This window comes from Pedobacter immunditicola (assembly GCF_037482985.1).
Lineage (GTDB): Bacteria > Bacteroidota > Bacteroidia > Sphingobacteriales > Sphingobacteriaceae > Pedobacter > Pedobacter immunditicola.
Genome location: NZ_JBBHKC010000008.1, coordinates 115344 through 173014 on the forward strand (window position 1 = coordinate 115344; position 57671 = coordinate 173014).

47 protein-coding genes and 1 tRNA gene (2 of these 48 cut by a window edge) are annotated in these 57671 nt (G+C 41.1%); 37 read left to right on the forward strand and 11 right to left on the reverse strand.

Features of this window, described 5'->3' with window-relative positions:
* From WG905_RS15105 to WG905_RS15210, 22 genes are all read left to right on the forward strand, one after another.
* Window positions 1-877, forward strand: partial view of an MFS transporter gene (locus WG905_RS15105; RefSeq protein ID WP_339592574.1) — the 3' portion only. 326 nt of this gene lie to the left of the window's left edge; 877 of the gene's 1203 nt are visible here — the last part of the coding sequence; its start codon lies beyond the left edge, outside the window; the stop codon is at window positions 875-877.
* 72 nt (window positions 878-949) lie between these two features.
* Window positions 950-2308, forward strand: a complete 1359-nt coding sequence (locus WG905_RS15110; protein WP_339592575.1) for an MBL fold metallo-hydrolase — start codon at window positions 950-952, stop codon at window positions 2306-2308.
* A gap of 77 nt (window positions 2309-2385) precedes the next feature.
* Entirely contained in the window at window positions 2386-2844 is a 459-nt protein-coding gene (locus WG905_RS15115) for a DsrE family protein (RefSeq protein ID WP_339592576.1), read from the forward strand.
* Window positions 2845-2901: 57 nt separating this feature from the next.
* Window positions 2902-3345 carry a hypothetical protein gene (locus WG905_RS15120; RefSeq protein WP_339592577.1) on the forward strand — a complete coding sequence of 148 codons (444 nt, stop codon included), beginning with the start codon at window positions 2902-2904 and terminating at the stop codon, window positions 3343-3345.
* Window positions 3346-3437: 92 nt separating this feature from the next.
* Window positions 3438-4814 carry a TolC family protein gene (locus tag WG905_RS15125; protein WP_339592578.1) on the forward strand — a complete coding sequence of 459 codons (1377 nt, stop codon included), beginning with the start codon at window positions 3438-3440 and terminating at the stop codon, window positions 4812-4814.
* A 4-nt stretch (window positions 4815-4818) separates the two neighbouring features.
* A complete protein-coding gene (locus WG905_RS15130) occupies window positions 4819-8016 on the forward strand; it encodes an efflux RND transporter permease subunit (RefSeq protein ID WP_339592579.1) in 3198 nt (1065 codons plus the stop codon).
* 10 nt (window positions 8017-8026) lie between these two features.
* The gene (locus WG905_RS15135; RefSeq protein WP_339592580.1) at window positions 8027-9133 is read left to right on the forward strand and encodes an efflux RND transporter periplasmic adaptor subunit; all 1107 of its coding nucleotides are present in this window, start codon (window positions 8027-8029) and stop codon (window positions 9131-9133) included.
* Window position 9134: 1 nt separating this feature from the next.
* A complete protein-coding gene (locus WG905_RS15140; protein WP_339592581.1) occupies window positions 9135-9773 on the forward strand; it encodes a TlpA family protein disulfide reductase in 639 nt (212 codons plus the stop codon).
* A gap of 330 nt (window positions 9774-10103) precedes the next feature.
* The gene (locus tag WG905_RS15145; RefSeq protein ID WP_339592582.1) at window positions 10104-10643 is read left to right on the forward strand and encodes an RNA polymerase sigma-70 factor; all 540 of its coding nucleotides are present in this window, start codon (window positions 10104-10106) and stop codon (window positions 10641-10643) included.
* Window positions 10644-10724: 81 nt separating this feature from the next.
* Complete coding sequence (locus WG905_RS15150; RefSeq protein ID WP_339592583.1) at window positions 10725-11915, forward strand: FecR family protein; 1191 nt, start codon at window positions 10725-10727, stop codon at window positions 11913-11915.
* A 34-nt stretch (window positions 11916-11949) separates the two neighbouring features.
* Window positions 11950-15354: a TonB-dependent receptor gene (locus WG905_RS15155; protein ID WP_339592584.1), complete on the forward strand. Its 3405-nt coding sequence runs from the start codon at window positions 11950-11952 to the stop codon at window positions 15352-15354.
* A 43-nt stretch (window positions 15355-15397) separates the two neighbouring features.
* Window positions 15398-17065, forward strand: coding sequence for a RagB/SusD family nutrient uptake outer membrane protein (locus WG905_RS15160; protein WP_339592585.1), 1668 nt, complete (start codon window positions 15398-15400; stop codon window positions 17063-17065).
* Between the two features lie 7 nt (window positions 17066-17072).
* Window positions 17073-18092: a Gfo/Idh/MocA family protein gene (locus WG905_RS15165; RefSeq protein WP_339592586.1), complete on the forward strand. Its 1020-nt coding sequence runs from the start codon at window positions 17073-17075 to the stop codon at window positions 18090-18092.
* A gap of 31 nt (window positions 18093-18123) precedes the next feature.
* A complete protein-coding gene (locus WG905_RS15170) occupies window positions 18124-21204 on the forward strand; it encodes a PQQ-dependent sugar dehydrogenase (protein ID WP_339592587.1) in 3081 nt (1026 codons plus the stop codon).
* 76 nt (window positions 21205-21280) lie between these two features.
* Complete coding sequence (locus WG905_RS15175; RefSeq protein ID WP_339592588.1) at window positions 21281-22486, forward strand: nucleoside permease; 1206 nt, start codon at window positions 21281-21283, stop codon at window positions 22484-22486.
* Between the two features lie 133 nt (window positions 22487-22619).
* The gene (locus WG905_RS15180) at window positions 22620-22991 is read left to right on the forward strand and encodes a transmembrane 220 family protein (protein WP_339592589.1); all 372 of its coding nucleotides are present in this window, start codon (window positions 22620-22622) and stop codon (window positions 22989-22991) included.
* A 4-nt stretch (window positions 22992-22995) separates the two neighbouring features.
* On the forward strand, window positions 22996-23688 hold the full coding sequence (locus tag WG905_RS15185) for an EboA domain-containing protein (RefSeq protein WP_339592590.1): 693 nt from the start codon (window positions 22996-22998) through the stop codon (window positions 23686-23688).
* 37 nt (window positions 23689-23725) lie between these two features.
* Window positions 23726-24712: a TatD family hydrolase gene (locus WG905_RS15190; protein WP_339592591.1), complete on the forward strand. Its 987-nt coding sequence runs from the start codon at window positions 23726-23728 to the stop codon at window positions 24710-24712.
* 8 nt (window positions 24713-24720) lie between these two features.
* Complete coding sequence (eboC, locus tag WG905_RS15195) at window positions 24721-25620, forward strand: UbiA-like protein EboC (protein ID WP_339592592.1); 900 nt, start codon at window positions 24721-24723, stop codon at window positions 25618-25620.
* A 15-nt stretch (window positions 25621-25635) separates the two neighbouring features.
* On the forward strand, window positions 25636-26811 hold the full coding sequence (locus WG905_RS15200; protein ID WP_339592593.1) for a 3-dehydroquinate synthase: 1176 nt from the start codon (window positions 25636-25638) through the stop codon (window positions 26809-26811).
* Window positions 26811-28043, forward strand: coding sequence for a metabolite traffic protein EboE (gene eboE, locus WG905_RS15205; RefSeq protein WP_339592594.1), 1233 nt, complete (start codon window positions 26811-26813; stop codon window positions 28041-28043). Before WG905_RS15200 ends, eboE begins: the two co-directional genes overlap by 1 nt.
* A complete protein-coding gene (locus WG905_RS15210; RefSeq protein WP_339592595.1) occupies window positions 28040-29395 on the forward strand; it encodes an alkaline phosphatase family protein in 1356 nt (451 codons plus the stop codon). Before eboE ends, WG905_RS15210 begins: the two co-directional genes overlap by 4 nt.
* Here the strand turns inward: WG905_RS15210 and WG905_RS15215 are convergent.
* Entirely contained in the window at window positions 29392-29889 is a 498-nt protein-coding gene (locus tag WG905_RS15215; RefSeq protein ID WP_339592596.1) for a hypothetical protein, read from the reverse strand. The two genes, WG905_RS15210 and WG905_RS15215, sit on opposite strands and share 4 nt — an antisense overlap.
* Window position 29890: 1 nt before the next feature.
* A complete protein-coding gene (locus tag WG905_RS15220) occupies window positions 29891-30049 on the reverse strand; it encodes a hypothetical protein (protein ID WP_339592597.1) in 159 nt (52 codons plus the stop codon).
* 285 nt (window positions 30050-30334) lie between these two features.
* Between WG905_RS15220 and WG905_RS15225 the strand changes: the two genes are divergently transcribed.
* Complete coding sequence (locus tag WG905_RS15225) at window positions 30335-31795, forward strand: carbon starvation CstA family protein (protein WP_339592598.1); 1461 nt, start codon at window positions 30335-30337, stop codon at window positions 31793-31795.
* Between the two features lie 109 nt (window positions 31796-31904).
* On the opposite strand, the gene WG905_RS15230 is transcribed toward WG905_RS15225, so the two are convergent.
* Window positions 31905-31976: transfer RNA gene (locus WG905_RS15230), tRNA-Arg, on the reverse strand.
* A 247-nt stretch (window positions 31977-32223) separates the two neighbouring features.
* On the opposite strand from WG905_RS15230, the gene WG905_RS15235 reads away from it, so the two are divergent.
* Window positions 32224-33636, forward strand: coding sequence for an arylsulfatase (locus WG905_RS15235; RefSeq protein WP_339592599.1), 1413 nt, complete (start codon window positions 32224-32226; stop codon window positions 33634-33636).
* 213 nt (window positions 33637-33849) lie between these two features.
* Window positions 33850-35223, forward strand: coding sequence for a magnesium transporter (gene mgtE, locus WG905_RS15240; RefSeq protein WP_339592600.1), 1374 nt, complete (start codon window positions 33850-33852; stop codon window positions 35221-35223).
* 22 nt (window positions 35224-35245) lie between these two features.
* On the opposite strand, the gene WG905_RS15245 is transcribed toward mgtE, so the two are convergent.
* Complete coding sequence (locus WG905_RS15245; protein ID WP_339592601.1) at window positions 35246-37396, reverse strand: outer membrane protein assembly factor BamB family protein; 2151 nt, start codon at window positions 37394-37396, stop codon at window positions 35246-35248.
* A gap of 684 nt (window positions 37397-38080) precedes the next feature.
* On the opposite strand from WG905_RS15245, the gene WG905_RS15250 reads away from it, so the two are divergent.
* Window positions 38081-38524, forward strand: a complete 444-nt coding sequence (locus WG905_RS15250; RefSeq protein ID WP_339592602.1) for a PepSY-like domain-containing protein — start codon at window positions 38081-38083, stop codon at window positions 38522-38524.
* Window positions 38525-38682: 158 nt separating this feature from the next.
* Here the strand turns inward: WG905_RS15250 and ychF are convergent, their stop codons facing one another.
* Window positions 38683-39777: a redox-regulated ATPase YchF gene (gene ychF, locus WG905_RS15255; protein ID WP_339592603.1), complete on the reverse strand. Its 1095-nt coding sequence runs from the start codon at window positions 39775-39777 to the stop codon at window positions 38683-38685.
* A gap of 119 nt (window positions 39778-39896) precedes the next feature.
* Between ychF and WG905_RS15260 the strand changes: the two genes are divergently transcribed.
* Window positions 39897-40403 carry a DUF5362 family protein gene (locus WG905_RS15260; protein ID WP_339592604.1) on the forward strand — a complete coding sequence of 169 codons (507 nt, stop codon included), beginning with the start codon at window positions 39897-39899 and terminating at the stop codon, window positions 40401-40403.
* 4 nt (window positions 40404-40407) lie between these two features.
* On the opposite strand, the gene WG905_RS15265 is transcribed toward WG905_RS15260, so the two are convergent.
* Window positions 40408-41106, reverse strand: coding sequence for an SRPBCC family protein (locus WG905_RS15265; RefSeq protein ID WP_339592605.1), 699 nt, complete (start codon window positions 41104-41106; stop codon window positions 40408-40410).
* A 3-nt stretch (window positions 41107-41109) separates the two neighbouring features.
* The gene (locus tag WG905_RS15270; protein WP_339592606.1) at window positions 41110-41355 is read right to left on the reverse strand and encodes a hypothetical protein; all 246 of its coding nucleotides are present in this window, start codon (window positions 41353-41355) and stop codon (window positions 41110-41112) included.
* Window positions 41356-41672: 317 nt separating this feature from the next.
* Between WG905_RS15270 and WG905_RS15275 the strand changes: the two genes are divergently transcribed.
* Complete coding sequence (locus tag WG905_RS15275; protein ID WP_339592607.1) at window positions 41673-42119, forward strand: KTSC domain-containing protein; 447 nt, start codon at window positions 41673-41675, stop codon at window positions 42117-42119.
* Here the strand turns inward: WG905_RS15275 and WG905_RS15280 are convergent.
* Window positions 42073-42813 (reverse strand): LytR/AlgR family response regulator transcription factor, encoded by a 741-nt coding sequence (locus WG905_RS15280; protein ID WP_339592608.1) that lies wholly within the window; start codon window positions 42811-42813, stop codon window positions 42073-42075. The two genes, WG905_RS15275 and WG905_RS15280, sit on opposite strands and share 47 nt — an antisense overlap.
* Window positions 42814-42839: 26 nt before the next feature.
* A complete protein-coding gene (locus tag WG905_RS15285) occupies window positions 42840-43910 on the reverse strand; it encodes a sensor histidine kinase (RefSeq protein ID WP_339592609.1) in 1071 nt (356 codons plus the stop codon).
* Between the two features lie 175 nt (window positions 43911-44085).
* Here WG905_RS15285 and dinB point away from each other — a divergent pair, with 175 nt between their 5' ends.
* Together dinB and WG905_RS15295 are read left to right on the forward strand one after the other, a co-directional pair.
* The gene (dinB, locus tag WG905_RS15290) at window positions 44086-45240 is read left to right on the forward strand and encodes a DNA polymerase IV (RefSeq protein WP_339592610.1); all 1155 of its coding nucleotides are present in this window, start codon (window positions 44086-44088) and stop codon (window positions 45238-45240) included.
* Window positions 45241-45244: 4 nt separating this feature from the next.
* Entirely contained in the window at window positions 45245-48184 is a 2940-nt protein-coding gene (locus WG905_RS15295) for a DNA polymerase III subunit alpha (protein WP_339592611.1), read from the forward strand.
* A 21-nt stretch (window positions 48185-48205) separates the two neighbouring features.
* Here WG905_RS15295 and WG905_RS15300 read toward each other — a convergent pair whose 3' ends face one another.
* Window positions 48206-49159, reverse strand: coding sequence for a YihY/virulence factor BrkB family protein (locus tag WG905_RS15300; protein WP_339592612.1), 954 nt, complete (start codon window positions 49157-49159; stop codon window positions 48206-48208).
* A 188-nt stretch (window positions 49160-49347) separates the two neighbouring features.
* On the opposite strand from WG905_RS15300, the gene WG905_RS15305 reads away from it, so the two are divergent.
* The 7 genes from WG905_RS15305 to WG905_RS15335 all read left to right on the forward strand — a co-directional run bounded on the left by WG905_RS15305 (window position 49348) and on the right by WG905_RS15335 (window position 56062).
* A complete protein-coding gene (locus WG905_RS15305) occupies window positions 49348-49782 on the forward strand; it encodes a DoxX family protein (RefSeq protein WP_339592613.1) in 435 nt (144 codons plus the stop codon).
* 54 nt (window positions 49783-49836) lie between these two features.
* Complete coding sequence (locus WG905_RS15310) at window positions 49837-50436, forward strand: hypothetical protein (protein ID WP_339592614.1); 600 nt, start codon at window positions 49837-49839, stop codon at window positions 50434-50436.
* Between the two features lie 71 nt (window positions 50437-50507).
* Window positions 50508-52949: a PIG-L family deacetylase gene (locus tag WG905_RS15315; RefSeq protein WP_339592615.1), complete on the forward strand. Its 2442-nt coding sequence runs from the start codon at window positions 50508-50510 to the stop codon at window positions 52947-52949.
* A gap of 60 nt (window positions 52950-53009) precedes the next feature.
* Window positions 53010-53144, forward strand: coding sequence for a hypothetical protein (locus WG905_RS15320; RefSeq protein ID WP_339592616.1), 135 nt, complete (start codon window positions 53010-53012; stop codon window positions 53142-53144).
* Window positions 53141-54838: a sodium:solute symporter family transporter gene (locus WG905_RS15325; protein ID WP_339592617.1), complete on the forward strand. Its 1698-nt coding sequence runs from the start codon at window positions 53141-53143 to the stop codon at window positions 54836-54838. Before WG905_RS15320 ends, WG905_RS15325 begins: the two co-directional genes overlap by 4 nt.
* A 109-nt stretch (window positions 54839-54947) precedes the next feature.
* Window positions 54948-55241 carry a DUF4142 domain-containing protein gene (locus tag WG905_RS15330; RefSeq protein ID WP_339592618.1) on the forward strand — a complete coding sequence of 98 codons (294 nt, stop codon included), beginning with the start codon at window positions 54948-54950 and terminating at the stop codon, window positions 55239-55241.
* 23 nt (window positions 55242-55264) lie between these two features.
* Window positions 55265-56062: a TerC family protein gene (locus WG905_RS15335; RefSeq protein WP_339592619.1), complete on the forward strand. Its 798-nt coding sequence runs from the start codon at window positions 55265-55267 to the stop codon at window positions 56060-56062.
* Here the strand turns inward: WG905_RS15335 and WG905_RS15340 are convergent, their stop codons facing one another.
* Window positions 56063-57671 carry the 3' portion of a PAS domain S-box protein gene (locus tag WG905_RS15340; RefSeq protein ID WP_339592620.1) on the reverse strand. Its footprint extends 1058 nt past the window's final position, so only the last 1609 of its 2667 coding nucleotides appear in the window; its start codon lies beyond the right edge, outside the window — the gene reads right to left on this strand; its stop codon occupies window positions 56063-56065.

Here is a 57671-nt window from a genome sequence, read left to right on the forward strand (position 1 = left end):
CGTTCTTTTAGGTATAAATCAAGGTTTAGCCTGGTCATCAACAGTCGTTATGAAGATCGACTTAGTAGGTGAAAAGAATCGTGGTCTTGCAATGGGCATAAATGAATTTGCAGGATATCTAGCTGTTGCTGTGGTTGCGATGCTGAGTGGGTACCTAGCAAACGCATATGGAATTAGACCATACCCATTTATAGTTGGAATAATTTTATCAGTGTTAGGATTATTGGCAAGCATATTCCTAGTTAAGGATACGAGCCATTTTGTTGAACATGAACAAGCTATATCGGGAAACAAATCATTAAAATCTATATTTTTGGACACGTCCTTTCGCCAACCTAACCTCTCATCAGTTACACAAGCAGGCCTGGTTAATAATCTAAACGACGGTATGGTATGGGGCCTGTTTCCAGTGCTGTTATCGGCTAAAGGTTATAATCTTAAGCAAATCGGTATCATGGTCGCTATATATCCTGCTGTTTGGGGGCTTGGACAATTATTTACTGGAAAGCTTGCAGATCTTTATCAAAAGAAAATATTACTTTTCTGGGGTATGTATTCCAGGGGATTAGCGATAATTGCCATTATTTATTCATCAACGCAGATCCACTTTATTACAGTCTCGATTATTCTCGGACTAGCAACCGCCATTGTTTATCCAACATTTTTGGCTGCAGTGGCAGCGGAAACCACACCAAAACAAAGGGCCGAAAGCTTAGGCATATTTCGGTTCTGGAGAGATGCCGGATATGCTTTTGGGGCAATACTTTCAGGGTTTTTCGCTGATCACTTTGGCGTAGATTATGCCATTGGTACAATAGGCATTTTAACACTATTTTCTGCTTTAATTATACAATTGAGAATGGAAAACAACAAATAGAATTATTTGTGTGACATTAATCACCGTTTTAAAAAAGTAGTTTTTAGAAATTTGAATATCAAACTAAAGAACATGAAAATTGAGCAATTTGAAGACAGGAATCTTTCCCATTACAGTTATGCTATACTCAGTGAATGTAAAAAGGAAGTTGTATTAATTGATCCCTCACGTGATCCAAAACCTTATTATGATTTCGCTGATGCCCATGGGTCTAAAATTATTGGCGTCATAGAGACACACCCGCATGCAGATTTTGTGAGTAGTCATCTCCAAATTCACAAGCAGACCGGGGCAACAATCTACGCAAGTAAACTGTTAAAGCCCGATTATTCCATAATCAATTTTGATGATGGAGATATTCTTGAATTTGGCAAGATAAAACTTAAAGCCATAAACACCCCAGGTCACTCACCTGATAGTATTTCTGTGGTATTGGAGCACGAGGGCAAGGATAAGGCTGTTTTCACAGGTGATACTTTATTTATCGGGGATTGTGGAAGACCCGACTTAAGAGAAAAAGGTGAAAATTTAGAGTTGAAACGTGAAGAGTTAGCCAAAAAGATGTATAGCTCACTTAGAAATAAACTGATGACGCTGGACGATGCTGTGCTTATTTATCCGGCACATGGAGCCGGAACCCTTTGTGGAAAAGCGTTAAGCAAGGCTAACAGCAGTACAATTGGTGCAGAAAAGATCAGTAACTGGTCTCTACAGGACATGTCAGAGTCTGAATTTGTAACCGCCCTTACTGCCCACCAGCCCTTTATCCCGATGTACTTTCCTTATAATGTGGAATTAAATAAACAGGGCGCCCCTGATTTTAAGGCGAGTTTAGCTCAAATAGCCAGAGGCCAAAAAATCGATAGTCCAGAAAAAGCAGCGAGGCTTGATCCTCAGGTTAAAATCATTGACACCAGGAAGGCTGAGGTTTATAAAAAACAGCACTTAAAGAATTCCATCAACATCATGGATGGTGAGAAATTTGAGACCTGGTTAGGTGCATTGGTATCACCTGGTGATCTGTTTTATCTCGCAGCATCTAGTGAAGAAACACTATCGGTTTTAACGGAAAGGATTGCCAGAATCGGATATGAATCTTTTATTAAGGAGGCATTTGTGCTGGATTTCGGGCTGGAAGTTTCCGCTGAAATCGACCTGGATGATTTTAGGAAAAATACGCAGAACTATACTATTGTAGATATTCGTAATGAAAGTGAGTCTGAAAGCCAGCCAGCCTTTGAAGGAGCCTATAATGTCCCCTTGCCGGAGTTAAATATACGATACAAAGAAATCCCAGTAGATAAACCTATTGTAGTTCATTGTGCGGGTGGATACAGGAGTGCAGCGGGAAGCAGTATATTAGAAAGTAAGCTTGATACTACAGTATTAGATTTGAGCGACAACATCAAAGAATTTATTCCCATTCACTAACGGACCAATTATTGTGTTCAGCCATTAAAGGTATGTTATATTAACATACCTTTAATCTTTAAAACACCTGCAATCGTATGATGAGACCTTGTTACCTAATTATTTGTGCTGCAATGCTTCTGTTCTATATTAATCCTGTAAAAGGACAAAATAAAGCGACAACTTTCAAGGGTGCCAAGGCCAATAAAAGTCATTATAAAGCCTTGTATATTCTTAACAGCGGAGAAGACAAAAGGATTTCTTCAACATTAAGGAACATCAACAATGCACTAGAAGATCCCAGACTAAAGGGGAAACTTGAGGTGGAATTAATCGTATTTGGTGATGGCGTAGCGGTTTTTAAAAAGGACGGAAAATATCTCGAAAATCTAACTACCTTAAAAAATAAAGGTGTTCTTTTGGCGCAATGTGAAAACACCTTAAGGGAACGCAACATTAATAAAGATGAACTTTTTGATTTTATCCATTTTGTGCCTAGTGGCAATGGGGAGGTCATTATCCGTCAACAGCAAGGATGGTCTGTTATACATCCATAAAGGTTTATATACCTATCGATTTTCCATAATCAATAAAAAAGATTACTTTTGGATTCCATGAAAGGACTATTCCAACATATTTTTGATTATCTAAATAGCAATACCGTCAGGTCTTTGTCTATTGGCATGCTTGTCATTTTATGTTTGCTGTCCTCATGTTCAATAAGGAAAAGCGTTGCTTCTCTCTTTTCGGATCAAAGTAGTTCTTACTTAGTTTTTAATAAGGGAACCAAATCCAGCGCTGTAAATAAATCAGGTTTGGATTATAATTCGGTTGAATGTAAGTTAACAGGTCAGGCCTTGGATGACACGCAGTTGTCTATCAAACAGGCAGTATCATCGCCTTTAGCCATGCTACCCTTTCTGTTTTTGGTTCTTCCTGAATTTTTAGTTTCTCTTTTAATCGGCATTAAAACCCCGACCATTCTTCCTGTACCCAATTCATGGTTACGTTGGGCATATTTGCCGCTTTTTCTGCAAAACAGGTTACTTCTGATATAAAATTGTCGCATAACAGCTCCCGCTGTTTTTCATAGCGCTGGTTCTATCCGCGCTAAATTAATTCGACAATTCTATAATTTCAAATTTTAGCGATGATGAAGTATATTCTTCAAATGCTGCTTGTGCTGTTTATTCTTTGGAGTAAGCCATCACAAGCACAGCAACCTAATACACTTTCCTTACAGCAGGCCTGGGAAAGGGCCAATAATAATTATCCCGGACTTGAAGAACAAAAATATCTTGTTGATGAGTTTAAGATCAGAAAAAAAGAAGTTCAAAGTCAGGCGCTGCCTCAGGTACAGCTTCAAGCGCAAAGTTCTTATGGAACTTTTGCAGGCAGTACAGGTGCTTTTTTTTCACTACCCGGTATTTTTAATGTATCAGGGAATAACTCGATTAACCCAGACATCACTGCTGCTCAAAATACATTTGGGTCCGCTCTAATGGACTGGCGGATTTTTGAGTTTGGCAAGCAGCGTAAAGCGGTAGAGGCAGCGGAGTTCCAGGTTAAGGTTGCAGAAAGCAGTTACGATGCTGCAGACCTGTCATTACAAAGTAGGGTAACCAAGCTGTATATTGACATCCTTTATAATAAAGCTACCCTGATATGGGCCGAGAATAATGTAATTAGGTTAAATAACATCAGAAATGTAACGGTTAGCCTCGCCTTGGCAGGCCTGAAACCCGGTGCAGATACTTCGTTAGCAACTTCTTCTTTCTTGCAAGCAAAAGCCTATCAACATGAGTGGCTTGGGAAATATGATGCCAGTAGGATCAATTTTACTGAAGTGGTGCCAGTGCAAGATTTCAACTTACCTGGACATGCATTTTTGAAAGCTGATTTAGGTGATTTAAAAATCGATTCCCTACCGATTTCCCATCCCTATTTGAAGGTAATTACTAACCAGTTATCCTATGAACAAACGCAAGAAAGTCTGCTAGCAAAAGGGGCATTCCCGTCACTATCAATTCTAGGTGGTCTTTCATCGAGAGGAAATGCTATACATCCAAATGGCACAATAACATCTGGATTAACATCTGGGTTTGCCAATTATGCAAACAATTATTTAATCGGTCTTGGCATTAGCTGGAATATTTCTGGAGTTTATGCCAGTTCATTAGCCAAAAAGCGAGCTGAAAAAACAGTAAAAAGTATTCAAGCAAGATACGATACCCAAAAATTGCAAATGAGAACCGCCCTGGACGCTGTAAATTCAAGAATCAGCCAACAAGAAGAACAGTTGATGAAAAGCAAGCTTGCTGAACAACAAGCCAAGAATGCCTACGACTTGTACCTGGTAAGGTATGAGGGCGGACTAATCAGTCTGACAGAATTACTACAGATTCAATCCTTCTTGCAACTGGCAGAAAGAGAATACCTTGAGGCTCAGCAAGTCTTGTGGAATCTGCTCATTACTCAGGCGGAAGTTTCTGGCGATTTCAACTATTTAGCTTCACAATTTAACTAATATTATGAATATGATCAGGTTTGCATTAAAGAAACCACTATCTATCATGGTAGCCGTAATTGCTATCACTTATTTTTCCTTTTCCGCGATACGAAATATTAATGTTGATATTTTTCCAAAAGTCGAACTACCTGTTATTTATATAGCAATGCCATATGGAGGTTTAACGCCTGCATATATGGATGGCTTTATGGCTAATGAGTTTCAAAAAGTGTTAATTTTTGTTAGTGGTGTAAGCGAGATTGACTTTAAGAGTGTTCAAGGTTTTACCCTGATGAAGCTTTCCTTTTATCCAGGAACTGACATGGCCCAGGCCGCTGCTGAAGTTTCCACACAGGTGTCAAGAGCTATGGGCTTCCTACCTCCGGGGGCAGTTCCACCCCAGGTTGTTCGTTTTGACGGCAGCTCACTCCCTATTGGGCAATTGGTGTTTGAAAGCCCTAAGCGATCCATTACCGAACTTCAAAACCTAGCCATGACTAAGATCAGGCCCATGTTCGTCACTATTCCTGGAGTAACCGCTCCTGCACCTTTTGGTGGTAATGTTAGAACCATGGTGGTCAAGGTAGACCCAAGCCTCATGCAATCTTATGGCCTTTCTGCTGAGCAGGTAACCATGGCTATTGCAAAAAACAATTTTCCATCACCTGCCGGAAACATTAGGGTAGGCGACCAAAATTTAATGAGTCCGGTTAATTCTATTGCTACCGGACCTGAAGATTTTCTTAATATTCCGATAAAGTCATCTCCAGATAATACCGTCTTCGTTAAAGATATTGCTTCTGTAGAGGATGGGGCAGACATCACAACAGGTTATGCCATCATCAACGGCAAACGTTCAGTCTATTTGCCCGTTATCAAAAAAGCAGATGCCTCTACCTTAAAGGTTGTAGAAAATTTAAAAGCAGCAATTCCAAAGCTAAAAGCTGCCATGCCGGAAGACGTCGATATCAAGTATGTTTTTGATCAGTCAGGTTACATTGAGAGCGCACTGGAAAACCTGATCCACGAAGGCATACTAGGGGCAGTGTTGACTGGCCTAATGATTTTCCTGTTTTTGGGCGATTCACGTGGTGCGCTCATTGTAGTACTTACCATACCCATTGCCATCCTATCGGCTGTGATCATGTTATACCTTTTCGGCCAGACCATAAATGTGATGACTTTAAGTGGGCTTGCATTATCTATTGGTATCCTGGTCGATGAGGCGACCGTAACGATAGAGAATATCCATCAGCATTTCGAAATGGAAAAGCCAAAACAACGGGCCATTTTAGATGCCCTTTTGGAAATCTCTATTCCAAAGATTCTTATTTTATTCTGTATACTAGCGGTGCTTATTCCTTCATTCATGATGAGTGGGATACCTAAGGACATGTTTATGCCTTTATCCCTAGCGGTAGCTTTTGCAATGATTGCTTCATTTATTGCTTCTCAAACTTTCGTTCCGATTATGGCTAACTGGCTCATGAAGCCTGAATTGTTGGTTCATGCGAAAGTAAGTTTTCACAAGAAAAAGCTGACCAGATTTGAGAAATTTAAGCGCAAGTACTTAATATTGACACGTTACAGCCAAAATAGAACGTGGAAAGTAATAGGCATTTATGCACTACTCTCTATCATCATATTAATATCTGGTGGTTTGATTATTGGAACAGATATATTACCAGCAAGCAATAATGGCGACGTGCAGATGAGAATTGTTGCCCCAGAGGGAACCAGGCTTGAAAAATCTGAATCTTATTTAAAGCAGGTAACTAAGATCGTTTCCGATCGGCTCCCTGCAGATGCCATAAAAATCACTTCTGCGTATGTAGGTTTGCAACCATCAGCTACCGCTATTAATCCAATATTTTTATTTACCAGTGGCTCCCACGAGTCTGTTTTGCAAGTATCTGTAGATCAGGATATGTACAGCGGGTCAATGGCTGTATTAAAAGAAAATATTCGACAAGACATTGGTGAAAAGCTTCCGGAGCTGAAGATAAACTTTGAACCCATTGAAATGGTGGAAAAAATCATGAGTCAAGGAGCTATGACACCCATTCAACTTAAAGTTGCAGGAGGGCAGTTAAAGGTAGCAGAAAAGTTTGCTAAAAAACTGGAAGCAGAACTCCTAAAAATGCCATTTCTGCGGGACGTTCGTATCGCTGAGCCCGTTAACACCCCAGGGATACAGATTAATGTAAACCGGGAATTAGCCGCGCAATTTGGTTTGACCATGGAAGATGTGGCCAGAACGATGACAATGGCCACTTCATCTACACGCTTTACCAATAAAAATCTATGGGTTGATCCGAAATCAGGTTTGGTCTTCCAGGTTCAGGTCCAGATTCCTGAATCAGATATGCAGTCACTTGAAAATTTACGTTCGCTGCCCTTAAAGGCAGGACAACCAAGACCTGTGCTTGAAGATGTTGCCGAATTACGATCCCTAAAGATGCCTGCACAGGTAAACAGGCAGGGGCCAAACAGGTATGTAAGCGTATTGGCAAACACCTATAATTCGGATTTAGGTGCAGCATCTAAGGCGGTAGGAGAAGCCATCAAAAATGTTGGTGAGCCTCCAAGAGGAGTAGTGGTATCGGCTGAGGGTTTAATGCAGTTATTAGATGACACCCTTTCTGGGCTTCAAACAGGTTTAGTGGTGGCCATGGTCGTTATTTTTTTAATGCTGACGGCTTACTATCAGTCATTTGCGGTATCAGGTTTAATTTTATCTGTAGTCCCAGCTGTTATCGGCGGAAGCCTATTGCTTCTACTACTGTCTGGAAGCACCTTAAATTTACAATCTTACATGGGCATTATCATGTCTGTTGGGGTGTCAGTTTCAAACGCTGTTTTAATGGTTAACCAAGCCGAGGTTAACCGACTGAAACATGGATTGTCGGCCCGTCAGGCTTCCTTTCTTGCAGCTTCTTCCAGACTAAGACCGATTATCATGACCACCTTTGCGATGATTGCAGGTATGATTCCAATGTCCCTTGGCTTAGGAGATGGCGGTGACCAGGTAGCCCCACTCGGCCAGGCCGTAATTGGAGGACTTTTATTGTCCACCCTTACGGTACTCTTGATTTTACCCCACATTTATGCCCTTATTATGAAGAACAAAACAAGGTATAGCCCAACACTTGATCCGGATGATCTTGAAAACAGGAATTTTACCAATAAAACCCCAATCCCGACACCAAGCGTACGCTAGAATTATGAAAATGATGAATTTAAAATATATGAAGATTGCCAGCTTTGCCATTCCAGTTATACTGATCACTGCGAGCTGCAGCCAGGACAAGTCCACCAAACAAGTTACAGGTAATCATAAACCCTCTACTGCTGCCCAGATTGAGTTAGTGCAAGCGGTTAATAATCAGCCAAATTACGTGCTTGATCTCCCAGGAGAACTTCAGCCCTTTGAACAGGTTGATTTGTACCCAAAAGTGAAGGGGTTTGTTAAAAAAATCCTGGTCGACCGTGGTAGTCGCGTTAAAAAAGGACAGTTGTTAGTCATATTAGAGGCGCCAGAGGTAAGTCAGAAATATTTATCAGAGAAATCGGCTGAAAACAAATATTATGAGGATTACCTATATAGCCGGCAATCTTATGAACGCTTTAAAAAAGCGGCCTCAAAAGTAGGATCGGTGGCAGAAATTGAAATCGATAAAGCGAGAAGTAAATTTAAAAGTGATAGTGCAGCTTATGCTTCGGCCAAAGCTAATACGGGTATTTCTGCCCAGCAAAGGGAATACCTACGGATAACTGCCCCATTCGATGGAATCATTGTCGATAAAAACGTATCAAACGGAGCGCTGGTGGGGGACAATTCACAGGTACCCTTGATTACCATTGTTCAGACAAATCAACTGCGGTTAACTGTGGCCATCCCAGAGAAACATTCACAATCATTGAGTAAGAATACTCAAGTTACTTTTACCGTAAGCAACTTGCCTGGCAAAGTATACCAGTCTAGATTATCCCGTAAAAGTGATTTTGTAAAGCAGGAATCAAGGGCAATAAACGCGGAATTTGATGTTTCGAATTCTGGAAATGAACTCCGGGGTGGCGAATATGCCAGGGTAAAACTGAATCTTAGCCGGCCTTACCAAACATTATGGCTCCCCATTGGCAGTATCATTAAGTCGCAATCTGGAATTTTTATCAATAAAGTGAATCAGGGGAAAATCGAACGAATTGAAGTGACATTAGGCAATCAGCAAGGGAAATTGCAGGAAGTTTTTGGAGAAATTACCACTGATGACCAAATCGTAAAAGTAGGCTCGGAAGAATTAACAAATGGAATCAACGTAACAATTAAAAAATAAAATGATGATTGATAAACAAGATGATAAACAACAATCGAATAAATTAAACCTGAAAAAGTACTTCACTTTTTCAAATTTTAGTAACCTGGTCTTACTTGTATTATTAGCAATATTTGTTTTTAGTGCAGATGCAAAAGGTGTTGTGATGGAAGGATTAATGAAAATTGGGCTCTTCCAGCCAGATATTCCTCAATCGGAGTCTGCATTGCCCATTATCACACCTGCAGCTGTGATTCAAGATGTTGAATTTTTGGATAATAATGGTCAACCAATCAAGCTTTCTGATCAAAAAGGAAAAGTTGTTTTTATAAATTTCTGGGCTGCCTGGTGTCCGCCTTGCATAGCCGAAATGCCAACCATCGATCAATTGCATGCAAAATATAAAAACAATAAAGACGTCCTGTTTTTGATGGTCGACGTAGATGGGAAAATAGTTGAATCAACGGCCTTTATGAATAAGAAGGGGTTTGACCTACCTGTCCATGTTCCGGGAAGTGGATTGCCTAAAGAACTGTTTGCCGGAAGCATGCCGACCACGGTAATGCTAGATAAATCAGGAAACATCGTCTTCCATCATGTTGGTGGAGCAGATTATAGTAATCCTGAAATAACTGGTTTCATAAATAAACTGTTAAATTAATGAGGTAATAAAAATAATTTAGGCGTGCTTATGCCGCCTAAATTATTTTTATTAACCTCGTATTGAGAGGCAAGTTCTCCTTTCAACACCTATGATACTATTATAATAGACTAGTCTGAGCAACAATCATCCACACCCTCTATCACAAAACCCTAGTTTTTTGATAATTGAATTGATTTTTTTGTTTTTGATGATGCGTATTTGATTAATGAAGCAGGAGGGGGAACACATAATTGCCTCGTTAGACGTAAACGATTATTTTAAGCCGATAGTTTGTTATTCGTCAATTATTTTGTATTGTTGTTATAGCAAGCGAGATCATCATTAGAAATGGAAAAAGACCTAAATTATAAACCCGAGGATGTTTTTAAGGAATATTATGGTCGTTTAAGCTATTTTGCATTTCAATTTGTGAATGATCAATCCGTTGCAGAAGATTTTGTTCAGGATGCTTTCGTTGCTTATTGGGATTCAAAGAAAAAGGTCTCTGATCATCCCCAGGCAGTAAAAGATTTTTTATACACCGCAGTTAGAAATTCGTCACTAAATTTTTTAAAACGCAAAAAAGTTCAAGAGCGTTATTTCTTTTTAAGGAATGATGAGAAATTTGAAAATCAAAAGGTTTTGGAAACCATGATTCAGGCTGAAGCGATGGCCAATTTGCACCAAGCAATTTCGCAATTACCGGAAAGTTGTAGAAAGGTTTTTCTCTTAGCTTACTTTCAGGGTCTAAGTAATCCTGAAATTGCGCAGGAGTTAAAGATAAGCATCAACACAGTAAGAAACCATAAGTATAACGGTTTGAAAATTTTACGAGCGAATCTTGATGTAAAAACTTTTATGGCTTTCATGGTGATAATGGCATCCTGATCCCGACTCACAAAAATATTTTCATTTGATATAGTCTTTCTGGCAGGTTAGGTTTTCTTAACAGAGAAAATAGCCCCAGGAATGAATTTACACCCATACAAATTAGCTGATTTAATAGCCAGGCATATACAAGAAAAGCTTTCTGCAGAGGAAAGCGTGTGTTTGTTGGAATGGTTGAATGAAAGTGAGGATAATCAACGTTTATTTGACCGTTTGGTGAAAGCTGAGCAGGTAAAAGACAGTTTTGATTTCTTTGATGCACTGGATGTTGATGCAGCCTGGAAAAAAGCAGACAGGACCAGGAAAATCCGAAGCATCAAAAAAGCAGCCTCTTATCTGGGTTATGCAGCAGCTCTGGCTGGTATCATTTTCTCTTTCCTCATTTTTCTGCCTCAGGAACAAACTTCTCCACAGGAGCCGGTCAGCGTTGTAAAAGTAAGAGACCTTCCACCAGGAGGAGAAAAGGCAACATTAAAACTCAGTAACGGTGAAGTTGTCCAGCTGGATGAAAATTATATTAAAATTTCAGAGCTTAAAGGTTTCCTTATATTCTGTAAGGGTGGCGAGCTTAATTACTCTGGCACATCGGTCGTCGATAACCATCTTGTTTATAATACCTTATCTGTTCCCAAAAGAGGGACTTATAGGGTAGTTCTTGCTGACGGTACAAAAGTATGGCTCAACTCCTTGTCTGAAATACAATTCCCCGTACAATTCAGTCATACGCAGCGTAGCGTTAAATTAACAGGAGAAGCTTATTTTGAAGTGGCCCCGGATCCATTAAGACCATTTTTTGTTGAAGTAAACGATAAGACGATTGAAGTTTTAGGCACACACTTCAATGTGAATTCATATGGTGCCCAGATGAAAACAACTTTATTGGAGGGAAAGGTAAAGATATCCAATTCATTCGCGCATAAATTTTTAGTTCCCGGTCAGGAAGCCGATGTGGTAGGAAAAGACATCCTGGTGAAAAGAGGAGATCTAAAAAAGGCATTGGCCTGGAGAAATAATGAATTTTATTTCAAAAATGAATCCATGCATGAAGTTCTAAGAGAAATTTCAAGATGGTATGATTTCAAAATCAACGATGATCAAATGACGTATAATAAGCGTTTTTCCGGAAGCATCAATAGAGATTTGAAATTATCAGAGTTATTGAAAATACTCCATTCTTTAAGTGGTTATCAATTTAAATTTGATGGAACCACAGTATTCATAAGCAACCAAAGCTTTAACCATAATTCCCCAGGACCACAAAAAACCAAATAATTCAACACACCTATTAACCGCTAACCAAAAATTTATGAACCTATTATGTCGTATGATGAAGTTAAGGATACTTTGCATGCTGCTTTTAACTATTCCTGCTTTCGCATATAGTGAAGCCCAAAGTATTATGCTCTCTGTAAAAAATGAGCGTTTGGAAAATGTGTTAACACTAATTTCCTTGCAAACCAAGTATAAGTTTATTTATGATGATGAGCTTATTGCTACTATGCCAAGAGTTTCAATTGATGTAAAGAACGACAAGCTTTCCGAGGTGTTAACACGGACCCTTTCGAAAACAGATTTTACGTTTGAAATTATTTCCGGTACCGTAGTGATCAGCCGTAAGCTTGAATTGGCGAAGTCGACTACAGTAAACAAAAATCTTCAAAGATTACTAACCGGGCGTGTTCAGGATGAACAAGGTCTTCCGTTGCCCGGGGCCACGGTGTCTATTAAGACTAAAGTTGGCAACAGGGTAATTTCTGATGCTAATGGAAACTTTTCCATCAGCGTAACTGACAACGACATCATTCAGGTTTCCTTCATTGGTTACCATACGCAGGAAGTAACTGTTAACAGGGAGATGAGCACAGTCACTATTTCGCTTAAAAGTGCTGATGCCAACTTAAGTGAAGTGGTAGTAGTTGGTTATGGAACCATGGAAAAACGTGATGTTACAGGTGCCGTGAGCCAAATTAAAGGTGATGCCTTAAAAAATATGCCGGTAAGGAATGCTACTGAAGCTTTACAAGGTAAAACTTCCGGTGTTGTGGTTACCTCAACCGGCGGTAGTCCTGGTACTGCGCCTGCAGTACGTATTCGTGGTATTGGAACAGTAAATAACAATAATCCGCTGTATGTTGTTGATGGATTACCGCAGACTGATATCGGCTGGTTGAATCCGAATGACATTAGTTCTATTGAAATTTTAAAAGATGCTTCTGCTTCAGCCATCTATGGTACGCGTGCCGCTAATGGCGTGGTGATGGTGACCACAAAAAGAGGTCAGCAGTTTGGTGATGTCTTAAAAAGCACGGTTACTTTTGATGCTTACTATGGTATTCAGAATCCCATCAAAACTTATGAGATGATGAATGCTGCGGAGTTTATGGATTATAAAAACCTGGCAAATACAAATGCGGGTTTACCGGAGTATTTTACGGCAACGCAGAAGTCTGAGGTTTTAAATTTCCTGAAAAGTAACTTTGGAACCGAGGAGGGCACCAATTGGTGGAATGAAATTAACCAAAAAGATGCACCTGTTCAAAATTATAATGTCACCATCTCCGGGGGCATGAAAGATCTGGCTTATAGTTCCAGTCTTGGTTACATGGAGCAGCAAGGAATTATCAAAGGTTCTGACTATGATCGTTTAACCTGGCGATCCAATTTTGACCATAACTTAAAAGACTGGTTTAAGCTTTCAGGTAACTTTGGGTTGATCCATGAGAGCAGAAGAAATGTCCTGGAAAATAGTCCGGGGTTTAGCACTGCTTTTATTGCCTTCGTAGCTGATCCAATTTCACCTGTTTACCGTACCGGTTTAAAGGATATCCCTTCCTTTTTAGAGAGTTCTTTCTTTTTAGACCAGATTGATCCTAATGATCCCTACTCTTTTTATAGTCCGATTATAATGACCAATAAAGAGAATCCCGCATCTCAGGTAAATATTTACAAAGATAACGTGTGGAAAGGGATTCAAATGAAAGGTGGATTAGCGGCAGATGTTAAAATTACTGATTTCCTAAAATACAGAAGTAGCTTCGGCCTCGATTTAAGTAGGGGCAGTTCTGACGGTTTTACGCCCAAATACCGTTTAGACAATGAACAATTTGTGACCGATGCCACTGTAAGTAAATTTGTTACTGCTAATAATTACTGGGTATTTGAAAATACCTTAACTTTTGAAAAGCAATTAGGTGACCACAACATCAATGTGATGGTGGGTACCTCGGCCGAGGAAACTAAATATGAACAAACCGGTGCTTCAAAACAAGGTTATGTGACAAATGATGCCAGTCAGCATATTATTGATGCGGGGACGATTAATCCTGGTGCCTCAGGTTTTAAGTCTGAAAGTGCTTTGGTTTCTTATTTCAGCAGGGCCTTTTACTCTTATAAAGATAAATATTTATTTACAGCCAATTTTAGAAGGGATGGTTCATCGAATTTTGGCGACGGACAAAAATGGGGTAATTTTCCATCTTTCTCCGCGGGTTGGAATTTTTCTGAGGAAGACTTTCTCAAGGGTTCTACATGGCTGACAAGAGGTAAATTACGAGCTAGCTGGGGTCAAATTGGTAACCAGGCAATTGGAGGTGGTGCTTACAGAAATACATATACCGGTAATTTGGGCTATTATCTTTTTGGGGATTATACACCTTACTTAAGAGGTGGAAGTAATTACAGGGGTAATCCTAATGTGCGCTGGGAAACTACAGAACAAACGGATATTGGTATTGAACTATCCTTATTTGATGGGGCGATAGATATTGTTGCCGATTATTTTGAGAAGACAACCGATGGTATGCTTTTGAATGTACCCTTGCCTACTTATTTAGGGTTTCCAAATTTCCCATGGACAAATGCTGGTAAAATCGAAAACAAAGGTCTTGAATTTGAACTGGCTTATAACAACAATAAAGGGGCCTTTAAATATACCATTGCCGGTAACCTGTTTACTTTTAAAAATAAAGTGATTAGTCTGGGTGGAGGGGAGCCAATTTTAGGTGGAGGCTGGATTAATTATACCACAACAAAAACCGAAGAAGGTAAACCTATAGGTTATTTCTTCGGGTTGAAAACCGACGGCATTTTTCAAAGTCAGGCGGAAGTGGATAACTACTTTCAAGAGGGTGCACGTCCGGGAGATTTGAGATTCGTTGATGTGAATGGAGATCAGAAGATTGATAACCAGGATAGAACTAATATTGGTGATCCTTTTCCGAAAATTTCATATGGTTTAAACATCAATAGTTCATACAAGAACTTTGATATCAGCTTATCAATGCAAGGGACTTTAGGTAATGATATCATGAACATCAAGAAAATTGATATGAATTCTGGCGTGGGTTGGTATAATGCACCGAAAGACCTGATGGATCGCGCCTGGTCACCAACTAACCCTAGTAATGATCAGTTTGCGATTAATGCCACAAATACCAATAACCTCCAAATTTCGGATTGGCTGGTTGAAGATGGAAGCTATTTGAGAATGAAAAATATCCAGCTAGGTTATTCATTACCTGCAGACATGATGAAGAAGGCTAAAATTCAAAGAATCCGTATTTGGGCAGGGGCATATAACCTTTTCACCATTACAAATTATACAGGATTAGATCCGGAAATTGGAAGCACATCCCCTTTAAGCAGTGGTGTAGATAATGGATATTATCCTGTAGCGAAGTCTTACATGGTCGGTGTTAACGCAACTTTTTAATCTTATGATAGCTTCATTCCCATTAAAATCAAACTAGAAACAAATGAAAAACTATAAATATTTACTAGCAATAGGCGTATTGATCGTCTCGGTAAGTGCTTGCCAGAAATCTTTCCTTGAAAGAGAGCCCTTAGGTAGTTTAAGTGAGGAAGGATATTTTCAAACAGATAATGCAGCCATGAAATTGGTTTCGGATTGTTATGGACCTATGCTTGACGGATGGGGATATACCATTAATAAAGTGGCCTTAGGTGATGAGTCTGTTGATAATGCAGACGGCGGTGGTTCTGACCCTGGTGACAGGCCACAAACCATTGAAGTCGGAAGAGGCAGGCCCTTAGCATCTAACCCTTTGTTAAGTGAAATGTGGAATAACCGGTATACTGCTATTGGGAAATGCAATTTAGCCATTAAAAACATTGAAGAACAATGGGATAAATTAGTAGCGGGTGGAAAATCGGTTTCTGAGGAAGAAAAAGCGCGGTATATTGCTGAGATTAAGTTTTTAAGAGCCTGGTATTATTTCGATTTGATCTGGGTATTTAAGGAAGTGCCTTTGGTGATTAGTCCTATGCCTTCAGAAACACGTTTGCCAAAAAGCCCTGTCGAGGAGTTAAAAGCCCAGATTTATAGTGATTTGGATGCAGCTATTGATGTTGCTTCTTTTCCCAAAAGTTCAAGTCTCCCAAGAGGTGAAAAAGGAAGAGCAAACAAGGATGCAGCTTATGCTTTAAAAGCCAGGGCCGCTTTATTTTTCGCAGGTCTGATAGAGAGTGGTAAAATGCAGGGTAATGCCGTTGAAGAATATACTGTTGCTAAAAATGCGGCAGAGCAGGTTGTAAAAAATGGCGGACTATCGCTGTTGCCTGATTACCAGGATTTATACCGGGGTGATTATCAGGTCGGCCCATATTCTCAAGAGGCTATTTTTACCGTATTTAGGACTTATTTGCCGGCTATTAATTTGGGTGGTGATGCCTTCTCCATTATGAACGTTGGAAGAAACAACGTAGGTGGTTATGGTGGTAATACCCCAACAAGAGATTTGGCATCAGAATTTGAAGCAGGTGATCCAAGAAAGTTGTTTACCATCATCAGCCATAATGATATTTTCCGTACCGCTTCTGGCGCTAATGAAGTTCATAACTACCGCGGATATTACAATGACTTTAATTTACAACATAGCCGGAAAGCTTTTGTACCACAACAATTCCGGGTGCAGGCTAATTTAACACGCAGTAACTGGGGGCCGTATTGGATAAGGTATGCCGAGGTTTTACTAGTATACGCTGAAGCACTTGTGAAAACAAATGGGGCTAATGCAGAGGTAGCTCAATATATTAATGAAGTGAGAAGAAGAGCGTTTGTAACGACCTCAAAAGTTGATGAGCCTGCCGTATTCAGACAATTCACCGAGGGGCTGGCTGCGGTTACTCCAGCGGAATTTGAAACCCGTTATGCTGTTAAACCGACAGATAATTTATTGGAAGCAATAAAGCACGAACGGAGGGTAGAGCTGGCTTTAGAGGGGTTTAGGTTGTATGACTTGGTCAGGTGGAATGAGTATGCGACTACCATGAAAGCGTTTCATACAAAATATGGGTTTGCCGACAAAGGTGTTAGCGCCGGAGAAAATAGCTGGCCTTTTCCAATTCCACAGACGGAAATTGACCGTTCAAATGGTGTATTGACACAAAATTCAAATTATTAATTTAAGTATGAAGTATAAAAATACATATAGCCGATGGTCTTTTTTAAGACTATCGGCTATTGCTGGTGCCGCAGTTAGTTTAAGCCCTTTGTTTTCCTTTGCCGATGAAGTTAATTCATCCGCTCCAGGGCTTAACCCTGTAGCTGCTGGAAAAAGAATTGGTATTATTGGGTTGGATACTTCACATAGTGAGGTGTTTACAAAAATGATTAATTCTGGAGAAGTAGCTGGGGGATACAAAGTTGTAGCGGCTTATCCACATGGGAGCCCGGATATTCCGGAGGCCTTGAAGATGAAGCCTGGAATTATTGCTGCGGTGAAAAACATGGGCGTAGAAATCGTTGATTCTATTGAAGCCCTGCTGAAGAAAGTCGATGTAATTTTACTGGAAACGATTGATGGCAGGCCTCATTATGAACAAGCGCTTCCTGTGCTTAAAGCAGGCAAACGAATGTTTATAGACAAACCTGTCGCTGCGGATTTAGCTGATGCGAAAAGGCTGTTTGCGGCTTCAAGAAAATACAACAGTCCCATTTTTAGCAGCTCTGCATTACGTTTCGACTCTACGGTTCAAAAAGTGGTGAATGGCACCATTGGAAAAGTGACGGGCGCTGATGTGTATACGCCCGCGGTAATAGAATCCCGTCATTTGGACATGGCATGGTATGGCATCCATGGTGTTGAAATGCTTTTTACCGTGATGGGGCCAGGTTGTAAATCCGTTAGCCGTACTTATCAGGAAGGAACAGATTTGTTGGTCGGCACCTGGGAAGACGGTCGTATCGGTACAGTGAGAGGCATCCGGACGGGGAGTGCAAACATTGCCGGAACTGCTTTTGGAGATAAGGGTATTGCTATTCTGGGACCCTTTAGCTCTTATACGCCTTTGGTTAATAAAATTATAACCTTTTTCGATACGGGGGTACCTCCGGTATCAGAAGCTGAGACTTTAGAGATCTTTACTTTTATGCATGCCGCGGATTTAAGTAGAAAAGAAAACGGAAAACTTGTTCTACTTACGAAATAAAATACCAAATTCAGTGCAATAAAACTACATAATGAAACAAATCTATCTGATGCTATTTATCGGCTTATTTATGATAAGCTGTAGTCCTACTCGAAAACAAACTCATGTTCTGTATTTTTCTTCTCAACCAGAAAATGGAGCACCTAAGGGGTTAAAGGATTTTACAACACAAAATAAAGGGACTTATACTTATTCAAGGGATTTTTCTGTTTTTTCAGAAGATTCACTTAAAGGTATAAGTGCTATTTTAATAAAAGTCAGCGATGTCAATAAGCTTGATCATCGCGCAATTCCTCAGTTGAAAAGATACCTTGAAGCAGGAGGTGGTGGGATCATTGCGATTCGCGATACCACACTAAGTAATAGAGGCTGGCCATGGCTGCAGTCCTGGTTGGATAACCAGGATGGTGCTCAACTGGAACAGGACAAAGGCAGGTTGGCTTTGCTGAGTAAAGCATACACCGCAGAAGCGCTTGGGGAAGCCTTAGCTTATGTCGTTGGAAGTAATAAAATACCGGATTTTGAAAAGTCGGAAACCCTTGCTGTTCCTGACAGCAGTCGTTACACCAGGGAAATTCTTGCCGAAGGCCTCGATGAGCCGATGCAAATGGCCATCTTTCCAAATAAGGATGTTTTATTTGTAGGGAGAAAGGGAAGCATCCAGCGTTATGAAAATGCCACTGGAATCACAAAAAACATTGCCAGTTTAAATGTCTTTACTGGTATTGAAGATGGACTGCTTGGTGTTGCATTGGATCCAGGATATGAGAAAAATAACTGGATTTATTTCTATTATGCTGTAGCGGGCGAGAAATCAGTAAATCGCCTATCGAGGTTTGAACTTCATGGTGATAGTTTAGTGCTGGGTAATGAAACAGTAATTCTGGAAATACCTACACAGCGTATTTATTGTTGCCATTCTGCAGGTTATATATCTTTTGATAAAAATGGCTTGTTATACCTGGCTATAGGTGACAATACAAATGCAGAGGAGACGGAAGGATATACGCCCGTAGATGAAAGACCCGGACGTTCTTTGGCAGATGATCAGGGTACTGCGGCCAATACGAATGACCTGAGAGGGAAAATCCTCCGCATCAAACCATTGCCTGAAGGTGGTTACGAAGTGCCTGAGGGTAATTTGTTTTCAAAAGACGGCGCTGTTGGAAGGCCTGAAATTTACATTATGGGCTCAAGGAACCCTTATCGTTTCAGTATTGATCCAAAAACAAACTACTTATATTTTGGAGACGTTGGTCCTGATACCAAAGTGAAGGCTTCAACGGGTGAGCTCATGAGTTTCGATGAGATTAACCAGGTCAAAGAACCCGGCTTTTACGGATGGCCCTACTTTTTAGGAAACAATGAGATTTTCCCTAAATACAACTATGCAACAAAAAAGGAAGACCCCGGAAAAGATCCTTTAAAGCCCATCAATATTTCGCCAAACAATACCGGTGCCAAGGAATTGCCAGCTGCAAAACCCGCGATGATCTGGTATGGGAAGGGTAAATCTGCCGAGTTTCCTTTAGTAGGGAGTGGTGGCGCAACAGCAGCGGCCGGACCTGTCTATAACAGCTCGGCTTTTGAAAAAGCACCTTTTAAATTATCTGATTACTATGATGGTAAATTATTCATTTATGAGTGGATTAGGGGCTGGATCATGGCGGTTACTTTTGATGAGAAGGGTAATTACTTAAGAATGGAACCTTTCCTTGAACATGTGAAATTTGAAGCACCTGTTGACATACAGTTTGCAGCAGACGGATCTTTGTATGTGCTTGAATATGGAACAAATTGGTTCTCTAAAAATTCAAATGCCAAGCTTGTCCGGATCCAATATGTAGAAGGGAACAGAAATCCGAAAGCAGTAATTGACATGGAACAGCAATATGGTGCTGCGCCGATGAAAGTAAACCTTTCTGCAAAGGGTTCTCAAGATCATGATCAAGCTGATCAGTTGTCCTATAGTTGGGAGATTGAAAATCAAAAATTTGAAGGAGAAAGCCTTAGCCATACTTTTACTAAACCTGGCACTTATGAAGTCGTTTTAAATGTTACAGATAACCATGGCGGTGTTGGTAAAACATCCAGAAAAGTATATGTCGGCAATACCCCACCAGAAGTTTCTATTCTGACAAAGGCTAACAGCACATTTTATTGGGATAACGGGGTGTTGGATTACGATATCCAGGTTAAAGATAAAGAAGAGACTGTTAAGCCTGAACGTTTAAATGTTTCTTTTGGATATATACCTCATGGTAAGGATGTTGCCACTATTTTAACCAGTAATCAGGAAGTAAGTAGTTTTAAGTATTTAAAAGGAAAGCAGATGGTGCTGAGTATGGATTGTAAATCTTGTCATTCTCTGGATCAGGCGTCAGTTGGCCCCTCTTACCTGGACATTGCAAAACGCTATAGCGGCAAACCAGGGTCTTTAGAAAAGCTGGCAAACAAAGTGATTCAAGGTGGAAGTGGAAGCTGGGGTGAGCGGGCGATGACGGCGCATCCGGCACTTTCTGTCCAGGAAGCACAAGATATGACCGCTTATATTCTTTCTTTATCCGAGAAAAATGCAAGGCTTCCTTTAAAAAGCACAATCAAACTCGCAGCACATATTGGTAAAGGAAATGAGGGGGTATACCTGTTAAATGCGAGTTATAAAGATCAGGGAGCCAATGGTATTGGAGAATTAGAATCACGAAATTATATTCTGTTAAAGGATCCATTGATTCAAACAGAGGATTTTGATAAAGGAAACGTAAGGATAGCTACAATAACGACGGAGTTCCGCTCGTATATCACCAATATCACCAATGGGAAGTATATGAGGTTTAATCATATTGACCTTGTTGGTATAAAAAGCCTCACTTATCAGGTTCAGGCAATTGGTTCCGGTGGAAACATTGAAGTAAGGCTGGATAAAATTGATGGTCCTTTGGTGAGTAAACTGACTATTCCTTCAGGAAATCCAAAACAGGTGAATCAGGCATGGCAGAAAATGGAGGCATCCGTTAAAGCGACTACCGGTAAGCATGATTTGTTCTTCGTTTTTACCGGGTCCGCTGATCACAAAAACTATTTCAATGTCGACTGGATTCGGTTTCAATAAGGAAACCACCAAAAGCTTGTAGCTTACAAAACAGCCATAATTTCATACGGATGAAAATATTAAACGATGATAGGGAATGAAAAACTCAGTTAGGATAAAATTATCTATACTCATGTTTCTTGAGTACTTCATTTGGGGAGCCTGGTATGTAACCATGGGTACTTATTTGTTCTCAAACTTTAATGCCAGTGGTTTACAGGTGGGTTCATCCTATGCCAATTTATCTATAGCGGCTATTATCTCTCCTTTTTTTGTAGGCTTGATTGCTGACCGTTACTTTGCTGCACAAAAAGTAATAGGCGTGCTGCACCTTATCGGTGCAGCCGTCCTTTTTTACATTAGCTCAGTGAGCGTCTTCAATGATTTTTGGTGGTTCATCTTACTTTATACCTTGCTCTATATGCCCACCATGGCCTTGTCTAATTCAATTTCTTTTCATCAAATCAAAGATGGGGGAAAGGAGTTCCCAATGATACGTGTTTTTGGTACGATAGGATGGATTGCTGCGGGCCTGTTAATTGGTTTTATGGGATTGGAAAGCTCTGTATTTACTTTCAGAATTGCTGCTGTCGCCTCATTATTATTAGGTGTTTTCTGTTTTTTTCTGCCTGATACGCCTATAAAGGAAAAGAACACAGACAAGTTGTCTTCTATATTGGGGCTAAATGCATTGGTCTTGTTTAAAAACCGCTCGTTTCTGATCTTCTTTATCGCTTCTATAGCCATTTGCATACCGCTATCCTTTTATTATAGTTTTACCAATTCCTTTCTGAATGATATTAAAATGGAAAATGCGGCTAGTAAAATGACCTTAGGTCAGGCATCAGAATTTGCCTTTATGCTGCTAATTCCACTATTGTTTCGCCGGCTGGGTGTAAAAGCAATGATTTTAATCGGTATAGCTGCATGGATCATAAGGTATTTGTTATTTGCATTCGGAAACGTAACCTCCGAATTATGGATGCTCTACTTAGGGATTGTACTCCATGGCATATGTTATGATTTCTTCTTTGTGACCGGGCAAATTTATACGGACCAAAAGGCCGGGGAATCCATTAAAAGTGCTGCACAAGGTATTGTAACTTTTGCAACCTATGGTATTGGGATGCTCATCGGCTCTTACCTTTCGGGTATTTTAACAGAAGCCTTTGTTCTTCCGTTAAACAGTGAGTTCAGGTTTGATTGGAAAATGGTCTGGCTCATACCTTGCCTGATTTCCGTTGTGATTTTGATCGTTTTTGCTGTGTTTTTTAAAGAAAAACCGAAGGCCAAAACCCTGTAAGTTAGCGGCTTTGATTTGCTTGTTCTCTTCCGAGAATAAATTCAGGTAGACAATGAATTAAAATCAACAAAATTAGCAGTCATTCTGTTAAAAATTTAGATATTGAACATCCTTTAATCAAATATAATATTGTATGTTTTTTAATGTGCTGAATTCAGTTTTCTGCCTTTCATTTATCTTATTTGCTTACGTAAATTTAAATGATGAAGACTCCTGGTTGTGGGTACCCATTTACTTAGTTGCTGCTGCCTGTTGTGGCCTGGCTGTATTTGAATTATATTATCCTACGCTTTATTTGATAGCTATTAGCTTTTACCTGATCTACGCAGTCTATTTATTTTTTGATAAGGACGGGGTGAAAGATTGGATCGGTGTTTACGGGAGACCAAGTTTGGTGGAAAGTATGCAAGCAACCAAGCCTTATATTGAAAAGGCCAGAGAGTTTTTTGGATTACTCATTATAAGCGGCGCCCTGGCTATCAATTATTTTGTAGTTACCAGTTAAAATCATGAGTTTAATCACTAGCGGGGATAAAAAAGAAATCGAAGACCTCTTATTGGTCATTATAAAGAGGAATCTGAAAGCCGATGCGTTTTTATGGTTAGAAAGTAAATTAGACGCCGTCAATACTGAATCAAATTCTTTTCAATTGAGGCTGCTTTTTGCTCAAATCCCCAGGTTTACAGGCAAACAAATGGTTAGTTTAGAAGCTGCGGAACTTGCTGTGATCACTTCGTTCCTTCGGGGTTATAATCTACAAGGATGGACATTAGAACGATTATGTCGGGTCTGGATATTAATGCAACTCCCACAACAGGATAAAATTTCTTACCTCAAAAAGATCAACGACCTTTTTGAGTCTGCAGAAATGAATGAACAAGTAGCTCTTTATTCAGCATTACCTATTTTGGGTTATCCTGAAGAGTGGATTTTCAGGTGCGAAGAGGGCATACGGAGTAATATCGGGCTTGTATTGGAAGCTATTATGTATCACAATCCATATCCTGCACATTTTCTTTCAGAAGGGGCCTGGAATCAAATGATACTCAAAGCTTTCTTTACAGAAAAAAATGTTAATCATATAATAGGTTTAGCGGAAAGAGTAAACACCAGGCTTGCAGCAGCACTAAATGATTATATTGAAGAACGTTTAGCTGCTCATAGAACTGTGAATGAAGAAATTTATAGATTGCTGGTTTAATTGGAAGGTGTATTAAATAAAAAGAATAATAAACATTATGTGCTGTAATGAAAATTTTAAAGAAAGAGCTGAAGGCGAAAAGATAGCCAGTGTGCTTGATCTGAGTGATATCAGGGGGATGAAGTTTTTTGATCCACATATACACATGACCTCCAGAACTACTGATGATTACCAGGCCATGGCTGATGCAGGTATTGTGGCTTTGATTGAGCCCGCTTTCTGGCTTGGTCAGCCTCGAACTTTTGTGGGTAGTTTTCTTGATTATTACAGTAGTTTGTTGGGCTGGGAAAGATTCCGGGCTTCACAATTCGGCATTAAACATTATTGTACCATTGGTTTGAATTCAAGGGAAGCCAATAATGAAAAGTTAGCAGCAGAGGTGATGGAGATTCTGCCGCTCTTTATTTATAAAGAGGGTGTAGTGGGGATTGGTGAGATTGGTTTTGATGACCAGACTCCGGCTGAGGATAAATATTTTCGCCTGCAATTGGAACTGGCAAAAGAGGCTAACCTGCCTGTTCAGATTCATACCCCTCATCGCGACAAAAAGAAAGGTACACAAAGAAGCATGGACATTGCGTTGGAACATGGACTTTCACCTTCGGCTGTTATCGTGGACCACAATAATGAAGAAACCGTAAAAGAAGTGCTTGACAGGGGCTTCTGGGCTGCATTTACCATTTATCCATTTACTAAAATGGGGAATGAAAGGATGGTAGATATTGTGAAACAATATGGTTCAGAAAGAGTTATGATCAATTCTGCCGCCGATTGGGGAATTAGTGATCCCCTGGCTGTACCTAAATCTGCAGCATTAATGAAAAGATCCGGGATTAGTCTTGAAGATATCGAATTGGTTACCTATAGAAATGCATTAAATGCTTTTGCTCAGAGCGGACAGCTCGATGAAAGTGATTTTATGACAGTGAAAACTGTTGATCAGGGACAAAAGTATGAGCATAATTCCATTTTAAGAGGGGGACAACAACCAAGGATAGATAAAAACTCTATTATTATTTCTTAAAGGTATCTATGGTGGAAAAACGATTAGGTTACATCCGGTTAATGCGTCCTGCAAATGTGGTGACTGCTGTGGCTGATGTTCTTGCGGGGATTGCTATTTCCGGATATTACCTTGGCTCAGCGGATGTCCTATTTTCAACCAATGTATTGTCTGTGATTTTTATATGTATCTCTACAGTAGGTTTATACAGTGGGGGAATCATTTTTAATGATGTTTTTGATGCCGATCTGGATAAAATCGAAAGACCAGAGCGACCTATTCCAAGTGGACTGATTACTGTAAGAGAAGCGTCTTTATTTGGTGCTATTTTTTTTGTGATCGGTGTAGTGGCTGCAGCCTTCTGTAGTTTTGTATCATTCATCCTTTCTATTTCAATTGTGATCGCCTGTTTAACGTATAATAAGTGGGCTAAGCATGACAAGTTGTTGGGGCCTTTAAATATGGGTTTATGCAGAGGGTTAAATTTACTTTTAGGGGTTAGTATATTACCGCCACAACTTCAAGCTTGGTGGTTTGTAGCCATTATACCAATCATCTATATTGCTTCAATCACCATGATCAGTAGAGGAGAGGTACATGGAGGAAGTAAAAAAAGCCTTTACTTGGCTGCTTTTCTTTATGTGATTGTGATTGCGTTTGTTTTAGTTATCGCTATGATGATGCAGCATTTTGTTATCACTTTCCTCTTTTTGTTGCCTTTTACATGGATGATTTTTGGTCCGCTTCTCAAAGCCATTCATCTGCCCAGCGGACCTCATATTGGCAGAGCTGTAAAGGCAGGTGTCATTGCATTAATTTTATTGAATGCCGCATGGGCGAGTGCCTTTGGTAACTGGCAAATAGCCGTCCTCATTATTATTTTATTACCATTATCCTTATGGCTGAGTAAAAAATTTGCCGTTACTTAGTCTGCATATCAACCTATGAGTTATTTAGAACAGTCTTTTAGTGTAAGTTTTCAGTATAGAATATTTTTTACGACATCAATTTTTAAGTTGAGTAACCCTATGTTGTCTAACTTCTTTATTGTTGATCCGTCAGCGAATCGCAAAATACTTTTTGTAGTCGATCAACAAGTTGCTGAAGCTCATCCACATCTTTTAAACGAAATCAAAGCCTATTTTCAGCACTATAATAATATAAACCTGGTCCAGGATATTTTGATTGTTCCCGGTGGAGAAGTGTCAAAAAATGAAGTTCAACTTCTTGACCAGGTTATTGAAACTGTCAATAAGTATGGTGTTGACCGGCATTCCTACATTGCCGCAATTGGCGGTGGAGCTGTATTGGATATGGTTGGTTTTGCTGCAACAGTGGCTCACCGGGGTATAAAACATATTCGGATCCCAACTACTGTTCTTTCGCAGAATGATTCTGGGATTGGGGTGAAAAATGGCGTAAACTATAAAGGTAAAAAAAACTTTCTTGGCACTTTTTCGCCGCCGGCGGCTGTATTTAATGATAATCAATTTCTATCAACCTTGTCTGACCGGGATTATCGGTCAGGTATTGCTGAGGCCATAAAAGTTGCACTGATTAAAGATCATGACTTTTTTTTATGGATAGAAAGTCATGCTGAGTCCCTGGGAAAAAGAAATGTTGAATCCATGGATTTCCTCATCAAGCGTTGTGCACAGCTTCACCTGGAGCACATCGGTGGAACAGATCCTTTCGAAACAGGTTCTGCCCGGCCTTTGGATTTCGGTCATTGGAGTGCCCATAAAATTGAGCAGTTGAGTGATTTCACCATCACCCATGGGGAGGCTGTAGCCATGGGAATTGCTCTGGATAGTGCTTATTCCTATTTATTAGGATGGTTAAGTGAAGAGAAACTATTGCGCATTTTGAATTTACTTGGGAATCTTTCTTTTGATATCATCAATCCTCATATTCAAATCAATGATTTAGCAGCACCTGTTTTACAGGGATTGACCGAATTTCAGGAACACCTTGGCGGGAAATTGACCATTACCTTATTAACAGATCTTGGTCAAAAAGCTGAGGTACATGAAATGCAAATGCCGCTGTTAGTGGAAGCCAGTCGATATATTTTAGCTTATGTTCATGATCGCGCTATCACCTTAAAAAACAACTACTGATGAAAACCGCTCTAGGCCATTTGACTTATTGTACAAATATTCATGCTGGAAAGAATTGGACGGAAGATTTTGATATCCTGAAAAAAAATCTGCCCATCATTAAAAAATCTATTGCTCCCGATCAGCCTTTTGGGATAGGTTTAAGAGTGTCTGAGGCGGCAAGCCTGCAGTTGATCAATCCAGTTGCCTTAACTGAATTTAAACAATGGCTGAAGGAAAACAACGCCTATGTTTTTACCATGAATGGCTTCCCCTACGGAGATTTTCATCATACGGTTGTTAAAGAAAATGTTCATCGTCCAGATTGGACAACCACCGCACGTAAAGATTATACCATCCGGTTATTTAAAATCCTCCAGTCATTGCTGCCCCCGGATATCGATGGTGGGATTTCTACTTCGCCACTCACGTACAGACATTGGTTTACATCGATAGGGGATGCAGACCAGGCAAAAGAGAAGGCCACCTTAAACATCATTGAAGTGTTGAAGGAGTTGCACACTATTTATGTTGAAAGTGAATGTTTAATGCATTTAGATGTGGAGCCAGAGCCCGATGGGATGCTGGAAAGCGGCAAGGAGTACATCACGTGGTTTGAAGATAATCTTTTGACATTCGGTGTACCTGTATTCATGGAATGTTTTGGTCTTTCTGCAATAGCAGCAGAAGAAAGCATAAAAAGGCATCTTTGCTTGTGTTACGATGTGTGTCATTTCTCTATTGGTTATGAAAATCATGAAGTTGTTTTAAAAGAACTTCAGGAAAAAGGCCTCCGTGTAGGGAAAATTCAAATTAGTGCTGCCTTAAAAGCCAACTTAAATAGACCTGCTGCGGCAAGAGCAGAAATCAAGGAGAGTTTCAGCAAATTTAATGAAACGACTTACCTGCACCAGGTGGTTGCTAAACAAAGTGATGGAAGCTTGATTCGTTATCCTGATCTGCCACAGGCACTCGCTGATTTTGAACATCCTCATATGGAACAATGGAGAGCACATTTTCATGTGCCTATATCCCTTGAAGAAATAGGTTCTTTACAATCTACACAGGATGATATTTTGAAAGTGCTTGAACTCCAAAAAGAACAATGCTTTACCAATCATTTAGAAGTGGAAACTTACACATGGGAAGTGTTGCCAGAGAAGATTAAACTACCCGTTGCCCAGTCTATCATCGATGAATTAAACTGGGTGATTAAAGTTTCATTACCATTGAAAACAAATAACAACCAATGAAGAAAACTGTTGTCATAGATGTTGTGGGGTTATCCTCAAACCTGATTGGAAAGCACACACCTTTTTTGGAGAGTTATCGTAAAAAAAAGCATTTGGCTACGATAACACCCATGCTGCCAGCAGTAACCACAGCGGTACAATCGACCTATTTAACAGGGCAGACGCCAAAAGTGCATGGTGTAGTTGGAAATGGCTGGTATGATAAAATAGATTCAGAAATAAAATTCTGGAAGCAATCTAACAAGCTTGTGCTGGCTGATAAAATTTGGGATAAAGCTAAAAAAGAGAATCCTGATTTTACCTGTGCCAATCTATTTTGGTGGTATAATATGTATTCTTCAGCGGATTATTCGGTAACGCCCAGACCCAATTATTTAGCCGATGGCAGAAAACTTCCGGATTGTTATGCTCAACCACCTGAACTGAGAGATATTTTACATGAAAAACTGGGTACCTTCCCTTTATTTCAGTTTTGGGGGCCTGGAGCAGATATTACTTCCTCTAAATGGATTGCTGATGCCACGAAAATTACCGAAGAGCTGTATAATCCCACGCTGACTTTCGTTTATCTACCTCATTTAGATTATTGCCTTCAAAAATTCGGACATGACTTTAATAAAATTGGAAAGGATTTAAATGATATTGATGCTGTTGTTAAAGACCTGGTGGATTTTTATACGGCAAAAAATGCAAACATCATTATTCTTTCTGAGTATGGTATTGTTCCGGTAAATGATCCTGTTCACCTGAACAGGTTATTTAGAAATCATGGCTTACTTCAATTACGCATGGAACGTGGACTTGAACTTTTGGATGCCGGTGCTTCAAAAGCATTTGTGGTAGCAGATCATCAGATTGCCCATGTTTATATCAATGATAAAAGTGTTGTCGATCAGGTGAAAACTTTGCTCAAGGCAACTCCTGGTATTGCTTTGGTTTTAGATGAGGAAGGTAAAAAAGCTCATGGTATTGATCATGACAGGGCCGGTGACTTCGTGTTGGTTGCTGCTCCAGAAAGCTGGTTTACTTATTATTTCTGGTTAGATGATGCCAAAGCACCTGATTATGCGCGATGTGTAGACATTTTTAAAAAACCAGGATATGATCCCGTAGAAATGTTCTTGTCGTCGAAGTTTCGTGCTGCATATAAGTTGTTGAAAAAGAAGGCTGGCTTTAGGTATGTGATGGATGTTATTCCTTTGGATGCCAATTTAATTAAAGGATCACATGGTAGTGTGAATGTAGCATCTTCTTATTTTCCCGTTTTAATTACGGATGAAAAAATAAACGACGCCAATCGGCAGGCAACTGAAGTTTATGATGTGATTTGGGGTGCTTTAATGGGAGACTAAAGCACGTCGTTTGCCTTTTCGATAGTTCTTGTGTCTTTATCGGCTTCTCTTTTTTCTATCAGCTCTTCAACTTCGGGTTGGTATATTTTTAAATCTGCTGTATAATACAAATCTCTATTTGTGACCCTTATTTCAATCCTTTTGCTGCCAATATTCCACGCATAGGCGAGATAGCTATAATCTTTTTCGATCGTATTCCCCGCTGGTGCTCCAGTGCCTGAATGAGGTTCCCCATAGCTTTTAGAGATCAAAGCTTTAAGGATTTCTACCTGTGGAAGCAGCTCTTCCTTATACCTTTGGTAAGGTATGAAATCGCCAGAAGTAGTTAGCTTGTATAGCTTGTGGTTGTCAAAACTTCCTTTCATATCAGAAACAATGTAGTCTCCAATGACGAAGACAGTCTGAAATTCATTGTGTTCCAGTGTGCTTTTGAACTGAGCTAAATCCTGTTCGAATTGCGTTTCAGATACGCCAAACGTGATATTACCAAGCACTTTATTCTTCTATTTTGTTGGTTTCAGATTTAGCCAGGCTGTCTTTAATTTTTGTGCTGTCAATTGCTACAGCTTCCTGCGATGATTTGGGGTCGTTTGAGCAAGCCATAAATAGAGTGATGGCAAGTATTGAAAGAGGGATGCTTAATTTACTTTTCATAATAGCGATGCTAATGGTATAAAGATAAACGAATAATTACCCACTGTCTTGTTTTCTTAATCATCATCAAATGTAATTTAACGCAGGGTAAACGAAATGTGAGATTTATTTACAATTATTACGCCGGTTGATGTAGAGATTCAATATGAATTTATATCTTGCTTACTAGGAAAAACTTTGCTTTGTAAATTTACCCTGGTAGTTGTCGCCCCAATATATTTACAATTACTGTTTAACCTCAACTGAATCTAACCATAATTTTAAACCATAAACTTAAACTAAACAATGATTTCATTTCTTATTGCAGTCTGTGTCCTCATAGTCGGATATTTTTTTCTATCAAAAATTTGCGAGCGAATTTTTGGCGCAGATCCAACCCGCGCTACTCCAGCTTATACTCACGCTGATGGAATTGATTTTGTCGCGTTACCACTCTGGAAAATCTTTTTAATTCAATTTTTGAATATTGCAGGACTCGGGCCAATTTTCGGCGCTGTAGCAGGTGCAATGTGGGGTCCTGTAGCTTTTGTCTGGATTGTTTTGGGTACGCTTCTGGCCGGTGGGGTTCATGATTACTTCTCTGGAATGTTGTCTGTTAAGCACAAAGGGGAAAGTATAACCGAAATATCCGGTTATTATCTGGGTAGTTGGGTAAAGCAATTTATGCGGGTGTTTTCCATCATTTTGTTAATTATGGTGGGAACTGTGTTTATCATGGGGCCAGCCAAAATATTAATGGACTTAACCGGAACTAATGGCAGTCTGTTTTATTGGTTAGCTGTTATTTTTATTTATTACGTGTTATCGACAGTCTTGCCTATTGACAAACTGATTGGCAAAATATATCCTGTTTTCGGGGTTGCGTTGTTATTTATGGCTTTAGGGATTTTTGGGATGATGTTTTATAATAAACTGCCGATTCCAGAGGTGACTTTTGATAACTTAACCAACATGCACCATAATGCTGCTGGTTTTCCCATTTTTCCATTTGTTTTTGTAACGATCGCGTGCGGGGCGATCTCAGGTTTTCATGCTACACAATCTCCTTTAATGGCTAGATGTATGACAAATGAAAAACAAGGAAAAGCTGTTTTCTTTGGTACCATGGTTACAGAAGGAATAGTAGCTTTAATCTGGGCGGCCATTAGCATGAGCTTTTTCGGAGGCGTTGATTTTTTAAATAGTGAAATGAGCACCAGTGGTGGAAATGCAGCATTGATCGTCAGTACGATATCAAACTCACTTTTAGGTAAGGTGGGGGGTGCTTTAGCGATCTTAGGCGTTGTTGCTGCCCCTATCACTTCTGGTGATACAGCATTCAGGAGTGCAAGGCTTATTATTGCTGACTTGTTTAAATATAACCAGACGCCCATTTCAAATCGTTTAATCATTGCCGCTCCTTTATTTATCATCGCTTTAGGACTTTTAAGTTTAGATTTTTCGATTATATGGCGGTATTTTGCTTGGACAAACCAGACGCTGGCAACAGTCGTATTATGGACCGTGACGGCTTATTTGATCAAGGAGAAAAAGTTTTACTGGATATCATTCTTTCCGGCAGTGTTTATGACGGCCGTTGTAGTCACCTATATTTTTATTGCACCTGAAGGTTTACATCTCGGTAAAAATGTTTCCTACATGACTGGGATTCTTGTCGCCATCGGTAGTTTCATTGCAACCCTGGTTTTTGTAAAAAGACAAAAATCGCCGGAGCTAAAGAAATTGGAAGAAGTGGATGTGAACTGATTTTAGCGCTAACAAGACACATCGCTAATTACAAGGAAGTATCACTTAGGGGAATTTGGTGATTGGGTAATAAAAACCGCCTTTAAAATTAATTAAAGGCGGTTTTGTGTGTTCCCGAAGGGATTCGAACCCCCATCATTAGAACCGGAATCTAACATTCTATCCATTGAACTACGGGAACAATGGTCGCAAATATATAATATTCATTGGGTTATTCGAAATCTGATTTCTAATCTTAGAAAGTATTTACTTTTTGGCCTGGCTGATGCCTTCTTTTTGCAAACGGACCCGCATTTGATACGTTAATCAAACGTTTGCGGTTGTTTTTTGTCCTTTAAAATTTGCTTCCTGCAGCTATACTACATATTTTACAGTCAATTTAAAAGCTGATCTAGATAGCTACATCAGTTTTTAACAAATATGTACTTATGGAAAAAAACCGCCTTGTCATCATTTTATCTGTATTGAGCTCAGTATGGTTTACTGTCCCTGCGTTTTCACAAACCAAGACCAACGTTGTTTTTATTTTAGCAGATGATATGGGCTATGGCGATTTGGGAAGCTACGGTCAAAAGTTGATTAAAACCCCAAATATTGATCGGCTGGCTGCCAATGGCATCCGCTTTACCCAGTTTTATGCAGGAACTTCGGTCTGTGCGCCTTCACGTGCATCGCTGATGACGGGTCAGCATACTGGACATGCGCCAATCCGTGGTAACTATGAGATTAAACCGGAAGGCCAGTTGCCATTACCGGATTCTACTTTTACTATAGCGGAGTTATTCAAAAATGCGGGTTATACTACAGGTTTGTTTGGTAAATGGGGATTGGGTTTTCCCGGTTCTTCAGGGGCGCCAAATAACCAGGGATTTGACCAGTTTTATGGCTATAACTGTCAGCGTCAGTCGCATAATTTCTTTCCTGGGCATCTTTGGGAGAATACCAATCGAATCACACTTACCAATACGCTGACTCAGCAGCAGGACTATGCGCCGGAATTCATCCAAAAGAACGCCATGCAATTTTTAACAAACAACCGCGATAAGCCCTTTTTGTTATTCCTCACGTATACCTTGCCCCATGCTGGCCTGCAATTGCCTGCCGGGGATCCAGTTTTTGAAAGTTATAAAAAGAAATTTAAGGAAAGCCGACAGCCCGTTGCCACAACATGGAATGGAGTAGGGTATCAGCCACAGGCTTATCCTAAAGCTGCTTATGCAGCCATGGTAAGCAAACTGGATCAATATGTGGGGGAAGTGGTTAAAAAACTTAAGGACCTGGGGATTGAAAAAAACACCCTGATTGTATTTACCAGCGACAATGGCCCCCATCGCGAGGGTGGCAACATGCCTGATTTTTTTAACAGCAGCGGCGGTTTCAGAGGGGTAAAAAGGGATCTGTATGAAGGTGGCATCCGTGAACCGATGATCATCAGCTGGCCTGCACAAATAAAAAAAGGTGCTGAAAGCAGTCATGTCGGTGCCTTCTGGGATTTCATGCCTACGTTCGCTGATTTATTGAAACAAAAGCAGCCGCAAAATATCGATGGGATCTCTATTTTACCTACCCTGAGCTCAAATGGTACACAAGCACAACACGCTTCGCTGTATTGGGAATTTCATGAAGATGGCGGCCGACAAGCGGTGCGCATGGGAGATTGGAAAGGCGTCCGTTTAAATGTGAAAAAAGTCAAAAATGCACCCATCCAGTTGTTTGATCTTTCAAAAGATCCTCAGGAAACAAAAGACCTCAGCACGAAGTATCCAGAAGTGGTTAAGCAAATCAGCCACATCATGAAAGAATCCCGTGTCGAGAATAAAGACTTTCCTTTTCAACCTTAAAAATGAATTGCTTTGAAGGCCTTCGTTGAAGATCTTGAAAGCATGAGGCACTGATTTTATTCTTTTTTGACATCAACTTAAGTTAACCTTCTGGTCCTCAGTTGGCTGAGTAAATCAAATAATCTCCTGTTAAAAACACGTTTTCTGAAAATAAAACCTCACTTTTGCAATCCGGATAAAGCATTGAAACATGTAAAAAATAGGTGATATTTTATGGAAGAACTGATTGTTGAAGAAGTAGTTGAGCTGGTAGAACAGGGCAATGATGCACAATTAAAAGATTACCTCGATAATCTGAACATCTCGGATGTAGAACACCTTATAGATGAGCTTCCTCAACATGCAGTAAAATTTATAGATACGCTTTCTATTAACCGGGCGGTTAATGTTTTCAGGATCCTCGACTTTCCAACCCAGGAGAGAATTATTAAAAAACTTTCGGGAACAAAACTTGCCGAGTTAATTAATCTGCTGCCGCCAGATGACAGGACTTCCCTGTTCAGTGAGCTGAAAGGCGATGCGGTAGCCAAACTGATCCAACTGCTTCCTACAACAGATCGTATTGAAGCATTGGCTTTATTGGGCTATGAGGAGGACAGTGTTGGCCGTTTAATGACACCGGACTATGTAGCTGTTAAAAAGGACTGGACAGTAGCCCGCGTGCTGGAGCACATTCGCCGGTATGGAAAAAACTCAGAAACCATTGATGTCATCTACGTTATTGATAAAAATGGCGTATTACTGGATGACATCAGGATCAGGGAAATTTTACTGGCCGATCCTGAGGTCCTGATTGGGGACCTTGCCGACAACCGGTCTATTGCGCTTAATGTGAGTGACCCGCAGGAAGAGGCCATTAACGTTTTCAGAATGAATAACCGGGTGGCCCTGCCGGTAGTGGACGATCATGAGATTTTATTGGGTATCGTAACCGTGGATGATATTCTTTGGATTGCCAATGAAGAGTATACCGAGGATATGCATAAAATAGGGGGTACAGCTGCGCTAAATGAGCCTTACCTCGATATGTCACTATTTGGGCTTTTCAAAAAAAGAGTAGGCTGGCTGGCGATCTTGTTTTTTGGGGAGATGCTCACGACAGCGGCTATGTCGCATTTTGAAGCCGATATTGCCAAAGCAGTAATTTTGGCCATCTTTGTTCCCTTGATTATCTCCAGTGGTGGTAACAGTGGCTCACAGGCTTCTTCTTTAATTATACAAGCCATGGCTTTAGGGGAGATCACCGTTGCTGATTGGTGGAGGGTCATGCGCCGTGAGATTGTCTCCGGTTTAATGCTCGGCATTGTATTAGGTGTTATTGGTTTTTCCACCATATTTCTACGCTCCCAATTTTCAGATATGTATGGTCCCCATTGGATGCTCATCGGTGCTACTGTAGGTGTATCCCTGGTAGGGGTAGTGCTTTGGGGCTCACTTGCCGGTTCAATGCTGCCTTTGCTACTGAAGAAACTGGGCGCTGACCCTGCAACATCTTCAGCTCCTTTTGTGGCTACACTGGTGGATGTTACCGGTTTGATTATTTATTTCTCCGTAGCAGTGATGTTCCTGGAAGGTATACTTCTTTAATTCCAATATTAGTGTACAAAATCTATAGCGAAAAAGCTACATAAGTGTCGCCCGACTTGCTGCCTATCTTACCACCACCACACGCAATGACGATGTATTGCTTTCCATCTACTTCATAACTCGCTGGCGTGGCATAGCCTGCTGCAGGTAAACGCGCTTCCCAGACAACCTTACCGGTTTTTTTATCAAATGCCCTGATCTTTTCGTCTTTAGTAGCTGCAATAAATACCAGGCCACCTTTGGTGACCAGCGGCCCGCCATAGTTTTCAGTACCGGTAACGGGAATACCCTTCTTTGTGAGTTCCGAAAATTCTCCAAGTGGGACTTTCCAGAGCAATTTACCTGATTGCAAGTTTATGGCATTCAGCGTTCCCCATGGTGGCTTTATACCCGGGTAACCGTCTTTATCAATGAACCGGTCGTAACCCGACATTGTATAGGGCACCTGTGGCAATTCTGTGTTCACGGGCTCCATAGGTTCCTTTTCTGGAAGTTTGAGTAAGAAAGCGATAATAGCCAGTTTTTCCTCATCTGTAATCCCCTTAAAAGCCGGCATCATGTTGCGGCCATTGTCTATAACTGTTCTTACCTGTGTTGCGTTGTATTTCTGATCTAGGTTGGTCAGTGCGGGAATTGTAGCTCCGTTTCCTTTAAGGTCCACACCATGGCACGATATACAATGTTTGTTATAGACAATTTGTCCGGCTCCTGCTAGTGTATGATCTCGGACATCGCCTTTTGGAACGTCGATCATTACTTGTGCCCATGGCAGCTCGCTGGCATTCACATACATGATTTTCGTTTCCTGGTCAACGGCCGCACCGCCCCATTCTCCGCCACCATCAAACCCCGGGAAGATCCAGCCGCCTTCTTTGCTTGGGGGACTAAACATTTCGGTGTTCTTTACCTTCAAAAATTTAGCCATCATCGCCTTATGACTTTCTGGAGACAGGTCAGTTATATCAGCGGCGCTGAAGTGCTGCCGCGCAAAGGGTTCAGGTAAAGTTGGAAATGGCTGTGTAGGCCATGGTTCTTCACCAGGCAGTCCCTTTGTACTAACCGGTCTTTCGACAATGGGAAATATCGGTTTTCCGTTTGTGCGGTCAAACATAAAGATGTAACCGTGCTTTGTAATCTGGGCAACCGCATCGATGGTTTTACCATCCTTCTTTATTGTTAGCAGGTTTGGGTTTGCAGCCAGGTCCCGGTCCCACAAGTCGTGGTGGACTATTTGGTAATGCCAGATGTATTTCCCTGTGGAGGCATCCAGCGCTATCAAGGAATTAGCGAACAAGTTCTGCCCTTTTCGGTTGCCCCCGTAGAAGTCGCCTCCAACAGAGCCGGTCGGAATATAGACAATGCCCCGTTTCTCGTCTATGGACATTCCAGCCCAGTTGTTGGCTCCACCTAATTTCTTCCAGGCGTCCTTGTCTGGCCAGGTTTCGTAACCCCTTTCGCCAGGGTGCGGAATGGTATTGAAGCTCCACCTTAATTTACCCGTACGCACATCATATGCACGAATTGGTGCAGGAGCTGCATCTTCACTTTCGGCAACCCGCATTCCTATGATGATCATGTCTTTATAGATCACCCCGGGGGTGGTAGAGGCAATAAAAGAATGTACTTCCTTCCCGAGGTCTTTCGTTAGGTCCAGATAACCTTCTTTTCCAAAATTGGATACCAGTCTACCGGTTAAGGCATCGATCGCGTACACGCGGCTGCCAACGTTATAGAAGATACGCTTGTTGTTGCCGCTTTCATCTGCCCAGTAAACTAGTCCGCGGTTGACTTTGAAAAACGCCATTGGGTCCTTTTTGCTGGATGTGTCAAGTTTGGCGGGGTCAAAAAGCCAGTTTTGTTTACCCGTGGAAGCATCGAGCGAAAACAGTTTCAGCCTAGGTGTAGAGCCATACAGCTTTCCATCCACCACGATGGGGTTACACTGATTTTGTGTACGATTCCCGGGATCTTTGTCCTTGGAGCTGTAAGTCCACGCAATTTTCAACCCGGACACGTTTTGCAAAGTGATGTTTTCCAGTGCAGTATACCGAGAGCCGTCCTTTGTGCCGGCATAAGTTGCCCATTCTTTATAATTGCTTCCTAACGACTTAGACCGCTGACAGGAGAACAATGCCAATGTTGTTATTGCTAAAATTACAAGCGTTAGCTTCATAGTGTTAATTGATTATTGAGGTCGCCCTCGAACTAATTCGTGTAACAGTTCCTTCGCTGTGAATGCCACTCCGGTCATTACGCCCCAGTCCAGGTATGGGATTCCCCTAAGTTGCTTGGCTATTATAAATAGCGACGAGCCGTAGTAATTCGTTTAACTCTGTCTTTGAACAAGCCATTGGTCACAGGTTCATAGTTGGTTTCGAAAGCTAAAGAATAAAAAGTGAAAATTGTGTGCGAATTTTGCGTAAACTACTGCTCAATTCGAAATTAATATTGGTGGCAACTTGTTTTAATGATTACTTCTCTGATTATTACTTTTGATTAGTCCCATTGATAATAATACTTATCATCAACTTCTGAAACTTTGCATCAATTTTGGTTTACGTATTAGCTCAGATTACATTTTGTCATTTCATGTTGACTTTCTATATGCTTGGCTATCGGGGGCGAAAACTAATTAATATATAGGAATAACTGTACATTTATGTGCTTAAAAAAACATGTTCAGTACTTTAGAATTCGATTCTTCCATAATAGCCACAACCTTAGCGATAAGAAAAACCCTATCAATAGGTGAATACTAAGTCAATTAAAATTCTTACTATTTATAACGGTTAAAAACGGATTTTTGAATTCAGCGAAACAAGACTAAACAATTATTTTCGGTAGCTGTTTGATTGTTATGAATCACAAAAGCACGATTTTGGCGATATTCTTCCTGGTTGGAGGGATTGCCAGCAGCAATGCTCAGGATATAGCGGTTAAAAATCTTCCTGCTGCAGTAAAAACCGCTTTCGACAAAGTTTTCCCTGAAGCAAAAAATGTAGATTGGGAAATGAAAGGATCAAATTATGAAGCAGATTTTGATATAGGCAGAGTAGATCATAAAGCTTTGTATTCGGCCAGGGGCAAAATTATATCTTTAGAGAAAGATATACACAAATCAAAACTTCCAGCTAACATAGCGAAGAGCATCAAAACAAAGTATCCTCAGGGACGAATTGATGACGTGGACCGCATCGATACTGGTGGCGAAATTACTTATAAAATTGATATTGAAGGCACGCCAGACGTTGTTGTTTGGTATGCACCTGATGCCAAATTTATCAGAGAAGCTGCCGACTGAGATCAGCTGGAGTAAAAGAATACCAATAAATCTATACTAATGAAACCATCATAAGTTCGCAGCTTACAAATAGCAATGAATAACCAATTTATATACCAATGAAAAATGCAGCTCTTTTGAAGCTGCATTTTTATTAACCTATAGATTTAGCGCTATCTTTAAACGTTGAAGCGGAAGTGCATAATGTCGCCATCTTCCACAACATAAGTTTTACCTTCGACACCTAATTTTCCTGCATCCTTGCAAGCATTTTCTGAACCAAGGGTTACAAAATCATTGTATTTAATAACTTCTGCACGAATAAAACCTTTTTCAAAATCAGTATGGATTACCCCGGCAGCCTGTGGTGCGGTAAATCCTTTAGTGATGGTCCATGCCCTTACTTCTTTTACACCTGCAGTGAAATAAGTATATAAATCAAGTAAACGGTACGCAGCAACAATCAATTTGTTGACGCCTGATTCTGTTAAACCCAGGTCAGCTAAAAACTCCTGGCGTTCTTCATAGCTTTCAAGCTCAGCAATTTCAGATTCTATTTTCGCTGAAATAACCAATACCTCTGCCTGTTCGTTTTTTACGGCTTCTTTCACCATATCAACATAAGCATTGCCATCGATCACTGAACTTTCATCCACATTACAAACATACAATACTGGTTTTTGAGTCAGTAAACCCAAATCGGCGATGTATTCAAAATCATCCTGATTTAAAGCAGCCGAACGTACGGCGTTTCCACCTTCCAGGTGAGGTTTTATTACGCTTAATATTTCAAACGTTCTTTTGGCATCCTTGTCCGTTTTTGCCATCTTTTCCACCTTTTGGATCCGTTTTACAACCGTATCCAAATCTTTGAGCTGCAATTCGGTATCAATAATCTCCTTGTCCCTAATTGGGTCAACAGATCCATCCACATGGATCACGTTTCCATCATCAAAACAACGCAAAACATGAATAATTGCATTGGTTGCCCTGATATTTCCTAAAAACTGGTTTCCTAGTCCTTCACCCTTAGAAGCGCCCTTTACAAGTCCCGCGATATCAACAATCTCGATAGTGTTTGGAACAATTCGCTCAGGGATAACCAGTTCTGCAAGCTTGTTCAGCCTTTCATCAGGAACGGTAATTACACCTATATTAGGTTCAATTGTACAGAAAGGGAAATTTGCTGCCTGAGCTTTTGCGTTTGATAAACAGTTAAACAAGGTAGATTTTCCAACATTCGGTAAACCCACGATACCACATTGTAATGCCATGTATAGATTTGTATTAATTTGGCGCAAAGGTATCAAAATTTTTAAATCCCTGCGGTAATAAACTTGCAGAGAAAATAAATAATATCTATGTTTAAGCAATAAAAAAGCCGTCAAAAAAAATGGATAATATCGAAGAAACAAACCAGGGAAATTCAATGGAATCTCCTGAAAAGCCGCTGATCATTACTGAGGATATCAGAAGTTACCTCTATGACATGGCAAAATGGACCAAGTTCCTGTCCATTGCAGGCTTTGTGTTTACGGCCCTGATCGCTCTTTTCGCTTTTGCGGCGACTGCTTTTGTTTCCCTGTTGGCAACTTATAGTCCGGGAAACCCCTTGGCAGCCATGGGGCCGGGTTTTATCACCGTTTACTTCATGGTGATGGCATTATTGTATTTCTACCCTAGCCTTTTAATGTTTAAACATTCTAATGCTGTAAAAAAAGCGGTTTTGTATGGCGATCAGGAAAGTCTGAGCGTTGCCATGCTTAACCTGAAGTCGTTTTTCAAGTTTTGGGGTGTATTGCTGATTGTACTGATTGCATTGTATTTCCTTGTCATGTTAATGGCGATCATTGGCGGATTGGGTAGTGCTGGCCTGGGTAGCGGTGGCATGTCATCTTAACTCACTAAATGTTCACTGGTGTTTTATGTTCAATCCTGTATTTAAAATTCTTAATTTCCTTTTTTAACAGGTGTTCAAAGTAGGGATTTATCAGTTTTGATATCCCTACACCAATGCCGCCGATCAATGGGCGGTAAGAGAGTGCGACCTTCATTAAGGTGCCATTGCCATCAGGAGCCTCTTCAAATTCTACACGGCCCACATGGCGCAATAAAGGTCCCTTGGCAGATTGCCAGCCTATTAATCGGCCGGGTTCATCTTTAACGATTTCTGCCTCCCATTTTACAGCAAAAAAATTGCCCAGCACTTTTGTCTTCCAGGTAGAAAGGTGCTCATCTACCATCTCTACTTCCAGTAAACGGCTGATGGTGCCCGGCAGGTTCTTCAGATTTCTCCAATAGGCATAAACCTCCTGTGGAGGAAGATCAATTTCAAACTCGCCCCTGATATTGATGGCCTGTGGCTTTTTACCGTCAATGCCTAAGTAATCATAAAATATGCAGTTGCCGGTAATGCCCCGGTAAGTAAAATACATGCCATATAAAAACCTGGTTTTGAAGGGGTTTTTAAGCGATGAGCCGATTAAAACACCCCCTAGTAACATGGAAGCCAAGCGCTCATTGAAACCAATATTTTCATACTGGTGTTTTTCTATAGAAAAATTGCCAGAACGAAGGTTTAAGTTGTTTCCTGCTGTGTTCATGTCTTATTGTTTAGCTTTAATTGCCTTACCAATTGCATTAACTTTCGCCTGAGTGAGGTTGCCCCAAAGTTGTTCCCATTCCCCCTTTACATCCTCGCGTATCTCGGTCAGTTGCTTACCTTCAAACATACAGTTGTAATATTCCACACCATCACTGGTTTCTTCAGGTTTAATCAATACGGTCTTTTCTGTGCCGTCTATATTTACCTGTACCTCAAATTCAGGGTTGTGCGATTCTAAATCTCCCATTTTTAAATTATTATCAATGTTTCACTAATCAGGTTATTGCCTTTAGTAAGGTCAAGGGTATAACACATTTTGTTCCCTAGTGTTTTATTCTCTTTCAAATACCAATGCATCTAGGGTGGATCTACCATGGATGTACGTTGTATGTACCTTTTCCTGTAAAAACCTAGATACATGGTAGATGCGCAGTACATCCGATCTTATTCCGTTTTCAACTATCATCAGTTTAATTAACTCTTTTTTTTAAGGCTGATTGCTGTATAATTAATTGAATCATAATACAATTACAAATAAAATGTGTGTATCTTTGCGCAAATTTTATGAAGAAAATAGTAGATTACAGAAAATTGTTGGGTGTACAAAAGGACGCCGAACTGAAGGAATTAAAGACCATTTACAGGAATTTAATGAAAGACTGTCACCCTGATAAGTTTCAGGACAGTGAAGAGGCAAAGTTGGAAGCTGAACATAAAAGCAAGGAAATCATTGAAGCCTATCATTTTTTGGTAAGTATTGCACCGGAAACGTTGGATCTTTCCAAAGAGGAATATAACCAAACAACGGCCAGCTGCGGTATTGCAGACTTTACCTGGGAACGTCAGGTTTTAAAGGTGTACTTTCTTGATGGTAGCGGCTATGAGTACTTTGAAGTACCAAAAGCGGTTTACGTTAAATTAGTAAATGCAGATTCACCTGGCAGGTTTGCCCGCAGACATATCTTCAGCGTTTTCCCTTATCGGAATATTGCGAAGATGGAAATTGCTTAAGAGATAGTTGCACTCTTACCTGCGCAGCATAACTTTCCCCAATAGGGAGCACCACGGTGCTGAGCTGGATCTTTTTATGCTGAATGGATTTTACCCGCGAAACTGGCACTATATAACTTCGGTGTATCCTGATAAACTGTTCCGCGGGTAACAAAAGCATTGTTTTCTTCAGGGAAAGCAAGCTAAGGACAGGTTTCTGGTGTTCAAGGTGGATTTTAATATAATCTTCCAAACTTTCTATATATTCAATGTCTTTCATCAGAATCTTAACCATCCGGTATTCTGAGTGAACATAAAAAAAAGCATCCTCTTGCGTTAGAAGCGCGGAGGATTTATAGTTTTTTAGGGTTGCTGCCTTTTCAGTTGCCTTCATAAATTTCTTAAAATTAACCGGTTTCAATAAATAATCCACTGCTTCCTGTTCAAAGCCTTCAAAAGCAAATTGCTTATGTGCAGTAGTGAAGATGATCATTGGCTTTTTTTTTAGTGATTTTGCCAGGTCGAGGCCTGAAATATCTGGCATCTGAATATCCAGGAACAGCAGGTCAACCGTTTTGTGTTCCAGGTAAGCTGCTCCGGAAATGGCATCTTCAAAAACCTCCAGCAGCTGCAGGTTTGGTATACGCGATACGTAGGTACTGATCAGCTCCAGGGCCAGGGGCTCATCATCAATTGCGATACAGGTTAGTGGCATAATTTCATTGTGTATTTAAATATAAGCTATCCTTTGGTAAAAAGTATTAAATCCACAGTGAATAAATCGTTTTTGTTCATGATGCTCAACTGATGTTTCCCAGTATACAACAGGTCAAGTCGTTTTTTGGTATTGCTGATGCCTAATCCGTTGCGCGTCTGTTGTTTATCCTTATTAAAACTTGGTTTATCCTTGTGAAACTGTTGATTGGTACTGTGAAAAATCAATTTACAGTCTTCGATTTTAAGGCTGATATGGATGTTCGCAGGATGGTGGTTGCTGATCCCGTATTTGAACACATTCTCTATGAAAGTCATTAAAATGAGCGGTGAAATCAGGTGACCGGAAGGATCTCCGCTAACTTTGTAATGTAGCCGGTTTTTTTTGCCAAGGCGAAGTCGCTGCAGTTCTATGAAATTATTAATGCAGTGAATTTCTTCCTGTAAGGGAACATAATGAGTAGCAGCCTCATCAGTAATGTACCGCATAATATGGGATAGTTTCATGATGCTTTCTGCTGCTTCAGGGTGACTGTTGATGCACAGCGTATAAATGTTGTTGAGGGTGTTGTATAGGAAATGTGGGTTAATTTGTGCTTTTAAGAAAGAAAGGTTTGCATTGGCGTGTTCTGCTTCGGCCTGGATGGCTCTTTTTTCTGTTAACTGCCATTCTTGTGTAGAGCGTAATGCCGTTCCCATGCCCATTAACGTGATCAAGATAAACATACTCATCAAGTCGAAGTGCATCCCTGGTTTGGGAAAAATCTGTCGCTCAGGTCCTGGTTTAAAGGGCGGTCGGAATTGGCCAATTAATTGATCAAAGGGCTTGATCGTCAATACCAGAATCAGGAGTGCAATACAACATAAGCCATAAATGAGGTATTTTTTATGGAAGTAGAACTTTGTAAACAAGTAGTTTGCATTGAGGTAAAAAATGGTAATAAACAGGAAGGTGAACTGGAAGAATGCCCAGGGATTTTGGAAGGAGGCACTGACACTTTGCCTGCTGCCCTGAAGCATAAACAAGATTGAAAAGCTTAGAAATAACAGCCATGCGGTCAAATGTATGATCACTTTTGATGTTTTAAACTTACCCATATACAAATCAACATTTTTTAGGATAAAAAAACCATCGTTACCAGAAAAAACTGATAATTATTTGTTAAATAATTGACCTCAGGTCCAGAGGGGTTTCTGGATGCTATTTTAAATAGCAATTGTTTTTATTTACTAAATAAATTAGCATAACTTTGTCTTGAAAAATACGAAGGTTATGCCCGAAAAACAGATTGTACATATAGACCAGGATGCCTTCTTTGTATCAGTAGAAGTTTTGAAAAACTCGGCACTGCTGGGTCTTCCGGTAATCATAGGTGGCAGTTCAGACCGTGGCGTAGTGGCGTCCTGCAGTTATGAGGCCCGTAAATATGGCATCCACTCAGCAATGCCCTCAAAAATGGCGAAACAACTTTGTCCGCATGCCACTTTTATCCGTGGCGATATGGAGGAGTACAGTAAATATTCACATATGGTGACCGATATTTTACGGCAAAAAGTGCCGGTGCTGGAAAAGGCGAGTATCGATGAACACTATATCGACATGACGGGCATGGACCGTTTTCATGGTTGCTTCAAGTATACCCAGGAGTTAAAAGAACTGGTCATCAAGGAAAGTGGTTTGCCTATATCGTTTGGCTTATCGGTTAATAAAACAGTTTCTAAAATGGCTACAAACGAATGTAAGCCTGATGGTGGGCTCTTGGTTGCCCAAGCAGAAGTAAAAGATTTCCTTAACCCCTTATCGATTAAAAAAATCCCTGGTTTGGGTAAGGCTACCTATATCAAATTGAGTGAAATGGGGGTCAGGAAGATTCATACCTTATCACAGATTCCTCAGCAGCAAATGTTTAAAGTGCTGGGAAATAATGGGGTAACCTTGTGGCAGAAAGCTAATGGCGTAGACAATTCTCCCGTAGTTCCCTACCGCGAACAGAAGTCCATGGGCAAGCAGCATACTTTTGAGCGCGACAGTATCAATTTCAATGACATTAAACTCTTAATTACCAGTATGGTCATTGAGCTTGCCTATGAATTGCGACAGCAACAAAAGTTAACCGCCTGCATGACCATTACTATCCGTTATTCAAATTTTGAAACGGTAAGCCAGCAGGCCCAGATTCCTTACACGGCCCTCGACGCTTTTTTGATTGAAAGGGCAAAGGCCCTTTTTGATAAAGCCTATACGCGCAGGATGCTGATCAGATTGGTTGGGGTGAAATTTTCAAACCTGGTGAATGGCTCGGAACAAATCAACCTCTACGGTGCTGCCGAGGAACAGTATAATTTGTGCCAGGCGATGGATAAAATCAGAAAGCGTTTTGGCGAGAAAGCAATCACCATTGCATCAACGCTGGCCTTAAAAATATAAGCCGATGTATTTGAATGTTCATTCTCAATATAGTTTGCGCTATGGCACCATGGATATTCAACAGCTGGTGCTGGAAGCCGCTTTTATGGGGGTTACTGAAATGGCCCTGACAGACGTCAATAACTCCACCGGGATGATGGAGTTTTTCAGGGAATGCCAGTCAAAGGGAATAAAACCTGTTGGTGGCATAGAGTTCAGGCGTGAGCACCGCTTGTTGTATATTGGAATTGCCCGGAACAAGGAGGGTGTAAAAGAGTTGAATGATTTTTTGACCTGGCATAACCTCGAGCGTAAGGCCCTGCCGGACCAGCCATGGAATTTTCAACATGTTTATGTGATTTATCCCTTTCAACCGGGCTTTATCCCGGAAAAGGGGCATGAGTTTATCGGGATCAGGGCCAGGCAATTACACCAGCTTTACGTTCAGGATCTAAAGCAGTTGAAAGGAAAATTAGTCGTCCTGCACCCGGTAACCGTGAAAAATGCTGTGGAATACCGGCTCCATCAATACCTGCGGGCAATCGACCTGAATACAGTGCTGACCAAAGTTGGGGAGGAGGACCGGTGCGCGCCGCAGGAGCAGTTCATGCCACCAGGGGAATTAAAACGCTTGTATGCTGCTTATCCTTTTATCGTAGCCAACACCGAAAAGCTGATGGCAGACTGCTGTTTGAACTATATCCCAAAGGATAAAAGGAATAAGAAATCTTTTACCGGCACCCGCGAGGGCGATAAAGCCCTGCTGAATAAGCTGGCCTGGGAAGGGTTGTTGAAAAGATACGGAAGGGGAAATGCAGCTGCTGAGGAGCGTATAAGTAAGGAACTGGCTGTAGTGGATGAACTTGATTTTTTTGCTTATTTTTTGATCACCTGGGATATCATACAATATTCTCAAGGGAAAGGCTACTACCATGTTGGCCGTGGTTCTGGTGCAAACAGTATCATCGCATTCTGCCTGCGCATCACCGATGTAGATCCCCTGGCACTGGATCTTTATTTTGAACGTTTCCTGAATAAACACCGCAGTTCGCCACCGGATTTTGATATTGATTATTCCTGGGATGAGCGTGAAGATGTGCAGCGTTATATTTTTGAACGCTACGGACAAGCGCATACGGCTTTGTTAGCTACCATGAGTACTTTCAAAGACAAATCGGTCATCAGGGAGATTGGTAAGGTGATGGGCTTGCCCAAGGCGGAAATTGATGCTTTTACCGACCCCACTTTACAAGGACAGCACCGGGATAACCCGGTTTATATAAAGATTCTCAACGCACATGACCTGATGAAAAACGTGCCTAACCAGCGCTCAATTCACGCCGGCGGGGTATTAATCTCAGAAGAACCCATTACCTATTATACTGCACTGGATTTGCCGCCGAAAGATATGCCTACGGTACAGTGGGATATGTATGAAGCTGAAGCAATTGGTTTTGATAAATTCGATATCCTGAGTCAGCGGGGAATTGGCCATATCCGGGAAGCCGTTGAGCTCATTGCCAGTAACAGGGGAATAAACGTTGATGTCCATGAAGTACGCCGGCTCCTGAACGATCCTTTGATCAATGCACAACTGCGAACCGGTGATACCATTGGGTGTTTTTACATCGAATCTCCGGCCATGCGACAATTGTTATGCAAGCTCCAATGTGAAGATTACCTCACCCTGGTGGCTGCCAGTTCCATCATCAGGCCCGGTGTGGCGCAGTCGGGCATGATGAAAACTTATATCTATAACTACCATCACCGGGATGAGATTGTATACCTGCACCCCATTATGGAAAGGGAGTTAAAGGAAACTTTTGGTGTAATGGTGTACCAGGAGGATGTGATCAAGATCTGTTATCATTACGGGGGACTGGATTTAGCCGATGCAGATATCCTGCGACGGGGCATGAGTGGTAAATACCGCTCCAAGGTGGAGTTTGACCGCCTGGTGGAAAGTTTTTTTACCAATGCCAAAAATCAGGGCCGCGATGAAGCTGTCACCAGAGAAATCTGGCGTCAGGTGGCTTCCTTCGCAGGATATAGTTTTTCCAAGGCTCATTCTGCAAGTTTTGCTGTGGAAAGTTACCAGAGCCTTTTTCTGAAGACGTATTATCCTATAGAATTTATGGTGGCCGTTCTTAATAATTATGGTGGTTTTTATGAACGCTGGGTGTATGTGCACGAACTTAAAAAGGCAGGGGGGCGGCTGCACCTGCCTTGTGTAAATCACAGCGAGCCCAAGGTAACGCTGCAGGGAAAAGATGTTTATCTGGGGTTTGTCGGGGTAAATGGCTTGGAAACGAAGCTGATGGCGTCGGTTGTAACTGAACGGCAGCAGAATGGCTTGTACACAGGGTTGGAAGATTTTGTGCTGCGGACGGGCATCACCTTGCAGCAATGCATTTTGCTGATCAGGATCGGTGCCTTGCGTTTTACAGGCAGTAGTAAAAAGGTTTTGCTGTGGGAGGTGTATAATTACCTGGGTTCAAAAACACCTGAGCCACCATCTGCTGTCCTGTTCCGCAGCAATAGCAAACCGTTTCAATTGCCTGAGCTGGAAAGCAGTTTGCTGGAAGATGCTTACCAGGAATTCGAACTATTAGGTTACCCAGTAAGCCTAGATATGTTTGACCTGTTAAGAACGACTTACAGGGGAGCGGTGATGGCCAAAGACCTCAAGGCCCATAGGGGCAAGGTGGTTAAAATGGTGGGGCAGTATGTTTGTGAAAAAACTGTACGCACGAAAAATAACAAGAAAATGTGGTTCGGCACTTTTCTGGATCATAGGGGCGACTTTTTTGACACGGTACATTTCCCTACCCATACCCCTGTCTATCCGTTTAAAGGCAAAGGTTGTTACCTGATTTCAGGGACGGTGGTGGAAGATTTTGGTTTCCCTGGTGTCGAAGTTCTTCAGTTTGCCAAATTACCGATTATGGATCATCCGGTATTATGAGCTGATTTAATTTTCTATGCGCTATTTCAACTTGGTGGGTTTTTTAGCATTTTCCTGCAGTGATTCCCCCGGCGTTTCAATTTCTACTTCCCGGGTGCTTACAGCATACTGACTCGGGTGGATTTCAGCACCATACTGCAGCGCATAGGCCTTGGTGAACTCTGCACCGAAGTAAAGGATGATGGATGAATAGTAAGTCCATAACAACAGGATGACCAGCGAGCCGGCAGCGCCGTAGGTGCTTCCTACATTGCTTTGACTGATGTAAAAGGAAATACCGAACTTACCGATCATAAAAAGAATAGCGGTCACAATCGATCCCAAAAACACATCTTTCCAACGTATTTCTGCATCGGGCAAGACTTTAAAGATGACACCGAATATCGAAGAGATGACCGCCAGGGTAATGATTTGGTTGACAATATAAATCAGTACAACGGAAATATCACTGTATTTCGACATGATCCTGTTGCTGAAAGCATCAATAAGAGAGGTAATCCCTAAAGAAACCAGTAAAAGAAAGCCCAGGCTAATGATGACAGAAAACGAAAGTACCCTGTTCTGGATGAATTTTAACCAGCCTTTTTTTGGCTTGGGCTTTAACCCCCAGATGCCGTTAATGGAATCCTGAATTTCTGCAAAAACGGTAGTGGCCCCGATGAGCAACGTAATACCTCCAATAACAACGGCAATGACGCCTTTGCCACTGATCGCGGCTTTCTTGATGATATCCTGCAATTGCATAGCCGTATCCTGACCTAAAAAATCTTCCAGCTGGTAGTAGATCTGGCCTTCAATAGCTTCACGGCCAAAGAAAAGACTGCAAATGGAAATGATGACGATCAGCAAAGGTCCCATTGAAAATACGGTATAGTAAGCGAGGGAGGCACTAAGCTTAGTCACCTTGTGGTCAGAAAATCCTGTGAAGGAGTTTTTCAAAATTTCCCAAATCCCTTTAGTTGTAACTTTTTTCATAAGTCTGTAGTTTGATTTTCCTCGGTAATGAAGCAATCATAAATGGCGATGAAACCAGTATAAGTGCTTAGTGATAGTGGCTTTGGTGGCTAAAGCAAAACCATTGCCAATAAAAATGGTTTTAATTATAGATTAATAAAAAAATAATATATTTACACCTACATTCCTGTTTAAACCTACAGTAGCTTATGAAAAGTATATTTAATACCAATTACAACCATCAAGGACTTGATGTTGCGTTATTTATCCTGCGCGTCGGTGTTGCATGCCTGATGATGACTCATGGCTGGGGCAAGCTAAGTACTGTGTTGAGTGGTGCAGAGATACAGTTTGGTGACCCTATTGGTTTGGGAATGAAAACATCCTTTTACCTGGCCATTTTTGCGGAATTCTTTTGTTCCCTGCTGTTGATATTGGGTTTAGCTACCCGATTGGTATTGATCCCATTAATCATCACCATGGCAGTTGCTGTATTTATTGTTCATCCAGCTGATGGGTTCCAAAAAATGGAGCTTCCCGGATTGTATTTACTTGTTTTTGTGTTCCTGATGTTTTCAGGTCCTGGAAAATTCAGTATTGACAGCGTGATTAGCAGAAATGCGAATCGCAGACGGACATTTTAAAATCCTTTACTGTTGCGTACGTATACTTTTTGGCATTTTCCCGTTATAGCTGTTATGAAGAAAACCTTATTCCTGTGCTTTTTGACGATATCGCTGTTCAGTTGTGGCGTAAATAAACAGGCACAACAAATCAAAGCACTCGAGAAGTGTACTTATGTAATCGCTTCTGCTAACCAGATTACGGTGGCAGGAACTGATATCAGAACCATTATTAACAAAGATAACATCAACTTAAGCAGCCTTCCGGGCTTAGCACTGGGGCTTTTCAGAAAGGATGTGCCTTTAAGAGCAAAGTTGAATCTGGAAATCTCCAATCCTACAGCTAACCAGGCGTCAATCAATGAGTTTGAGTATAAAATCTTAATTAACAAGCAAGAAATTGCCACAGGATTTGTAAACCAAAATGTGAGTGTAGCGCCGGGCGGAACAACAGTTGTTCCGGTAGACATTAATGCCAACGTATATCCCCTGGTTTCAAATAGTAAATTAATGGAGGATGTAACAAAATTCCTGACAGCCAAAAAAGGTGGACCGGAGCAGAAAGGTTTAGTAACCTTGAAAATCAGGCCTAGTTTTATGGTTGGTAACAGCCTGGTTAAATACCCGGGCTTTATCAGTATCGATAAGGAGGTAAGCAGCAAAATACTGTTGTAAAAGATTTGTTCAGTCCTGCGGGATAAGTGAATTTTGATTAATTTCGGAAATCAACGTACCAAACGTACTATATGAATCCAACGACACGTTTTTTTTTTCTGCTATTCCTGCTGCCTATTTTTTTAAATGCACAAAACATCACATCTCCCAATGCTGCGGAGATTAAACAAGGTTTAGAATCCTTGAATGTGAGTGGCAGTGTGCTTTACATTGCTGCTCATCCTGATGATGAAAATACGAGGTTACTCGCGTTCCTTGCTAAGGAAAAGAAAGTGCGTGCCGGGTATCTTTCCCTTACACGTGGCGATGGCGGACAAAACCTGATCGGTACCGAACAGGCTGACCTTTTAGGTTTGGTGCGTACCCATGAATTACTTGCCGCAAGAAGTGTTGATGGTGCTGAACAATTCTTTACCAGGGCCAATGATTTTGGTTTCTCTAACCCTCCGGAGGAAAGTTTCAAGTTCTGGGATAAACAGCAGGTGCTAGGCGATGTAGTTTGGATTATCCGCAAGTTTCAACCACAGGTGATCATCACCCGTTTTCCGGAAGATGCCAGAGCAGGCCATGGAAATCATACGGCTTCAGCAATTTTAGCCCATGAGGCTTTTATTGCGGCAGCAGATCCGCGGCAATTCCCTGAGCAGCTTAAAGAGGTGAAAACCTGGAAGGCCCACCGCATCGTATGGAATACTTATAACTTTTCTTCTATCAATACCACCGCCGATGACCAGCTGAAGCTGGAAGTAGGGGGCTTTAACCCGCTTTTAGGTAAAAGCTATGGTGAAATAGCTGCAGAAAGCAGATCAAAACACAGGAGTCAGGGATTTGGGGCCCCTGCACAAAGAATACCAGCAATAGAGTACTTTAGTCATGTTGACGGCGTTGCGGCAAAGAAACACCTTTTTGAGGGCATCGATTTTTCTCTAGGTCAGGAACCACGAATGGCTGCTGTACAAAAATTAGTCACAAAAATTAACCAGGAATACCAGGTTTCAAATCCTGCAGCTTCATTGAACCTCCTGCTGGATTTAAGGAAAAAAGTAGCCGGCTTGTCTTTTAAGCACCAGCTTTTAGACGAGTTGATTCTGGCCTGTGCGGGGATTTGGATTGAAACAAATGTGCCGATGTCTACTTATGCTATTACAGATTCTATTCCTGTACAACTACAAGCTTTAGCCCGTGCAAATGTCACCTTACCGATTAAGATTTCTGTAAAAACAAATGGTCAGCGCACGGAAGTTGCACAATTGTCCAAACAAATGACCTCATTTAAATTTAGTCTTCCGGCTGCAGCAATCGGCATCACCCAGCCTTATTGGCTGGAAAAAGAACATCCTCCGGGTTATTATATCGTAGACTCGCTGTCATTAAGGGGATTGCCAAAGAATCCAGCCCCGGAACTTGGTCAAATTGAAGTGGAGATCGGCGGTCAGACCATTCCGGTGAAACGAGCTATTGTTCATAAGTTTACCGATCCGGCCATAGGGGAGATTTATCAGCCTTTAGTGGTGGCACCGCCGGTCACGGCATCACTTTCCGACAAAGCTTTTGTTTTCAGACAAGGGCAAACCAGGTCTTTCACCGTTCAGCTTCATAATTTTAGAGATAAAATAAAAGGTGTCTTAAAACCAACAGTTCCGCAGGGCTGGAAAGTCAACCCCGCAACAATCGACTTTGATTTCAGCAGAAAAGGCGAAGTGAAAAACGTTACATTTAGTGTAACTCCCGCAGGTAAAGTGACCGAAGGTAAACTGGGATTGCAACTGCAAGTGGGCGGGGTATTGTATAATAAAGGTTTACAGGTAATCAATTATGAACATATTCCGGTACAAACTCTATTTCCTGTTGCAGCAGCGAAGGTTGCAGCTGCAGACATCCAAATGGCAGGGAAACGCATTGGCTACCTTGCAGGCGCAGGAGATTTGGTGGCGGAGGCGTTAAAGCAAATTGGTTTTGAAGTAACCCTCCTGAACAATAACCAGGTGTTGTACGGTGATCTTTCTTCCTTTGATGCCATCATTACCGGCGTACGTTTCTATAATGTCAATGAACAAGTGAAAGCGATGCAACCCCGCCTGATGAAATATGTAGAAGAGGGGGGAACACTTTTACAACAATATAACGTCAATAATCCCCTGAAAATCGATCAGTTAGGACCATATCCTTTTCAGATCAGCCGTGCCCGAGTTACAGAAGAAGATGCAAAAGTAATATTTTTAGCTCCCGGTCACCAGGTTTTAAACTACCCCAATAAAATAACCGCCAAAGATTTCGAAGGTTGGGTGCAGGAACGCGGCTTATACTTCGCGAAAGAACTGGATCCAAAATATACACCTATTCTTGCGATGAATGATAAAGGCCAGTCGCCAGAAAACGGCTCCCTGTTTGTTGCCGCTTATGGCAAGGGGAAATATGTTTATACAGGCTTGTCCTTTTTCAGGGAACTTCCCGCAGGTGTGCCCGGGGCCTTCAGGTTATTTGTCAACTTAATTGCAAAACCCGCTGAATAAATGCCAGCCAATTAAACCAATCCCTATAAAATAAGTAATTGAACAAAATGATTCCCAGACATGAGTAAAGTAAAAGAAAAGGACCCGGAGTTGCCTCCATTTGTGAAAAGCTGGCCGCAGTTTTACCGCCTGCTGATCCTTTGGTTGTGTTTATTAATCGTTTTTTTCTATTTCTTTACCAAGTATTTTGAATGAGTAACCTGGATTGGGCAGTACTAGTCATCACCCTCCTTGTTATTGTACTTTACGGGGTATATAAGAGCCGGGGAACGCAGAATATCGATGGTTTTCTATTAGGCAACCAGTCTATGCCCTGGTACAGCGTATGTTTATCGGTGATGGCAACGCAGGCCAGTGCAATTACTTTCCTTTCAGCACCAGGATTGGCATACGCTTCGGGGATGAGTTTTGTTCAGTTCTACCTGGGCCTGCCCCTGGCCATGATCGTGCTGTGCATCACTTTTGTCCCTATTTTTCACCGCCTTAAAGTTTATACAGCTTATGAATACCTGGAGCAACGCTTTGACCTGCGTACCAGGGCGTTGACCGCATTCTTATTCCTCATCCAAAGGGGCTTGTCGACCGGAATTACCATTTATGCACCCGCAATTATCCTTTCGGCTATTCTGAATATCAATCCTACGATTACAACGATTTTGATTGGGAGTATCGTTATTTTTTATACGGTTTACGGGGGCTCGAAAGCAGTGTCTTACACGCAAATGTTGCAGATGGCCATTATCTTTTGCGGCTTGTTTGCTGCAGGTATTGTCGTGGTTCAATTGCTGCCTGCTGATGTTGGTTTTGGAAAAGCCCTCAGCATTGCCGGTAAAATGGGCCGGACCAATGCCATCGATTTCAGTTTCGACTGGGATAACCAGTATACCGTATGGAGTGGCTTAATCGGTGGGTTTTTCCTGCAGCTGTCGTATTTTGGTACTGACCAGAGCCAGGTAGGGCGCTACCTCACAGGATCATCCGTGGGGCAAAGCCGGATGGGCCTGCTCATGAACGGCCTGGTTAAAATCCCCATGCAATTTTTGATTTTGCTGATTGGTGTGCTGGTATTTGCCTTTTATCAATACACCAAACCCCCGGTTTTTTTCAATAGTTTTGAGTTGAATAAACTGGAAAGGAGTCCGCATCAGGCAGAGTTGAATGCCATTAAAGCCGAGTATTCCACAGCGTTCCAGGAAAAGCAGCAGGAATTAGAAAAGCTTAGTCTTGCACTTGATCAGAAGGACCAGAAAACAATTGATCAGCAAAGAGTGGTGTTGCAGGAAGCTGATGATAAAGCCAAAGATATCCGCAAAAAAACGACGGACCTGATGCTGAAAAACGATCCCAATGCGGATATCAATGATAACAATTATATCTTTTTAAGCTTTGTAACGGAATACCTGCCACGTGGCTTAATTGGCCTCTTGATAGCCATTATTTTTTTAGCTTCCATGGGTTCCACGGCAAGTGCCCTGAATTCTTTGGCGTCAACCACTGTGATCGATATTTATAAAAGACTGATCAATAAAAATGCGACCGATGATCAATACCTCAAGGCATCGCGCTGGGCGACCTTTTTCTGGGGTTTTGTCTGTATTTTAATGGCCCTGTATGCCAGCAAAATCGGTAACCTGATTGAAGCGGTGAATATTCTGGGTTCTTATATTTATGGAACTATTTTAGGCGTGTTCCTGGTTGCTTTTTACGTAAGGCATGTCAATGGCCGGGCAGTGTTTATGGCCGCCATCGTTACCGAGATCATCGTTTGTATTTGTGGCTATTTCGCCGTCGTAGCCTACCTTTGGCTAAATGTAATTGGCTGTTTATTGGTTGTGGTATTGGCGCTGTTATTTCAATTATTCGACAAAAAGAAATCCCTCCCTGCTTAACGTGTTAAACGGAAACTATTTTAACTCCTGGCTGTTTAAAAGAAATACCTAAAAAGCAGCTAATGAGACCATCATGAGATGATAGCTTTATCACCTATTAAAACAGACTATGATGAAAAAAATAAGTTTAGCCTTGATGGTAGCCGCAGTGTGTGCTATCATTCCCACAGCCATTATACCCGAGAAAAAAGCGGATATAGAGATGTTGAAGAAACTATCCGGTCCGGCGTTCGATAAGCAATACATGGATATGATGGTGAAAGATCACCAAAAAACTGTTGAACTCTTTAAAACTGGTCAGAATGTGAATAAAGATGACCTCGTTGCATTTGCAAAAAAAACCACTCCTGTGATAGAAAAGCATTACAACATGGCAATGGAGATCAAAGCTAATTTGAAATAGATTCGTAAAACCAGCATATAGATATGGATTTTGTGCATACCATTTTAGGTGATGATATTGAGGCAGGTTTATTAATTATCTTAAATTTAATACTCATTGAAAGTATCCTTTCCATCGACAACGCTGCTGTTCTGGCAACGATGGTCATGGATTTACCACCGGATCAAAGAAAGAAGGCCTTAAAATATGGTATTATTGGTGCTTACGTTTTTAGGGGCATATGTTTGGTATTAGCGGCATGGCTGGTCACGATATGGTGGTTAAAGCCTTTGGGTGGTTTTTATTTATTGTTCCTGGCCATAAGCTACTTTATCAGGAAAAAAAATAAGAATAAAGTTGTGGAGCATGAGGTGGTGGACAAAAAAAGGAACTGGTTCTACCGCTCTACCGTGGGGCTGATTGGTAATTTCTGGGCTACCGTAATCCTGGTGGAACTGATGGACCTTGCCTTTTCTATTGATAACGTATTTGCTGCAGTAGCTTTCACCGATAACATTTACCTGATTTATATCGGCGTGTTTATTGGTATCCTGGCCATGCGTTTTGTGGCACAGGGTTTTGTGAAGCTGATGGAAAGATTCACCTTCCTTGAATCAATTGCTTATATTGTAATTGGGGTATTAGGCTTAAAATTATCGTCTTCAATTATCACTCACATGTTTCCTGATTCTCCGGTGTCTAAATTTATGGAAGGAGAAGAGGCCGATCTCTATGTGTCCATTTTAACCATCGCCATATTCGTTATTCCGGTTGCAAGTTCTATACTATTTAACTTCCCTAAAAAGCATGAGGTCACAGAAGTTAAGGAGATTGAAAAATAGCTATTGGTAAACCGGAAGGGAAAAGTAGAAACATGAACCTTCTTTCTGTTTGCTTTCCACCCAGATCCTGCCCCCAACACGCCTGATGATTTCGGCGGAAATATAAAGGCCAAGCCCTAATCCTGGAAATGTATGCTGCATGGCACCGCTTACCCTGTAGAATTGCTCGAATACTTTCATCGAATCTTCGCTAGAAATACCAATGCCAAAGTCTTCAACACATACAATAATCTCATTGTTTCTTTGTTCGATATGAACGATGATTTTTGAGGGATTGGGCGAATATTTGATGGCATTGGTCAGGAAGTTGATGATTACCTGTTCAATACGTTCTTTATCCGCATAAGTCTTGCCTGTAGGTTTAAAATTTTCCACCAGCAGGTGCTTTTCGGTGCTTCGTTGCAAGTCCTGCATCAGTTCGCTCACCATGGGCTGCAACTCAAACACCTGGTTGTTGAATTGCAGTTTGCCGGCATTGATTTTGGTCACATCTAAAAGGTCGCCGATCAGGCTTGTCAGCCGGTTAAGCTGCGCATCCATCTTACGCATCATGTCAGCCTCAGTTTCATGGCCCTTCTTTTTCAGGATCCTTTCCAACACTTGTGCATAGCCTTTAAGGCTCGTTACGGGAGTTTTTAATTCATGGCTGGCAATACCAATGAAATTATCTTTTTGATTTTGTAGTGCCTTATGTTCCGTGATGTCTGTACAGGAGCCAATATATCCTGAAAGCCAGCCATCTAAATCGAACTGTGGTTGCCCACGGGCAATACACCAATGCTGTGTCCCATCCGCATGATTAATTCTAAACTCCACTTCATATTGTATCTTGTTGGAGGTAGCTTTATAGAAACCATCTACCACCTGAGTAAGGTCCTCGGGAAGAATGATAGACATCCAGCCATAAAGCAAGTTGTCTTCGAAGGAATTTCCAGACCAGTCAACCCAGGTTTGGTTGATATAGGTAATTTCACCCTTTTTGTTTGACATCCATAAAGCGGTGGGTGCCGCCGTCGTGATGTTTCTTAACAAGCTTTCGCTGTCAGCCAATGCTTGTTTAGCGGTTAACTCCAATCTGAGATCCCTCATAACCACTCCAATCCCAATGGGTTTTAAGGTGACGCTTTCTTCAATGCGGATGAAATTATTAAATACCGGCAGGTTTTCTCCAGTTGTATAATTACGGACCATCAACCTGCCTGACCAGCTTCCCTCACGCATCACAGCCGGTAAAACTTCGTTTTGAACAAATTCAAAATATTCGGGGCTATGTAAATCTGAAAGATGTATCGTTTGGTTTTCTGCCATAGATGGCAGACCTAAAAGTTCGATGCCTGCAGTATTCATATAAGTGTTATTTCCTTCCAGGTCAAATATGGACATCAAATCCACGCTGTTGTCCACTAAGGTAACAAGTTTCCGTTGCTGCTCTTTGTCGAATTTCTGACTTGTAGTGTCGAGTACGGTGCCTAAAATACGTGCCGGATTTCCTTCTTTGTCGTAAAGCACTTTACCTTCAACCTTTATCCAGCGTATGGATTGGTCGGGCCAGATAATCCTGGCTTCATAGTTCATGGTGCCGTTCTCAATTGCATCTTCCTGCGCTTTT

What these genes read in the sequence shown, in the direction of transcription:
- WG905_RS15280 (WP_339592608.1), bottom strand. Translation starts at nt 42,813, where the DNA reads ATGCCACTAACCTGTATCGCAATTGATGATGAGCCCCTGGCCCTGGAG.
- eboC (WP_339592592.1), top strand. Translation starts at nt 24,721, where the DNA reads ATGGTGGAAAAACGATTAGGTTACATCCGGTTAATGCGTCCTGCAAAT.
- WG905_RS15125 (WP_339592578.1), top strand. Translation starts at nt 3,438, where the DNA reads ATGATGAAGTATATTCTTCAAATGCTGCTTGTGCTGTTTATTCTTTGG.
- WG905_RS15265 (WP_339592605.1), bottom strand. Translation starts at nt 41,106, where the DNA reads ATGAACACAGCAGGAAACAACTTAAACCTTCGTTCTGGCAATTTTTCT.
- WG905_RS15170 (WP_339592587.1), top strand. Translation starts at nt 18,124, where the DNA reads ATGAAACAAATCTATCTGATGCTATTTATCGGCTTATTTATGATAAGC.
- WG905_RS15330 (WP_339592618.1), top strand. Translation starts at nt 54,948, where the DNA reads ATGATGAAAAAAATAAGTTTAGCCTTGATGGTAGCCGCAGTGTGTGCT.
- WG905_RS15275 (WP_339592607.1), top strand. Translation starts at nt 41,673, where the DNA reads ATGAAGAAAATAGTAGATTACAGAAAATTGTTGGGTGTACAAAAGGAC.
- WG905_RS15120 (WP_339592577.1), top strand. Translation starts at nt 2,902, where the DNA reads ATGAAAGGACTATTCCAACATATTTTTGATTATCTAAATAGCAATACC.
- WG905_RS15160 (WP_339592585.1), top strand. Translation starts at nt 15,398, where the DNA reads ATGAAAAACTATAAATATTTACTAGCAATAGGCGTATTGATCGTCTCG.
- WG905_RS15135 (WP_339592580.1), top strand. Translation starts at nt 8,027, where the DNA reads ATGATGAATTTAAAATATATGAAGATTGCCAGCTTTGCCATTCCAGTT.
- WG905_RS15225 (WP_339592598.1), top strand. Translation starts at nt 30,335, where the DNA reads ATGATTTCATTTCTTATTGCAGTCTGTGTCCTCATAGTCGGATATTTT.
- WG905_RS15300 (WP_339592612.1), bottom strand. Translation starts at nt 49,159, where the DNA reads ATGAAAAAAGTTACAACTAAAGGGATTTGGGAAATTTTGAAAAACTCC.
- WG905_RS15320 (WP_339592616.1), top strand. Translation starts at nt 53,010, where the DNA reads ATGAGTAAAGTAAAAGAAAAGGACCCGGAGTTGCCTCCATTTGTGAAA.
- WG905_RS15115 (WP_339592576.1), top strand. Translation starts at nt 2,386, where the DNA reads ATGATGAGACCTTGTTACCTAATTATTTGTGCTGCAATGCTTCTGTTC.
- WG905_RS15310 (WP_339592614.1), top strand. Translation starts at nt 49,837, where the DNA reads ATGAAGAAAACCTTATTCCTGTGCTTTTTGACGATATCGCTGTTCAGT.
- WG905_RS15185 (WP_339592590.1), top strand. Translation starts at nt 22,996, where the DNA reads ATGAGTTTAATCACTAGCGGGGATAAAAAAGAAATCGAAGACCTCTTA.
- WG905_RS15175 (WP_339592588.1), top strand. Translation starts at nt 21,281, where the DNA reads ATGAAAAACTCAGTTAGGATAAAATTATCTATACTCATGTTTCTTGAG.
- WG905_RS15235 (WP_339592599.1), top strand. Translation starts at nt 32,224, where the DNA reads ATGGAAAAAAACCGCCTTGTCATCATTTTATCTGTATTGAGCTCAGTA.
- eboE (WP_339592594.1), top strand. Translation starts at nt 26,811, where the DNA reads ATGAAAACCGCTCTAGGCCATTTGACTTATTGTACAAATATTCATGCT.
- WG905_RS15150 (WP_339592583.1), top strand. Translation starts at nt 10,725, where the DNA reads ATGAATTTACACCCATACAAATTAGCTGATTTAATAGCCAGGCATATA.
- WG905_RS15140 (WP_339592581.1), top strand. Translation starts at nt 9,135, where the DNA reads ATGATGATTGATAAACAAGATGATAAACAACAATCGAATAAATTAAAC.
- WG905_RS15220 (WP_339592597.1), bottom strand. Translation starts at nt 30,049, where the DNA reads ATGAAAAGTAAATTAAGCATCCCTCTTTCAATACTTGCCATCACTCTA.
- WG905_RS15130 (WP_339592579.1), top strand. Translation starts at nt 4,819, where the DNA reads ATGAATATGATCAGGTTTGCATTAAAGAAACCACTATCTATCATGGTA.
- WG905_RS15285 (WP_339592609.1), bottom strand. Translation starts at nt 43,910, where the DNA reads ATGGGTAAGTTTAAAACATCAAAAGTGATCATACATTTGACCGCATGG.
- WG905_RS15245 (WP_339592601.1), bottom strand. Translation starts at nt 37,396, where the DNA reads ATGAAGCTAACGCTTGTAATTTTAGCAATAACAACATTGGCATTGTTC.
- WG905_RS15155 (WP_339592584.1), top strand. Translation starts at nt 11,950, where the DNA reads ATGAACCTATTATGTCGTATGATGAAGTTAAGGATACTTTGCATGCTG.
- WG905_RS15315 (WP_339592615.1), top strand. Translation starts at nt 50,508, where the DNA reads ATGAATCCAACGACACGTTTTTTTTTTCTGCTATTCCTGCTGCCTATT.
- WG905_RS15145 (WP_339592582.1), top strand. Translation starts at nt 10,104, where the DNA reads ATGGAAAAAGACCTAAATTATAAACCCGAGGATGTTTTTAAGGAATAT.
- dinB (WP_339592610.1), top strand. Translation starts at nt 44,086, where the DNA reads ATGCCCGAAAAACAGATTGTACATATAGACCAGGATGCCTTCTTTGTA.
- WG905_RS15270 (WP_339592606.1), bottom strand. Translation starts at nt 41,355, where the DNA reads ATGGGAGATTTAGAATCGCACAACCCTGAATTTGAGGTACAGGTAAAT.
- WG905_RS15200 (WP_339592593.1), top strand. Translation starts at nt 25,636, where the DNA reads ATGAGTTATTTAGAACAGTCTTTTAGTGTAAGTTTTCAGTATAGAATA.
- WG905_RS15165 (WP_339592586.1), top strand. Translation starts at nt 17,073, where the DNA reads ATGAAGTATAAAAATACATATAGCCGATGGTCTTTTTTAAGACTATCG.
- WG905_RS15190 (WP_339592591.1), top strand. Translation starts at nt 23,726, where the DNA reads ATGTGCTGTAATGAAAATTTTAAAGAAAGAGCTGAAGGCGAAAAGATA.
- WG905_RS15305 (WP_339592613.1), top strand. Translation starts at nt 49,348, where the DNA reads ATGAAAAGTATATTTAATACCAATTACAACCATCAAGGACTTGATGTT.
- WG905_RS15335 (WP_339592619.1), top strand. Translation starts at nt 55,265, where the DNA reads ATGGATTTTGTGCATACCATTTTAGGTGATGATATTGAGGCAGGTTTA.
- WG905_RS15295 (WP_339592611.1), top strand. Translation starts at nt 45,245, where the DNA reads ATGTATTTGAATGTTCATTCTCAATATAGTTTGCGCTATGGCACCATG.
- WG905_RS15180 (WP_339592589.1), top strand. Translation starts at nt 22,620, where the DNA reads ATGTTTTTTAATGTGCTGAATTCAGTTTTCTGCCTTTCATTTATCTTA.
- ychF (WP_339592603.1), bottom strand. Translation starts at nt 39,777, where the DNA reads ATGGCATTACAATGTGGTATCGTGGGTTTACCGAATGTTGGAAAATCT.
- WG905_RS15110 (WP_339592575.1), top strand. Translation starts at nt 950, where the DNA reads ATGAAAATTGAGCAATTTGAAGACAGGAATCTTTCCCATTACAGTTAT.
- WG905_RS15210 (WP_339592595.1), top strand. Translation starts at nt 28,040, where the DNA reads ATGAAGAAAACTGTTGTCATAGATGTTGTGGGGTTATCCTCAAACCTG.
- WG905_RS15325 (WP_339592617.1), top strand. Translation starts at nt 53,141, where the DNA reads ATGAGTAACCTGGATTGGGCAGTACTAGTCATCACCCTCCTTGTTATT.
- WG905_RS15260 (WP_339592604.1), top strand. Translation starts at nt 39,897, where the DNA reads ATGGATAATATCGAAGAAACAAACCAGGGAAATTCAATGGAATCTCCT.
- WG905_RS15250 (WP_339592602.1), top strand. Translation starts at nt 38,081, where the DNA reads ATGAATCACAAAAGCACGATTTTGGCGATATTCTTCCTGGTTGGAGGG.
- mgtE (WP_339592600.1), top strand. Translation starts at nt 33,850, where the DNA reads ATGGAAGAACTGATTGTTGAAGAAGTAGTTGAGCTGGTAGAACAGGGC.